Annotated in this window: 36 protein-coding genes and 2 pseudogenes; 13 read left to right on the top strand and 25 right to left on the bottom strand. The window is 68.3% G+C overall.

Annotated features, from left to right (window positions below; genetic code table 11):
* Nucleotides 1-310 precede the first annotated feature (310 nt).
* The 6 genes from ACPYN9_RS11635 to ACPYN9_RS11610 are packed head-to-tail and all read right to left on the bottom strand — an operon-like array spanning nucleotide 311 to nucleotide 6,703.
* Nucleotides 311-1,159, bottom strand: coding sequence for a fumarylacetoacetate hydrolase family protein (locus ACPYN9_RS11635; protein WP_424466693.1), 849 nt, complete (start codon nucleotides 1,157-1,159; stop codon nucleotides 311-313).
* Nucleotides 1,156-2,262: an aldo/keto reductase gene (locus ACPYN9_RS11630; RefSeq protein WP_424466692.1), complete on the bottom strand. Its 1,107-nt coding sequence runs from the start codon at nucleotides 2,260-2,262 to the stop codon at nucleotides 1,156-1,158. Before ACPYN9_RS11630 ends, ACPYN9_RS11635 begins: the two co-directional genes overlap by 4 nt.
* The gene (locus tag ACPYN9_RS11625) at nucleotides 2,259-3,434 is read right to left on the bottom strand and encodes an amidohydrolase family protein (protein ID WP_424466691.1); all 1,176 of its coding nucleotides are present in this window, start codon (nucleotides 3,432-3,434) and stop codon (nucleotides 2,259-2,261) included. The genes ACPYN9_RS11630 and ACPYN9_RS11625 overlap by 4 nt, the downstream gene beginning before the upstream one ends.
* Nucleotides 3,431-4,378, bottom strand: coding sequence for a carbohydrate ABC transporter permease (locus ACPYN9_RS11620; RefSeq protein WP_424466690.1), 948 nt, complete (start codon nucleotides 4,376-4,378; stop codon nucleotides 3,431-3,433). The genes ACPYN9_RS11625 and ACPYN9_RS11620 overlap by 4 nt, the downstream gene beginning before the upstream one ends.
* Nucleotides 4,371-5,342, bottom strand: a complete 972-nt coding sequence (locus tag ACPYN9_RS11615; RefSeq protein WP_424466689.1) for a carbohydrate ABC transporter permease — start codon at nucleotides 5,340-5,342, stop codon at nucleotides 4,371-4,373. Before ACPYN9_RS11615 ends, ACPYN9_RS11620 begins: the two co-directional genes overlap by 8 nt.
* Nucleotides 5,339-6,703 (bottom strand): ABC transporter substrate-binding protein, encoded by a 1,365-nt coding sequence (locus ACPYN9_RS11610; protein ID WP_424466688.1) that lies wholly within the window; start codon nucleotides 6,701-6,703, stop codon nucleotides 5,339-5,341. The genes ACPYN9_RS11615 and ACPYN9_RS11610 overlap by 4 nt, the downstream gene beginning before the upstream one ends.
* A gap of 161 nt (nucleotides 6,704-6,864) precedes the next feature.
* On the opposite strand from ACPYN9_RS11610, the gene ACPYN9_RS11605 reads away from it, so the two are divergent.
* Complete coding sequence (locus ACPYN9_RS11605) at nucleotides 6,865-7,890, top strand: zinc-dependent alcohol dehydrogenase (protein WP_424466687.1); 1,026 nt, start codon at nucleotides 6,865-6,867, stop codon at nucleotides 7,888-7,890.
* A 126-nt stretch (nucleotides 7,891-8,016) separates the two neighbouring features.
* Here ACPYN9_RS11605 and ACPYN9_RS11600 read toward each other — a convergent pair.
* Together ACPYN9_RS11600 and ACPYN9_RS11595 are read right to left on the bottom strand one after the other, a co-directional pair.
* Nucleotides 8,017-8,328: pseudogene (locus ACPYN9_RS11600) on the bottom strand (EamA family transporter); the annotation flags it as partial.
* 113 nt (nucleotides 8,329-8,441) lie between these two features.
* Nucleotides 8,442-8,711, bottom strand: a pseudogene (locus ACPYN9_RS11595) (EamA family transporter); the annotation flags it as partial.
* A gap of 111 nt (nucleotides 8,712-8,822) precedes the next feature.
* Here ACPYN9_RS11595 and ACPYN9_RS11590 point away from each other — a divergent pair.
* From ACPYN9_RS11590 to ACPYN9_RS11580, 3 genes are all read left to right on the top strand, one after another.
* Entirely contained in the window at nucleotides 8,823-9,350 is a 528-nt protein-coding gene (locus ACPYN9_RS11590) for a MarR family winged helix-turn-helix transcriptional regulator (protein ID WP_424466686.1), read from the top strand.
* Between the two features lie 322 nt (nucleotides 9,351-9,672).
* Entirely contained in the window at nucleotides 9,673-11,022 is a 1,350-nt protein-coding gene (locus tag ACPYN9_RS11585; RefSeq protein WP_424466685.1) for a M20/M25/M40 family metallo-hydrolase, read from the top strand.
* Nucleotides 11,023-11,152: 130 nt separating this feature from the next.
* Entirely contained in the window at nucleotides 11,153-12,619 is a 1,467-nt protein-coding gene (locus tag ACPYN9_RS11580) for an MFS transporter (protein WP_424466684.1), read from the top strand.
* Between the two features lie 926 nt (nucleotides 12,620-13,545).
* On the opposite strand, the gene ACPYN9_RS11575 is transcribed toward ACPYN9_RS11580, so the two are convergent.
* The 6 genes from ACPYN9_RS11575 to efeU all read right to left on the bottom strand — a co-directional run bounded on the left by ACPYN9_RS11575 (nucleotide 13,546) and on the right by efeU (nucleotide 20,950).
* Nucleotides 13,546-15,108 carry a sensor histidine kinase gene (locus ACPYN9_RS11575; RefSeq protein ID WP_424466683.1) on the bottom strand — a complete coding sequence of 521 codons (1,563 nt, stop codon included), beginning with the start codon at nucleotides 15,106-15,108 and terminating at the stop codon, nucleotides 13,546-13,548.
* On the bottom strand, nucleotides 15,105-15,854 hold the full coding sequence (locus tag ACPYN9_RS11570; RefSeq protein WP_424466682.1) for a response regulator transcription factor: 750 nt from the start codon (nucleotides 15,852-15,854) through the stop codon (nucleotides 15,105-15,107). The genes ACPYN9_RS11575 and ACPYN9_RS11570 overlap by 4 nt, the downstream gene beginning before the upstream one ends.
* A gap of 32 nt (nucleotides 15,855-15,886) precedes the next feature.
* On the bottom strand, nucleotides 15,887-16,876 hold the full coding sequence (locus tag ACPYN9_RS11565; RefSeq protein ID WP_424466681.1) for a helix-turn-helix domain-containing protein: 990 nt from the start codon (nucleotides 16,874-16,876) through the stop codon (nucleotides 15,887-15,889).
* Between the two features lie 339 nt (nucleotides 16,877-17,215).
* On the bottom strand, nucleotides 17,216-18,526 hold the full coding sequence (gene efeB, locus ACPYN9_RS11560; RefSeq protein ID WP_424466761.1) for an iron uptake transporter deferrochelatase/peroxidase subunit: 1,311 nt from the start codon (nucleotides 18,524-18,526) through the stop codon (nucleotides 17,216-17,218).
* Between the two features lie 268 nt (nucleotides 18,527-18,794).
* A complete protein-coding gene (gene efeO / locus ACPYN9_RS11555; protein ID WP_424466680.1) occupies nucleotides 18,795-20,012 on the bottom strand; it encodes an iron uptake system protein EfeO in 1,218 nt (405 codons plus the stop codon).
* 26 nt (nucleotides 20,013-20,038) lie between these two features.
* Complete coding sequence (gene efeU / locus ACPYN9_RS11550) at nucleotides 20,039-20,950, bottom strand: iron uptake transporter permease EfeU (RefSeq protein ID WP_424466679.1); 912 nt, start codon at nucleotides 20,948-20,950, stop codon at nucleotides 20,039-20,041.
* Nucleotides 20,951-21,245: 295 nt separating this feature from the next.
* Between efeU and ACPYN9_RS11545 the strand changes: the two genes are divergently transcribed.
* The 3 genes from ACPYN9_RS11545 to recQ all read left to right on the top strand — a co-directional run bounded on the left by ACPYN9_RS11545 (nucleotide 21,246) and on the right by recQ (nucleotide 23,968).
* Nucleotides 21,246-21,548: a rhodanese-like domain-containing protein gene (locus ACPYN9_RS11545; protein ID WP_424466678.1), complete on the top strand. Its 303-nt coding sequence runs from the start codon at nucleotides 21,246-21,248 to the stop codon at nucleotides 21,546-21,548.
* A gap of 201 nt (nucleotides 21,549-21,749) precedes the next feature.
* A complete protein-coding gene (locus ACPYN9_RS11540) occupies nucleotides 21,750-21,977 on the top strand; it encodes a hypothetical protein (RefSeq protein WP_424466677.1) in 228 nt (75 codons plus the stop codon).
* Between the two features lie 107 nt (nucleotides 21,978-22,084).
* Nucleotides 22,085-23,968 (top strand): DNA helicase RecQ, encoded by a 1,884-nt coding sequence (gene recQ / locus ACPYN9_RS11535; RefSeq protein WP_424466676.1) that lies wholly within the window; start codon nucleotides 22,085-22,087, stop codon nucleotides 23,966-23,968.
* 72 nt (nucleotides 23,969-24,040) lie between these two features.
* On the opposite strand, the gene ACPYN9_RS11530 is transcribed toward recQ, so the two are convergent.
* Nucleotides 24,041-24,541, bottom strand: coding sequence for a heme-degrading domain-containing protein (locus ACPYN9_RS11530; protein WP_424466675.1), 501 nt, complete (start codon nucleotides 24,539-24,541; stop codon nucleotides 24,041-24,043).
* Nucleotides 24,542-24,719: 178 nt separating this feature from the next.
* Here ACPYN9_RS11530 and ACPYN9_RS11525 point away from each other — a divergent pair, with 178 nt between their 5' ends.
* Complete coding sequence (locus ACPYN9_RS11525; RefSeq protein WP_424466674.1) at nucleotides 24,720-25,121, top strand: YccF domain-containing protein; 402 nt, start codon at nucleotides 24,720-24,722, stop codon at nucleotides 25,119-25,121.
* Between the two features lie 83 nt (nucleotides 25,122-25,204).
* On the opposite strand, the gene ACPYN9_RS11520 is transcribed toward ACPYN9_RS11525, so the two are convergent.
* The 5 genes from ACPYN9_RS11520 to ACPYN9_RS11500 all read right to left on the bottom strand — a co-directional run bounded on the left by ACPYN9_RS11520 (nucleotide 25,205) and on the right by ACPYN9_RS11500 (nucleotide 30,738).
* A complete protein-coding gene (locus ACPYN9_RS11520; RefSeq protein ID WP_424466673.1) occupies nucleotides 25,205-26,101 on the bottom strand; it encodes an ATP-binding cassette domain-containing protein in 897 nt (298 codons plus the stop codon).
* On the bottom strand, nucleotides 26,101-27,183 hold the full coding sequence (locus tag ACPYN9_RS11515) for an ABC transporter permease (protein ID WP_424466672.1): 1,083 nt from the start codon (nucleotides 27,181-27,183) through the stop codon (nucleotides 26,101-26,103). The genes ACPYN9_RS11520 and ACPYN9_RS11515 overlap by 1 nt, the downstream gene beginning before the upstream one ends.
* A gap of 66 nt (nucleotides 27,184-27,249) precedes the next feature.
* A complete protein-coding gene (locus ACPYN9_RS11510) occupies nucleotides 27,250-28,227 on the bottom strand; it encodes a sugar ABC transporter substrate-binding protein (RefSeq protein WP_424466760.1) in 978 nt (325 codons plus the stop codon).
* A 287-nt stretch (nucleotides 28,228-28,514) separates the two neighbouring features.
* Complete coding sequence (locus ACPYN9_RS11505) at nucleotides 28,515-29,510, bottom strand: Gfo/Idh/MocA family oxidoreductase (RefSeq protein WP_424466671.1); 996 nt, start codon at nucleotides 29,508-29,510, stop codon at nucleotides 28,515-28,517.
* Nucleotide 29,511: 1 nt separating this feature from the next.
* On the bottom strand, nucleotides 29,512-30,738 hold the full coding sequence (locus tag ACPYN9_RS11500) for a Gfo/Idh/MocA family protein (RefSeq protein ID WP_424466670.1): 1,227 nt from the start codon (nucleotides 30,736-30,738) through the stop codon (nucleotides 29,512-29,514).
* Nucleotides 30,739-30,879: 141 nt separating this feature from the next.
* Between ACPYN9_RS11500 and ACPYN9_RS11495 the strand changes: the two genes are divergently transcribed.
* Nucleotides 30,880-31,911 (top strand): LacI family DNA-binding transcriptional regulator, encoded by a 1,032-nt coding sequence (locus tag ACPYN9_RS11495; RefSeq protein ID WP_424466669.1) that lies wholly within the window; start codon nucleotides 30,880-30,882, stop codon nucleotides 31,909-31,911.
* A 62-nt stretch (nucleotides 31,912-31,973) separates the two neighbouring features.
* Nucleotides 31,974-32,504, top strand: coding sequence for an N-acetyltransferase family protein (locus tag ACPYN9_RS11490; protein WP_424466668.1), 531 nt, complete (start codon nucleotides 31,974-31,976; stop codon nucleotides 32,502-32,504).
* A gap of 211 nt (nucleotides 32,505-32,715) precedes the next feature.
* Here the strand turns inward: ACPYN9_RS11490 and ACPYN9_RS11485 are convergent, their stop codons facing one another.
* On the bottom strand, nucleotides 32,716-34,329 hold the full coding sequence (locus ACPYN9_RS11485; protein WP_424466667.1) for an aminotransferase class I/II-fold pyridoxal phosphate-dependent enzyme: 1,614 nt from the start codon (nucleotides 34,327-34,329) through the stop codon (nucleotides 32,716-32,718).
* Between the two features lie 75 nt (nucleotides 34,330-34,404).
* Here ACPYN9_RS11485 and ACPYN9_RS11480 point away from each other — a divergent pair, with 75 nt between their 5' ends.
* The gene (locus ACPYN9_RS11480) at nucleotides 34,405-35,367 is read left to right on the top strand and encodes a LysR family transcriptional regulator (protein ID WP_424466666.1); all 963 of its coding nucleotides are present in this window, start codon (nucleotides 34,405-34,407) and stop codon (nucleotides 35,365-35,367) included.
* A 155-nt stretch (nucleotides 35,368-35,522) separates the two neighbouring features.
* Complete coding sequence (locus tag ACPYN9_RS11475) at nucleotides 35,523-36,356, top strand: aldo/keto reductase (RefSeq protein ID WP_424466665.1); 834 nt, start codon at nucleotides 35,523-35,525, stop codon at nucleotides 36,354-36,356.
* Between the two features lie 312 nt (nucleotides 36,357-36,668).
* Here ACPYN9_RS11475 and ypfJ read toward each other — a convergent pair whose 3' ends face one another.
* The 3 genes from ypfJ to ACPYN9_RS11460 all read right to left on the bottom strand — a co-directional run bounded on the left by ypfJ (nucleotide 36,669) and on the right by ACPYN9_RS11460 (nucleotide 39,452).
* Complete coding sequence (gene ypfJ, locus ACPYN9_RS11470) at nucleotides 36,669-37,562, bottom strand: KPN_02809 family neutral zinc metallopeptidase (protein ID WP_424466664.1); 894 nt, start codon at nucleotides 37,560-37,562, stop codon at nucleotides 36,669-36,671.
* 111 nt (nucleotides 37,563-37,673) lie between these two features.
* Nucleotides 37,674-38,135: a flavodoxin domain-containing protein gene (locus ACPYN9_RS11465; protein WP_424466663.1), complete on the bottom strand. Its 462-nt coding sequence runs from the start codon at nucleotides 38,133-38,135 to the stop codon at nucleotides 37,674-37,676.
* Nucleotides 38,136-38,144: 9 nt separating this feature from the next.
* The gene (locus tag ACPYN9_RS11460) at nucleotides 38,145-39,452 is read right to left on the bottom strand and encodes an FAD-dependent oxidoreductase (protein WP_424466662.1); all 1,308 of its coding nucleotides are present in this window, start codon (nucleotides 39,450-39,452) and stop codon (nucleotides 38,145-38,147) included.
* 276 nt (nucleotides 39,453-39,728) lie between these two features.
* Here ACPYN9_RS11460 and ACPYN9_RS11455 point away from each other — a divergent pair, with 276 nt between their 5' ends.
* Nucleotides 39,729-40,328 carry a hypothetical protein gene (locus ACPYN9_RS11455; protein WP_424466661.1) on the top strand — a complete coding sequence of 200 codons (600 nt, stop codon included), beginning with the start codon at nucleotides 39,729-39,731 and terminating at the stop codon, nucleotides 40,326-40,328.
* A 54-nt stretch (nucleotides 40,329-40,382) separates the two neighbouring features.
* On the opposite strand, the gene ACPYN9_RS11450 is transcribed toward ACPYN9_RS11455, so the two are convergent.
* A complete protein-coding gene (locus ACPYN9_RS11450) occupies nucleotides 40,383-42,476 on the bottom strand; it encodes an acyl-CoA dehydrogenase (protein WP_424466660.1) in 2,094 nt (697 codons plus the stop codon).
* Between the last annotated feature and the right edge of the window lie 292 nt (nucleotides 42,477-42,768).

Genomic DNA, 42,768 nt, shown 5'->3' with positions numbered 1-42,768 from the left:
GAACCCATCCCGAAAGGTGTGGGAGAGCCTTCGAATTCGACGACCGACCGGAACGCCGGAGAGGTCGAGACTCGGGCCGCCCCGCAGTCGCCAGCCCCGCATCCAGCAGTCTCGGGATGGGTTTCGCATCTCGGGATGGCTTGCAACCCATCCCGAGGTGAGGAAGCCATCCCGAAACGCGAAGTAGGCGAAACCGAGCCCGAGGCCAAGGCCGAGCCCGAAACCGAGCCCGAGCCCGAAGCCGAGCCCGAGCCCGAAACCGAGCCCGAGGCCGAGCCCGAAGCGACGACCACGGCGCGGGCCGCCGCGCTCACGAGGCGTCCTCGAAGCGTTGGCGGGCGGTGCCGAGTCCGTCGATGGAGAGTTCGACGACGTCGCCGTGGCGGAGGTACGGGTTGCCGTCGATGCCGAGGGCGACGCCGGCGGGGGTGCCGGTATTGATGAGGTCGCCCGGCTGCAGCACCATGAACTGGCTGAGGTACCAGACGACGTGGTTGACGTCAAAGACCTGGTCGGCGGTGGTGCCGTTCTGCCGCTGTTGGCCGTTGACGCTGAGGCGCAGTCCGAGGGCTTGCACGTCGTCGATCTCGTCGGGTGTCGCGACCCACGGCCCGAGGGGGTTGAAGGTCTCGCAGCTCTTGCCTTTGTCCCATTGGCCGCCGCGTTCGAGCTGGAACTCGCGCTCGCTCACGTCGTGCGAGAGCACGTAGCCGCCGATGACGGCGGCCGCGTCTGCAGGCGAGTCGAGGTAGCGCGCCTCGCGGGCGATGACGATGCCGAGTTCGACTTCCCAGTCGGTCTTGACGGAGTTGCGTGGGATGCGCACGGCGTCGAAGGGCCCTGTGATGGTCGAGGGGTCTTTCATGAAGATGACGGGCTCTTCGGGGATCGCGGCGCCCGTCTCGGCTGCGTGGTCGCGGTAGTTGAGGCCGATGCACACGACCTTCACGGGCCGCGCGATGGGTGCCGCGAGGTCGAGGCCCTGGAGGTCGCGCCCTTCGGTGGCGAGGGCTGCGGCTTCGAGCTCGCCGAGCCGCTCGTCGGACGACGCGAGCAGTGCCCCGTCGATCTGCTCGACGCCGACGAGGTCGTAGACCCGGTCGCCGTCGACGATGCCTGGCACAACTCGGTCGCCGTCGCGGCGCTGAACGAATCTCACGGTGTTTCCTCCTGCTGGTCTACGTTGGGGTCTGTCTTGGGGCCTGCGGTGAGGCTCCGTGGGTCGATGAGGCCTTGCTCGGCGAGGTCGTGCCAGAGCGCGTCGGGCACGGCGACGGATGCGCGCCGCAGGTTGTCGCGCACCTGGCGGGCGCTGCGCATCCCGAGTGCGATGCCGGCGACGGCCGGGTGCTGCAGCGGGAACGCGAGGGCCGCATCCGGCAGCGTCACGTTGTGTCGCTCGCAGACGTCGGCGATGCGGTGCACCCGCTCGAGCACGTCGGGCGGGGCTGGCAGGTAGTTGTAGGAGGCGTCTGGGCCGGGTCGCGGTGTCGACAGCAGGCCGGAGTTGTAGACGCCGACGGCGATGACGGATGCGCCAGCTCGCCTGGCGGGTTCGAGCACGCTCTCGAGGCCGGGCTGCTCGAGCAGTGTGTAGCGGCCGGCGAGCATGGCGACGTCGATGAGGTGCTCGTCGAAGAGCTCGCCGAGCTGGTGGGTCTCGTTGGTGCCGACGCCGATCGCGCCGACCACGCCCTCGTCGCGCAGCTCCCGGAGTGTCACGAGCGCCTCGCGTGCGGCCCCCTCGCTGCAGGCGTCGGGGTCGTGCACGAACACGACGTCGACCCGGTCGGTGCCGAGTCGTTCGAGGCTGCCCTCGAGGCTGCGGAGCACGCCGTCCCGGCTGAAATCCCACCGCCGCATCAGGTTGTCGGGCACGACGAAGCCGTCGTCGACACCCGTCGGGCGGGGGTTCGGCACGAGCAAACGCCCCACCTTCGTGGAAATGACCATCTCGTCGCGGGGGTACGCGGCGAGCGCTTCACCGAGGCGCCGCTCGGAGAGGCCGAGCCCGTAGTGCGGGGCCGTGTCGAAGAAGCGGATGCCCTCGTCCCAGGCCGCGGCGACGGCCCCGGCCGCTTCCTCGTCGCTCGTCTCGCGGTACAGGTTGCCGAGCGAGGCGGCGCCGAACCCGATGCGGCTGACGTGCACCGCCGACTGGCCGAGCCGGCGTCGCTCGAGAACTTGGGTGTGCGGCGGCAGTGGGGTGCCAGCGGATGCGCGCGCGTCGGTCCCGTCCAGGGAACGGCCGGCGGCGCTCACTCGCGACCTCGGCCGACGTCGTCGCCGGGGACAGCGCCCGTGCCCGTGCCAGCGCCGACGCTGACGGAAGCGGCGGAAGCGCCCGCGCCCATGCCTACGCCCGCGCCCGCGCCCGCGCTTTGTCCGACCCCCACGCCGATGCCCGCACCCTCGCTCAGCCCGTACACCCGCTCCGCAGTGCTCACGTCGATTTGCCGCTGTTCGTCGTCGCTCAGCGACGCCGTCGCGGATCGATACGCATCGATCCAACCCCGGTAGCCGCCGCGCGTGAGGCGCACGAGCGGCCAGTCGGAGCCGAACATGAGCCTGGATGGGCCGAACAGCTCGAGCGCCGGGTCGATCGCGCGCGCGACGGCCGCCTCCGACCAGTCAGCCCAGTCGTCCTCGATCGTGAGGCCGGAGATCTTCGCGGCGACGTTGGGCAGCGCCGCGAGCTGCCGCAGCCCCGCGTTCCAGGCGTCGAGCTCGCCGGTCGAGAGGGGCGGCTTGCCGAGATGGTCGAGCACGAACTGAGTGCCGGGCACCCGCTCGGCGAGCCGCGCGGCCTGCTCGAGCTGCCACGGCCTGATCACGAGGTCGAAGGCCAAGCCGTGCGCGCCCAACTCGGCCAACCCCGCGGCGACATCGTCGCGCGAGAGCCAGCGCTCGTCCTCGTCGATGTGCACGGGGTGCCGGATGCCGACGAGCCGAGACGAGCCCTCGATCCCGCCGAGCGCATCCAGCTGCACTCGCACGCCGTCGGCGCCGGCGCGGAGGTCGACCCACCCGACGACCCCGGCGAGCTCGGGGCTCCGCTCTGCCTCGTCGAAGAGGTGGTCGTTCTCGATGAGGATGCCGTCGGACTGCACGACGACGGCGCGCGTCACGCCGATGTCCCGCAGTTGCGCGCCGAGGTCCGCGCCCGAGAAGTCGCGGTCGATCGCCGCCATCGAGTCGGGGTCGATCCAGGTCTGCGGCACCACCGACCGGTCCCAGAGGTGCACGTGCGTGTCGATCGGGATGCGCGTGGTCGCGCCGTTCGCGGGGCCAGCGTGGTCGCCCGCGCGCCGGACATCCGCGCCAGCGCCCGCCGCGGACGCGAGACCAGCACCCGCCGCGGACGCGTGACCCGCGCCCGCCGCCGACGCGCCCCCCGCGCCCGCCGCATCCACAGCATCCACTCGCCCGCTCATCCCTTCGTGCCGCCCGCGGTCATGCCGTCGACGAGGAAGCGCTGCGAGAACAGGAAGATGATGACGATGGGCGCGACCGAGAGGAGCGTCGCGAGGGCGAGCGTGGGGAGCTCGATGACGATGCTCGTGGCGGTCGTCGGGTTGAACTGGGGCACGTTCGAGAGCAGGTTCGCGAGGCCGACCTGTACGGGCACGTTCTTGCCGCCAACCATGAGGAACGGGAGGAAGTAGTTGTTCCAGTTGCCCGTGAAGCTGAAGAACCCGACGAGCGCGATGACGGGTGCCGCGAGGGGCATCGCGACCTGCGCGAAGACCCGCAGCTCGCTGGCGCCGTCGATGCGCGCCGCATCCAGCAGATCGCGGGAGACCGCCGTCGAAAAGTAGATGTAGGTGAGATACACGCCAAACGGAAAGAACGAGAACGGCAGGATCACCGCGAGCGGCGACCCGATGAGCTTCACGGCGCTCAGCTCGAGGAAGATCGGCAGCACCAGCGCGGTGTTGGGGATGAGCATGACGATGAGCGTCACGAGCAGGAGCGCCTTGCGGCCCTTGAAGTTGCCGAGCGCGAGCGCGTAGCCGGCGGGCACGCTCACGATGAGCGTGATGACGAGCGCCCCGAACGAGTAGAGCGCCGAGTTGCCGATCCACGTGAGGAAGATGCCGTTCTGGAAGCTGAATAGCTGCTCCCAGTTGGCGGCGAGCTGCTCGAACGAGCCGAACGACATGGGGTTCTCGAGCAGGAGCGAGCGCGCATCCTTGGTGCCGGCGAGCAGCAGCCACACGATGGGCAGCAGGAAGAAGACAACAAACGAGGCGATGACGGCGCCGAGCACGATGCGCATGATCCACTCGCCTGGCGTCAGCTTGCGCGCGAGCGCCTTCGTGCGCGGATGCGCGGAGTCGACGTGTTCGACGTTCCTGGATTGCACGGTGTCAGTCACGTTCGAACAGCTTTCCCTTGAGGATGAACACGGTCGAGAGCGCGAGGGCGACGACGAGCAGCGTGATGGAGATGGCGGCGGAGCCCGAGAAGTCGCCCTGCTTGAACGCGTACAGGTACGCGAGCTGGTTGAGCGAGTAGTCCTCCGGAACGACGCCGCGGCTGGCCTGCGAGAGCACTCGCGGCTCGACGAAGAGCTGCGTTCCCGCGGCGAGCGACATGATGCCCATGTACGAGATCCACTTCGTCATCATCGGCAGCTGGATGTGGAGGGCCACCTGCAGGGGGTTCGCGCCGTCGACTCGCGCCGCCTCGATGACCTCGTTGCTGATGTTGTTGAGGGCGCCGTACATGATGACGATCCAGCTGCCAGCGCCGGTCCAGAAGGCGATGACCGTGAAGACGATCGGCAGGTTGTCGATCGAGACGGTGCGGATAAGCGAGTCGTAGCCCATCGCCCGAAGGAGGCCGGCGACCGGGCTGACGGTTGGGTCGAGCAGGAAGAGCCAGAGCATGACGCTCGAGGCGCCGGCGATGGCGCCCGGGATGTAGTAGAGGAAGCGGATGCTCACGCTCAGCCACTTCGCCCGGATCGAGTGCACGACGATCGCCAGGAAGACGACCAGCACGATGAGGCTGATCAGCCAGAACACGATGTACAGCGTGACGTGGCCGACGGCAGGCAGGAACCGGTAGTCGCCGAACACTCGGACGAAGTTGTCGATGCCGACGAAGACGCCGTTCTTCGTGACCGAGAGGAAGACCGCGTACAGCGTCGGCACGATGCCGAAGGCGAGCAACAGCAGCACGTAGCCGCTGACGAAGATGTACCCGAAGCGGGTCTCGTTCGCGAGCGGGTTGGCGGCGCGCTGCCGCTTCACCTTCCGAGGCTTCTTCGGCCCCGCCGGGTCGGCGTCGCCCAGAAGGGCGGCGCCGACCGCGGGTGCAGCTTGGGTGGAGGTCATTCGGCGACCGTGTACCCGTTCACCTGTGCTTCGTTGAGCACCTCGGTCTGCCAGGCGGGCAGCACTGACTCGATGGTCTTGCCGTCTGCGATCGCCGGCATAACGGTCGTCGCCCAGGCGGTTTCCGGGCTGAAGCGGGCCGAGGCCCAGCCTGTCCAGATGCTGCCGCCAGCGTCGATCATCTGCTGCTCGAAGCCGTCGATGAAGTAGCCAGTCTCGGCGAGCTTGCCGAGCCATCCTTCGGCCGCCGACGAGTAGGCCGGGTAGCCGCTCGAGAGCTCGACCTGGAACTCTGGGGCGCTCACCGCGAACTCGAGGAACGTCTTGACCGCGTCGAGGTTCTTGGAGTGGCTGGATGCGTACCAGATGCCGCCGCCCACGTTGCCCGTGGCGATCTCCTCGCCCTCCCAAGCGAGCGGTGCCGCGACGCCGAGCTGTCCCTCTGGTACCTGGAGGGTGCTCTGGAACACGGCGCCCGTGTACCAGACCGGCCCAGGCATGACGACGACCTTATCGGCGTACTTCGACGTGAACTCGGCGCTGAAGACGCTGTCTTGCACGATCGTGCCGTTGGCGATCATCTTGTCGAGGATCTTGGAGATCGCGGCGGAGTTCTCCGACTCCATGTCGGCGATGAAGGTGTCGCCCTCCGTCTGGAAGACGGGCGACTGGGTGCCCTGGTAGTAGACGTACGGCATGAAGGCATCGCCGACACTGCCGAGAATGTAGCCGGGGTGCTCGGCCGCCAGCTTGTCACCGAGCTCGCCGTACTCTTCCCAGGTGGTTGGGACCTCGTAGCCGAACTGGTCGAGCAACGGCTGGTTGTAGTAAGTCACGACCTGCGCGAGGTCGTTGCGGAGCCCGTATACCGTGTCGTCGACCGTTGACGGGTCGAGGGCGCCGGGCGCGAAGCCGTCGAGGAACTCCTGGTCGAAGAAGCCCTTGTTCAGCGGGGCAGCGAAGCCCTGTCCGCCACCGGGCGCGGGCTGCGAGGCCCAGGAGGCGTCGTTCTGCTGCGTCGAGAAGACGACGTCGGGCCAGCCCTCGCCTGCCTGATCCATGAGCGCGATGCGAGTCTGGAACGTGCCGCTTCCGCCGGCGTTGCCGTCGTAGACCTCGTACTCGATCGGCACGTCCGGGTTCGCCTCCTGGAAGGCTGCGATCGCAGGCTCGCGGGCCGCATCCACCCACACCATGATCGGGCTGTCGGCTTCCTGCTCGGCCGTCGCGAACCCGTACTCGCTGTTGACCTCGCCGCCGGCGCCGCCGGCGCATCCCGCGAGGAGCAGCGCCGAGGCAGCAGCTGCCGCGATGGTGACGATGCGCCTGCTGCGGCGCTTCGGGGACGAATCTTGCAACATAGTGCGTCCTTTTCTGGTCGACGTCGTTGACGACTACTGCCCGCATCTTGGGGCTGATGCGATTACATCATACGTCTGACGTTAGAGCAAGGAATTCTGGCAGCGCTATCAAGAATTGGTACTATGTATCACCTATTGATGACCCGAGCAGGAGAGCAACGATGCTGTCAGCACACTACGTCGGCAACACCTCGATCGAAATCCGCACCACAGAGGCGGTCGCACCGAGTAAGGGGGAAGTGCAGATCGCGGTGGCCTTCGTCGGCATCTGCGGCACCGACCTCCACATTCTGCACGGGTCGATGGATGCGCGCATCACCCACAGCGGAATCATCGGCCACGAGATGAGCGGCACCATCGCCGCCATCGGCCCCGGCGTAACCGAATGGCGACTCGGAGACGCCGTCACCGTCATGCCCCTCGCCTGGGACGGCACCTGCCCCGCCTGCATCGCAGGCCACACACACATCTGCCAGAACCTCGACTTCATCGGCATCGACTCGACCGGAGCCCTGCAGGAATACTGGAACGTCCCCGCATCCACCCTTGTCCGCCTCCCAGACGGGATGCCCCTCGAGCACGCCGCGCTCGTCGAACCGACAGCCGTCGCAGCCCACGACGTGCGCCGCTCCGGCGTTGGCCCCGGAGACAAAGCCCTCGTCATCGGCGGCGGCCCCATCGGAGTGCTCATCGCGACCGTCGCACACGACGCAGGCGCCGAGGTTCGACTCTTCGAAGTCGACCGCGAGCGTCGAGCCGCGGCAGCCGCCCTCGGCATCGAGGTCGCGGACCCCACCGCACCCGGCGCCGCCGAGGAGATCGAGGCCTGGACCGGCGGAGCCGGCGCAGACGTGGTCTTCGAGGTCTCCGGGTCAGCGGCGGCCGTGCTCACAGCAACCAGCTTCGTGAAGGTCCGCGGCACCCTGGTCATCGTCGCGATCCATCCACAGCCGCGGCCCGTCGACCTGCATCGCGTCTTCTGGCGCGAGCTCACCATCGTCGGAGCCCGCGTCTACGAACGCGAGGACTTCGAACACGCGGCCTCACTGCTTGCCCGGGGCGTCATCCCAGCCTCCGCGCTCATCACCGAGACCGTACCCCTCACCGACACGGCCAGCGCCTTCGCGATGCTCGAAAGCGGCCGTGCGATGAAGGTGCTCGTCGACGCCAGAAGCGGCCAGCGGTGAGCGGGCTTGTAGACCCCGACCGCCACCACGGAGGCTGCGCCACGCGGACTGGAGCACCGGCTGCCCGAGCACGATGCCGAGCAGTACAAGCGCCATGCCGACGCCCTGCTGCCACTCGAGAACCTCACCCGCAAGGAGCGTGCCCAGCACCACACCCGTGACCGGATTGAGGAGTCCGATCAGCCCCGTCGTACCAGCCGGCAGATGCTTGAGACCCCCGAACCAAGCGAGATACGCGAGCGCCGTCGAGATGAGGCCGACATACGCGAGGACCACCAGTGCGGGCGCGTCATACCTGGGTACGCCTCCCTCGACGACCAACGCGACAGGCAGCAACACCAGCCCTCCGCCGACGAGCTGCCACGCGGTGAGCGGCAAGATCTCAACATCGCTCCCCCACCGCTTGACGAGTACGAAGCCGAACGAAGCGAGCGCCATCGCCGCGACCGACGCGATGACGCCGCGCCAATCGACCGCGTCGTTCCGGTCGCAAGCATCAGCACAACGCCGACCAACCCCACGGCCGCACCCGTCACCGGCAGAAGCCGGAGCCGCTCGCCCAGCATGGAGACCGCGAAAACCATCATGACAATGGGTGACGCAGCCATGATGATCGACGCGATGCTCGACGGAAGCAGCTGCGACGCCACGTAGACGAGCGCGAAGAACGCACTCATGTTGATCGTGCCGAGCACCAGGGCGCGCCACCACCAGGCACCCCGCGGCAGCTTGCGCGCGACCAGCAACAGCACGAGCCCCGCAGGGAGCGCGCGCAGCACGGCACCCCACAGCGGCGCATCCGCCGGGAGGAACGAGCCCATGACGAAGTAGTTGCTGCCCCAGGCGATTGGGGCGATGGCCGTGATGAGTACCCAGCGCCATGTAGCTTCCATGGAAGTCATACTAGCTTCCTCGGAAGCTAGCATGACTTCATGACCGAACCCGACGACCGCGTGACCGAGATCCTCGCCGAATGGACACGCGAGCGACCAGACCTCGACCCTTCACCCATGGGCGTCATCGGGCGCATCCACCGCGTCGGCCTGCACCTCACCGACGAACTCACCCGCCTCTACCGCGCCTACGGGCTCGGAGAAGGCGACTTCGACGTGCTCGCCACCCTCCGCCGAGCCGGCGCCCCGCACGAGCGCACCCCCAGCGAACTCGCCGCGTCAACCATGGTGACCACGGGAGCCATGACCAAACGCGTCGATCGACTCGAAGGGGCCGGGCTCGTCTCGCGGAGAGTCAGCGACACTGACGGGCGAGGCCGAGTGGTACAGCTCACGCCGCGCGGCCTCGCCCTCATCGACGAGGCCTACGAGCGTCACCTCGAGAACGAAGAACGGCTCCTCGCCGGAGTCAGCGCCGAGGACCGCGCGGCGCTCGCGCGGATCCTCGGCACCTGGCTCGCCGACGTCGAAGGGCGCGGAAGCGGCCCAGCGGAGCGCGGCCGGTAAGCAGTTTGGGCTCGGGGCGGCCGCATGCTGACACTCATCGTGACGTGGGCGGGTCTCGACCGCGCTTTGCGGGCCGGTTCGCGCCCCACGTCACGCTGAGTGTCAGCCAGGATCCCAAACGCGGCCGGCGCCGGCCCTCCACCCTGAGCAGCGGCCCCGGCCGCGTCGCGGGTTTAGTGGCCCGGGCCCGGGCCTGGGCCTGGGCCTGGGCCTGGCATCGTGCGGGGTCTGGGCCCGGCGTCGTGCTGGGCCCGGGCCTGGCGTCGTCCTGGGCCGGGGCCTGGCGTCGTGCGCCCCGAGGCAGCGTGTCTACACTGGCCGCATGCTCGACCGGCAGCCCGAGGACCTCGAGTCCCACCCCTCCCCCGCATCGGACGACATCGCGGCGCGCCTCTCGCAGATGGTGCGGCTCCAGACCGTCGACGGGCAGCACGAGCCGTTCGCCGCGTTCCTCCGACTCATCGCCGAACTGTACCCACGCGTGCACGCCAACCTCGAGCGCGAGACCGTCACCGACCGCGGCCTGCTCCTGCACTGGCGCGGAAGCCAGCCCGCCGAATCCCCCGTCGTGCTCATGGCACACTTCGATGTCGTCCCCGCGTTCGAGGCCGACGGCTGGACCCACCCTCCGTTCGACGGCATCGTCAGCGACGGCTCAGTGTGGGGGCGAGGCACCCTCGACGACAAGGGCCCGCTGTGCGTGATCCTCGAGGCAGTCGAGTCGCTCCTCGGTGAGGCGTTCACCCCCCAGCGCGACGTGTACCTGTGGTTCGGTGGCGACGAAGAGACGGGCTCGGCGGCAGCCACCGCGGCAGCTGCCCTCTTCCGCGAGCGCGGCGTGACGCCGTGGCTGGTGCTCGACGAGGGCGGGGCTGTCGTCGATGCGCCGCTGCCGTTCATCGATGTGCCCGCCGCCATGATCGGAGTCGGCGAGAAAGGCTCGGTCAACATCGTCCTCGAGGCGAGCGGCGACGCGGGGCACGCCTCAGCACCATCGGGCCTGACGCCGACCGCGCGCATCGCGAGGGCCGTGTCCCGAGTCGAACGGCGCCCGTTCCCCGCCCGACTGCCGCGCGTCGCCCGCGAGATGTTCGCGACATTCCTCCCCCACGCAGAGGGCTCCGGCAAGGTCGCCCTCGAAGCACTCACCAGAGCTCCGCTCCTGACGGCGCAGGCACTCGCCAGGCTCGGGGGCGACGCGGCGGCCATCGTCAGGACAACGCTGGCCACCACGCGCCTCGCAGGCGGCTCGGCCGACAACGTGCTTCCCGCGAGCGCCAACGCAACCCTCAACTGCCGCATCGCGCCAGGCGAGAGCGTCGCGACAACGGTGCGGCACGTCCGCCGGGCGATCAGAGACCGCGACGTGCGCATCCGCATCACCGACCCCAACGAGCCCACGGAACTCGCCCCAACCGACAACACCCAGTTCCAGCTGCTCAGCACCGCGGCGCGGGCGGCGTACCCCGACGCCATCCCGGCCCCCTACATCACCCTCGCCGCCACCGACGCGAAGCACTTCCAGCGCTTCACGCCCGCCACCTACCGCTTCGCGCCGCTGGCGATGGACGCCGTGCAGCGCGCATCGATCCACGGCGTCGACGAGCGGGTCTCGATCGCGAGCCTCCACGCAGGCAAGCACTTTCACGAAACGCTGCTTCGCTCGGTCTGAGCATCAGGGACGCACCGTCCGGTAGGTGATGGGCGGCGTCAGCAGTACAGTGAATTCACCCAAAAGGGGACCCCACGTCGACCCCGCGGCCGTTCCGTGCGCGAGGTCCCGCCCCAAGAAAGACACGAACGTGCACAGACTGCGCTCCGCCGGCTTCGCCCCGATCGCCGGCATCGTCGGCTTCCTGGCCTTCGTCGAGTTCACAAGTGGAATTCTGCAGGGCTACTACACGCCGCTACTCACCGACATCGCCCGACACCTCGGTATCCACGACGCCGACGTGAACTGGCTCGAAGGCGCGCAGCTCATGCTGTCGGCGCTCGTCGTGCCAGTACTCGCGAAGCTCGGCGACATGGTCGGGCAGCGCAAAGTGCTGCTGGTCTCGACCGCCGTGACCGCGCTCGCCTCGTTCGGGCTCGTCGTCGCGCAAGAGTTCTGGCTGTTCCTCGTCGCCTGGGCGCTCCAAGGCTTCTACGTCATCTGGCTCCCCATCGAGATCGCCCTGATCTGGTCGCGCACGCGAGAACGCCCCGACTCAGCGCGCCTGACGCGAGCCTCCGCCGGCGTACTCGTCGCCGCCCTGCAGCTCGGCGCCATCGCCGGAGCCCTGAGCGCCGGAATGCTCGCCGACCGCCTCTCCGTGCCGACCCTGCTCCTCATCCCCGCGATCGCGGTCGGCCTCTGCTTCTTCGTGATCCTCCTCGGAGTCAAGGAGTCACCGAACCCGGTCGGCGGCAAGCTCGACTACCCCGGCCTCCTCCTCCTCAGCTTCGCGCTCATCTCCTTCACCGGCGGACTCAGCCTGCTCCGCACCAACGGCCCCGCCGACCTCTTCGCCTGGAGCATCGTCGCGCTCGGACTCGCGCTCCTCGCCGTGTTCGCCCGCGTCGAGCTCGGCCGACCCGATCCCCTCATCGACGTGCGCCTCTTCCGATCCGCATCGCTCTGGCCCGTCTTCCTCACCGCCGGCCTCTTCGGCGTCAGTGTCCTCGGCGCGCAGGCACCGCTCTCAACGTTCGCACGCACCGACCCGAGCGTGTACGGGTACGGGCTGGGCGCATCCGCTGCGCAAACCTCGATCCTCATCGGCTCGTACGTGCTGTCCATGGTCGCCGGAGCACTGCTCTATAGCCAGGTGACGAAGCTGCTCGCCCCACGCCTCGCGCTCGTCGGCGCGAGCGGACTAGTCGCGACCGGCTACCTGCTGTTCCTGCCCTTCCACGATGGCTACGTGTCGGCGGTTCTCAACATGGTGATCGTCGGTCTCGGATCGGGCGCGCTCGTCGCAGCGCTCCCCGCAGCCGCGGCCGCAGCCGCGCCCGCAACTCAGACCGGCGTCGCGACCGGACTGACGAACTCGGTGAAAACGCTCGGCGGCGCCATCGCCTCCTGCGTCTTCGGCATCGCCCTGCTCGGCACCCTGGCAGGCGCACCCGCCGCGTCCGAAGGCACCGCCGGTTCACTCGCCGGATACTTCACCGTGTGGAGCGTCTGCGGACTCACCGCCGTCGCCGCCGCGATCGCGCTGTGCTTCGTACCCAAGACGGCGTTCCAGGATGCACCAGAGCGGGCAGGGCAGGCGCCCGTCGTCGCGTAGCTGGCCCCGGCGCTCTGCGGCCCCGTAGCGCCGCTACCCCGCGGCGCTGCTACCCCGCGGCGCTGCTACCCCGCGCGGCGCCGCGCGCGGCCGCTGCTGCCATGTCGCGAGTTGCCGCAAATGGTCGTCACCGATAGCCGCGTGACGACCATTTGAGACCGTTCGCGGGCCAAGACGCTGCGATCACGATCACGGATGCGGATGCGGATGCGGATGCGGTCACACGATCGCACCGCTTGGACAGTCGCAATGCGCGTGACAGTCCCTCGACCGCGGGTCCGGCCAGCGACCCGAACTTGGCCCGCGAGATGCCCCAAAAGGTCGCTCCCAATCACGCAGAACAACCCTTTGCGGCATCTCGCGAAAACTCGAACGCACGACACAAAGGCCAGCGATGCGAAACCCCGGGCGTCCGCCCTACCCAGACCGCGCCGCAGCACAACAAGCACCCAACACCCGGCCCCAAACATCCAGCGCCAAGCACCAAGAACCACGCACCCAGCCCGCGAGATGCCCCGAAGGGTCGCTCCCAATCACGCAGAACAACCCTTTGCGGCATCTCGCGAAAACTCGAACGCACGAGACAAGGCCAGCGATGCAAAACCCCAGGCATCCGCCCCACCCAGACCGCGCCGCAGCACACCAAACACCCAGCACCCGGCCCCAAACATCCAGTGCCAACCACCAAGTACCAAGCACCCAGCCCGCGAGATGCCCCAGAAGGTCGCTCCCAATCACGCAGAACAACCCTTTGCGGCATCTCGCGAGCACATAAAGGCACGACGAAAGGTCAGCGGTGCAAGTCAGCGGTGCAAGTCAGCGATGTAAGCCCCTCGGCGCCGCGCCCGCGCCGCGCCCACGCCCGCGCCCGCGCCCGCCCACGCCCGCCCACGCCCGCGCCGCGCCCGCGCCGCGCCCTCGCCCGCCTACCCTTGCGGCAGCCGCACCGTGAACCGCGTCTGGCCGGGGCGACTGTCGACGGAGATCGTGCCGTCGTGCGCATCCACGACGCTCTTGACGATGGACAGGCCAAGCCCGGTTCCCCGCGTGACGGGGACAGAGCTCGCCTCTGTCTCGCCTCGGGTGCGGGACACGTCGCCGCGCACGAAACGTTCGAAGAGGTGCTCGAGCACGCTCGGGTCAATGCCCGGGCCGTTGTCGATCACGCTCAGCACAGCGTTCCCGCGGTCGACGCCGAGGTTCAGCGTGACGCTGGTTCCGGCGGGCGTGTGGGCGTTGGCGTTCGCGAGGAGGTTCGAGACGACGCGTCGCAGCTGCGCGTCGTTGCCGTTGACCTCGATCGCAACGCCTGGGATGTCGAGGTTCCACGTGTGGTCGGGCCATGCGGCGTGGGCGTCGCCGACGGATTCGAGGGCGATGAGCGACAGGTCGACGGATGCGCGCGACGCGTCCACGCCTTCGTCGAGGCGCGCGAGCAGCAGCAGTTCCTCGACGAGGGCTGTCATGCGCACCGATTCGGCGTCGATGCGTTCGAGGGCCCGCGCTGTGTCTTCTGGCAGGTCGGCTCTGCTGCGGCGGGTCAGCTCGGAGTAGCCGCGGATGGAGGCGAGGGGCGTGCGCAGTTCGTGGCTGGCGTCGGCGACGAACTGTCGCATCTTCGCTTCGCTGGCTTCCCTGGCGGTGAAGGCGCGTGAGATGTGACCGAGCATCGTGTTGAAGGCCTGCCCCATGCGCCCCACTTCGGTTCGCGGGTCGGCGTCGCGTGGGTCGACGCGCACGTCGAGTGCCGCGTCGCCTGAGGTGAGGGGGAGTTTCGAGATGCTGGTGGCGAGGTGCTCGACCCGTTCGAGTGGGGCCATGGATGCGCGGATCCACTGGGAGGTGAAGTAGGCGGCGAGCGCGATGCCGAGTAGTCCGACGAGCGCGATCATCAGGCTGAGCGTTGTCGTGGTGGCGTTGACGTCGCCGAGTGGGAGGGCGATGACGACCCCGTAGCCGGCTGGTCCCTCGCTGGCTTGGGCGCGGACTTCGCCGATGCCGTCGACGACGACGGTGTGCGCCTGCCCGTCTTGCGGCACGCTCGCGAGGGATTCGGCGGTGTCTGCGGAGATGAGCACGACTTCGCCGAGGCTGTTGAGCGCTCCTGCTGAGATGACTGCGCCGTCGTCGATGACCGCTCCGACGGTGCCTTCGGCCTGGCCGGGGAGCTTCAGCACGAAGGTGGCGTTGGGGGTGATCGAGAGCGGCCCGCCGGAGTCTCCCGGCCCGCCGGCGCCTTCCCGCCCTCGGTCGCTGGCGGAGAGTAGTTGCTCGTCGAGCCGATCGACGAGGACGTTGTGCAGCAGCGAGACGCTGACGGCGCCGATGACGGCGGTCACGATGACGAGCGTTGCGACGAGGCCGAGCACGAGGCGACGGCGGAGTGTCAGCGGTGCTCTTTCGCGCGATGGCGCGGCGGCCGGTGTTGCGACCGGGGTTGCGGCTGGATGCACGGGGGCGGACGCCGACGCGCCCCCTGCCGAGTTCATTCCACGGCCTTGAGCATGTAGCCGACGCCGCGAACGGTGCTGATCATGGGGTCGCGGCCGGCGTCGACCTTTTTGCGCAGGTAGGAGATGTACAGCTCGACGACGGTCTCGCGCCCGCCGAAGTCGTAGCTCCACACGTGGTCGAGGATCTGCGCCTTCGACAGCACGCGTCTGGGGTTGCGCATGAGGAACCGCAGCAGCTCGAACTCGGTTGCGGTGAGCTCGATGAGGTCGTCGCCTCGGCGCACTTCGTAGCTCTCTTCGTCGAGGCTGAGGTCGCCGACGCGCAGCACGGGGTCGTTCGCGCCGCCCTGCGTGAGCATCGAGCGGCGGACGAGTCCGCGGACTCGTGCGATGACTTCTTCGAGGCTGAACGGCTTGGTCACGTAGTCGTCGCCGCCGGCGGTGAGTCCTGCGAGGCGGTCGGCGAGCGCATCCTTGGCCGTGAGGAACAGCACGGGAAGCGTCTCGTCGTCGGCGCGGATGCGGTGCAGCAGCGTGAGCCCGTCGGTATCGGGGAGCATGACGTCGAGCACAGCTGCGTGTGGCTTGAATTCGCGGGCGATTTTCACCGCGGATGCCCCGTCGGCGGCGGTCCGGACCTCCCACCCCTCGTAGCGCAGCGCCATCTTGAGCAGGTCGGTGAGTGAGGGTTCGTCGTCGACGACGAGCACTCTGATGGCGGATCCGTCGGCGGCCTTGAGCATCGGGCCGAGTCGCGAGCTCGGCTGGTCGGTTACTGGCATGCTTCTAGTCTCGTCATCGACCTATGAGCGAGCTATGAAGTGCCTGTCTGGTCTGGGTCTGAATCGAACCGCTGGACGGATGCGCGGATCGCGGCGGGCGAGGCGTCGTAGTAGCGCAGGAGCGCGCGGCGCATGACCTCGACCGACCCGAAGCCGCTGGCGAAGGCGATCGATTCCATCGAGTCGGAGTCGTTCTCGCTGAGCTTGTGGTGCGCGAGGGCGGCTCGCTTCTGCCGGATTTCGTTCGAAACGCTCAGGCCGCGTTCAGCGAATGCTCGCTCAAGGGATCGCCGTGAGATAGCGATCTCTCTGGCGACAGCCTCGACGTCGAGGAGTCGCGACGCGGCCCGCGACTCGATGAGCCCCCGGGCGACGTCGACGACGTCGCCGCTGAAAGTTCGTGGCCTGGCTTCCTCGGTCAGCGCCTTGGCGACGTCGCGGGTGAGCCCTCTGAACACCTGCGCCGCTTCGAGGTCGGCCGGCCTCGAGGCTTGGACGGCACCGCCGAGGAACGCGAACGAGGCCTGCAGAACGGCGGATTCGCTGACGCGGCGTGCGATGACGGTCGACTGCGGGGGCAGCTCTGGCACCTCGTCGCGGTCAAACGAGAAGGCGAGGAACTCGGTGTCGTGCCCGGCCCTGAGCAGGACGGTCGAGGCCGCGGGCGACAGCATCCCGGTCCATCCGGCGCGGAGGACGGTGGCGTCACCGCCCGCGCCGACCTCGAGGCTCCCCTTCTGCACGAAGATGTGCAGGAACCTGCGGCGCGCGAAGTCTCGCGCTCGGTCCCATTCGGCGGAGAAGGCTCGCGTCGCGAACCGGAAGACGAACATCGAGTCAAAGCGAAGGGCTGCGACGCTGGATTTCACGGGGCGTGCGTAATCGGTGACGGTGATTCCGATGGAGTTCTGGAACTCGTTCGAGGCGATCTTGTCACCGGGCTTGAATGTGTATTCGAAGCGCTGGTAGCCGGGGGATCTCTCCCACCCGCTCTCGGATTCGACCGCCAAGAAACTCGTCACCACCGTGTTGGCACCTCTCTCCGAATTTCCCGCGGAGGTCACCCGTCGCTGGGTGACCTTCTCTGGCCAGCGAGCGCAACGGCCGGTTGGCTCCTTAGAATCTGACCGAGAAGCTCCGCTCCCAGTCTGGTTCCGGAGACGAAGCTGGCCCGGGTCCAAGTCGGTGGATGCGTAAATCGTCCGTTCGCATGTCGGAGTTCGATGGTCAGAACGCGGCGGTATACCACAGTTCCTGCGAACGCCCAGGCCCTTGACGGCAAGGCCCGGGGATCTCCAAACGCGGCCGCTCTGACCGCGAGTCCACCCGCGGGAGTCGGTCCGCGCAGCGCGCCGGGAGTCTTAGGCGAAGAGCGTCTCGCCGACGTAGCCACCCTCGCGAGCGCCGGGCGGCACTGCCCAGATGCCGCTGCCGGTGTGCTTGATGTACTCGTTCAGCAGGTCGGTGCTCAGCGACTGTTGCACGCGGATGAACTGCTCCGGATCACGTTGGTAGGAGAGGAAGAACAGGCCCGCATTGAGTCGGCCCAGCTCGTCGTTGCCGTCGACGAAGTTATAGCCGCGGCGCAGCAGTCTGGCCCCCGCGTTTTTCGCGGGGTGCGCGAGGGCGACGTGCGAGTTCGCGTCGATGGCAGGCCGCCCGAATGTGGTTGCGCTCTCGGCTGCGAAGTCGGGCTCGGTGAACTCCTCGCCACCGCTGAGCGGCGCGCCCGCTCGCTTGTCACGGCCGATGATCTGCTCCTGCTCCTCGAGCCGAACCCGGTCCCACGATTCGATCATCATGCGGATGCGCCGCGCCACGAGGTAGGAACCCCCGGCCAGCCAGTCGGCGCCGTCGCCGGGGGCGACCCAGACGTGTTCGGCGGTCGCGCTGGTCTCTTCGGCCTTGACGTTCGCCGTGCCGTCTTTGAAGCCGAAGAGGTTGCGCGGTGTCGCCTGGCTGGTCGACGTCGACGAGGTCCGCCCGAAGCCGAGCTGCGACCACCTGAGGATGACGCGGCCGAAGCCGATGCGCGTGAGATTGCGGATCGCGTGGACGGCGACCTGGGGGTCGTCGGCGCAGGCCTGGATGCACAGGTCGCCGCCCGAGAGCTCGCTCTGGAGTGCGTCGCCGGAGAACCGCGGGAGCTGCGTGAGTTTCGGCGGCTGCTTGCTCGCGAGCCCGAAGCGGTCGAGGCCGTCACCGTCGATGAACAGTGTCGGCCCGAAGCCGATGGTGATGGTGAGCGCCGACGGCGGAAGGCCCATCGCCTCGCCCGTGTCGTCCGGTGGCGCGAGCGGCGAGCCGCCGACCGCTCCTGAGGCGGACACGTCGAGTCCCTGCACGAGGCGCGAGGAGGCGTAGCTCCAGTCCTGCAGCAGCTCGATGAGCTCTTGCCTGGTGGTGCCTTCGCGCACGTCGAAGGTGGCGAAGTGGAGTCGATCCTGGGCCGGGGTCACGATGCCCGACTGGTGCTCGGCGTAGAACGGATACTGGGTGCCGCTACCCGCGTGACCGTCGGCGCTGGCCCCCGACGCCGCCGCAATGCCATATCCGCCTGCGCCGCCCGCGGCGAGCCCTGCTGCTCCGGCGCCGAGGAGCCCGAGGAGCCCTCGACGCGAGAGGCCCCCGCCGGCGACTGCGCTCGATCCAGTGGTCGCAGGCCGCGGCACCGCCGTCGCCCCGGACCTCGCCCGCTCTCCGGGCGTGGCCGCGTCGGCTGGTTCGTGGCCGGGCTCGACTGCGCTCACCGGTACTCCTTCTTCTGCATGATGCGTGGCCTCGCAGGGCACTTCCTCGATGTCTGCCTCGAGCTCGATCGCTCGAGGTGACACTCAGAGTGACGTGGCGGCCGGAACGCCCCGAACGAGGGCCCGGGGCGCCCCCACGTCACTCTGACTGCGAGCATGACTCGACGCGGCCGCGGCTAGGCCTGGACGGCTAGCCCTGGAGCCCGAGCACGGTCGTGGTGAGCTGCGAGAGCGGCTCGGCAAGGGCGTCGACCTGCGTCGAGAGCTCCTTGACCTGCTCTGGTGTGAGGTCGCGGTAGTTGGTGAACCCGTCCTCGTAGCTGCCGTAGCTGCCGAGCAGGTCGCCCAGGGCGGTGAACTCGGTGCTGATGGAGTCGGCGATCGCGGCCCCGTCGGCTCCCTTGGAGCGAGCGACGTCTTGGACGATGCCGAAGGCCACCTCTGCACCTTCGACGTTCGCCTTGAAGTCGCTGAGGTCGGTGCCTGACCACCAGTCCTCTTCGCCGGAGATCTTGCCGGTGGCGACTTCGTCGAGCAGGCCGATCGCCCCGTTCGTGATGTCCTCGATGGAGATCTCGAACTCGGCGCTGTTCACGAGGTCGGCGAGCTCCTGGATGTCTGCGACGAGCTGGTCGGCGTAGGCGGTGCGCTCCTCGGGCGTTGACGGGGCCCAGTCGAGGAACGCGTCGGTGTCGTCCGAGTTCTTGTCGCCTGGCTGCGGCTGCCAGAGGTCCTTCTCGATGCGGTGGAAGCCGGTCCAGTCGAGGCCTTCGGCGACGGCGTCGACCTCGCGGTAGTCGATCTTCGGGTCGAGGTCGCCGAACGCTTCGGCGGTGGGTTCGATGCGCTCGTAGGGTACGCGGGCTGCCGCGAACAGTTCGCGCGCCTTCGCGTCGTCACCGGATGCGTAGGCGTCGCTGAGCTGTTCGACGAGGGGCACGAGCTCGGCGACCTGGTTGCGGAGGTAGGCGGTGTAGCTCGTGACGGCTTCGTCGTATGCGGCCTGGTCGTCGGCGGCGACTGCGACGGCTTCTCCGGAGACCTGGAACGCGGTCTGCCCGATGCCGGCGCCGATCATGCCTGGCTTGCAGACGGTGAAGTAGTCGCCGGGCTGGGCGACGACGGACAGCTGGCGGCTGGTGCCCGGGGCGATGTTCTCGACTTCGCCGATGATGCGCAGGCCGTCGTCGGCGAGCAGGTAGAACTCGGTGACGCGTTCGCCGTCGTTGGTGACGTCGAAGGTGATGGGCCCGCTGGCGGCGGATGCGCCTGAGACCGTGCAGTTGTCTTCGGTGCTCGAGACGGCGAGTGCGGAGGCGGAGTTGGCGGGTGCGTTGGGCACGCAGCCGGTGAGGGTCACGAGGGCTGCGGCCGAGAGCAGGCCTGCGGCGATTGGCTTGAAGTGCATGGGGTTCCTTCTGCGTGGGCGCGGACTCAGTGGGCGGCTGTCGCCGCTGGCTGTGGTGAGGATGTGGTGGCCGGCTTCGGACGGCCTGCTCTGGTGCGGATCGCGAAGAGCGTGGCGGTCGGGATGAGGTAGGCGAAGTAGGCGATGAGCTCGAGCTTCGTCATCTCCGGCGTGAAGCCGATGGTGCCTTTGAGGAGCGCTCCGAGGAGCCCGTCTGGCGGGATGACTTTGGGGATTCGGAACGCCCAGGCGTTCTCGCCGAACCAGGCCTGGGCGGCGGCGGAGGCGCTTTCGGGGGCCGCGACGAAGGGCCCGGGGAACACCGCTGCTTCCTGCAGGTCGTGGATCGCGTAGGCGACGATGCCTGCCGCGAAGACGATGAGGATCGCGCCGGTCCAGGTGAAGAAGGTGGAGAGGTTGATGCGGACGACGCCGCGGAAGAGGCCCCACGCGAGGCCCACGGCGAGGAGGAGGCCGACGATCGCGCCGAGGAACCCGAGCACCCAGCCGTCCCCCGCTCGGGTGGTCGACCAGACGAAGAGGGCGGTCTCGAGCCCTTCCCTCGCAACGGAGACGAAGGCGACCGCGACGATGCCCCATCCGCTGCCTTCGAGGTGCCGGTCGATCTGCCCTTCAAGCTCGTGTTTCAGGGTGTTCGAGACCTGCAGCATCCAGAACACCATCCACGTGACCATCGCGACGGCGACGAGCGAGAGGCTGCCGCCGATGATTTCCTGGGCTTGGAACGAGAGGCCGTACGCGCCGAAGGTGAGCACGGCGCCGAGCGCGAGCGACGCGATGATCGCGAAGGCGACGCCGATCCAGATGCGGCGGACGATGTCGGGGCGCCGGATGCGTTTGGCGTAGGCGATGAGGATGCCGACGACGAGCGCCGCTTCGAGGCCTTCGCGGAGGCCGATGAGGAGAGAGCCGAGCATGCTGGAGTCCTGGGGTGTCGGGAAGAGGGGCTGGCGGGCGTGAGGGCCAGCCATAGCCCAGGCGTCCATGCGTAGTAGGCCAGGTAAGGCTTACCTTGGGTGAAGATACACCCCCACCCAGGAGATTGCCAAGTTTCTCGACAGTCCGCACCGCGAGACGAGGAGGGCTCCGCGGACACACGGTGCACGAGACGCGTGGAAGCGCCCGCCAGCGGTCCATGTCTGCGCGCGCTCAAGTACCGTGGTTGAGCGACCCGCACTTCCGTCGGGCCGATCCACCGCAGCAGGAGGACACGTGCAGACCATCGACATCAAGGGGCTCGCGGAGCTCGGCGAGCAGGCCACCGTTATCGACGTTCGTGAGACCGACGAGTTCTCGGCCGTGCGCATCCCCTGGGCGAGCAACGTGCCGCTCAGCGAGCTCGTCGACCGCGTCGACGAGGTGCCGGAGGACGGCCCCGTGTACTTGATCTGCGCCGCGGGTGTGCGCAGCGAGCGCGCGGCTGCGTACCTCGAGCAGCAGGGCAAGCCGGTCGTGAACGTGCTCGGTGGCATGTCCGAGTGGGCTGGGGCTGGCCTTACGGTCGACCGCGGCTAATCCGACTGCTCGGTCGGGAGGCTCGCGCATTCGCCAGGTGCATTCACCTATCGACCCCCGGTGCGGCTCGCCAACCGATGGCTCGACGGGCAGTTCTCCCCATCGCCTCCGGCGCGCCGCGCGGTGATTCTCGCTAGCGTGGGGCCACCCCCGACTGCGAGCAGAGCAGCACGTTTGGACTACCGGCGATGGGAGCGGAGTGTGAACAGCCCCCGACGTCGCGCGCACACCCGCAACGGCTCGACGCCCCTCGCGTCGCAGCCGAGCATGAACGCGCAGCTGCAGGTCGAGCAGCAGCACATGTCAGCTCTCGCTGACCCGTTCGGCCATACGCTCCCCCGCCGCAAGGCGCGCGTCACCTCGCCGCCGCTGTTCATTCCGGGGTTCCGCTACTACCCGCCGGTGTCGCGCATCCGGGGCACCTCGTAGCTCGCGAACGGTGACTCCCGAGCCGCGGAGAGTTGGCGGTGGGATGCACGCGCCGTGGCCTGTGGAGGGCCATGCGAATGTCCGTGGTCGCGCCTAGGGTTGCTTGCATGGTCGCAACGCACGAGACAGAAGCCCCCTCCGAGTCAGGGACTTTGCTCGAGCGCGCGCAGCACGTGCTGCGGGAGGTGTTCGGGTACGACGATTTCCGTGGCGATCAGGCCCAGATCATTGAGCGGCTGTGCGCTGGCGACGATGCCGTCGTGCTCATGCCCACGGGCGGCGGCAAGAGCCTCTGCTACCAGGTGCCCGCCCTCGTGCGCCAGGGCACCGGGGTGGTCATTTCACCTCTCATCGCGCTCATGCACGACCAGGTCGGAGCCTTGGAGCAGCTCGGCGTGCGCGCCGCGTACTTGAACTCGACGCAGTCGATCGATGAGCGCCGCGAGGTGGAGCGGCAGCTGCTTGCGGGCGAGCTCGACCTCATCTACCTCGCACCAGAGCGGTTGCCGGTCGCGGCCGATCTGCTGAGCCGCACCCAGATCTCGCTGTTCGCGATCGACGAGGCCCACTGCGTCGCTCAGTGGGGGCACGACTTCCGACCCGACTACCTGAACCTGTCGATGATCGCCGAGCGGTGGCCGGGCGTCCCGCGCATCGCGCTCACCGCGACGGCCACCAGCGAGACCCGCCAGGAGATCGTCGAGCGACTCGTCCTCGACGATGCGAAGGTGTTTGTCGCGAGCTTCGACCGCCCGAACATCCAGTACCGCATCTCCCCGAAGCAGACCCCGAAGGCCCAGCTGCTGCGCCTCATCCAAAGCGAGCATGCCGGTGACGCCGGCGTCGTCTACTGCCTCAGCCGGAAGTCGGTCGAGAACATCGCCGGGTGGCTGCGCGACCAGGGCGTCAACGCGCTCGCCTATCACGCGGGCATGCCCGCCGAGACGCGGGCGAGGCACCAGTCGAGGTTCCTCCGCGAAGACGGGGTGGTCATGGTGGCGACGATCGCGTTCGGCATGGGCATCGACAAGCCCGACGTGCGCTTCGTCGCGCACCTCGACCTACCGAAAAGCATCGAGGGCTACTACCAGGAGACCGGACGCGCGGGCCGCGACGGCCTGCCATCCACCGCCTGGCTCGCCTACGGCCTGCAGGATGTGGTGCAGCAGCGTCGCATGATCGCGGAGGGCGAGGGCGATTCGCAGCGCAAGCGGGCTCAGAGCCAGCATCTGGATGCGATGCTCGCGCTCTGCGAGACCGTCACGTGTCGGCGCGTGCAGCTGCTGGCCTACTTTGGGCAGCTCAGCGAGCCGTGCGGCAACTGCGACACGTGCCTCTCGCCGCCCGCCTCGTGGGATGGCACGATCGCCGCCCAGAAGCTTCTCTCGACGGTGCTCCGACTCGATCGGGAGCGGAACGGTCAGGCCTTCGGAGCCGGACAGCTCATCGACATCCTCATTGGCAAGACCACCGAGAAGATCACGCAGTGGAAGCACGACGAGCTCTCGACGTTCGGCATCGGGAAGGACCTGAGCGAGACCGAGTGGCGTGGGGTCGTCCGCCAGTTGCTGGCCGCTGGCGTGCTCGCCGTTCGCGGCGAGTACGGCGTGCTTGCGCTGACGAGCGAGGCAGGTCCGGTGCTGCGCGGGGAGCGACAGCTGATGTTCCGCAAGGAGCCGGCGCGAACCTCCGGGGCGAGCGGGCGCCGCAGCCGCGGCGAGTACTCGGGGCGTTCAGGCGGTGGCAGCGCGGCCGCGGCTTCGCTGACCGAGTCGCAGCGCGAGGTCTTCGAGCGGCTGCGTGCCTGGCGTGCGGAGACGGCGAAGGAGCAGGGGGTACCGGCCTACATCGTCTTCACGGATGCGACGCTCGCTGCCATCGCCGAGGTCAAGCCCCGCCAGCACGCGCAGCTCGCCGCAATCTCTGGCGTCGGAGCCGCGAAGCTCGAGCGCTACGCCGACGACGTGCTCGACGCCGTCGCCGACCAGTAGCGCCGGCTGGGAAAGGCGGAATGGCAGGCCACCGCCCGTGGCGATGCGGCAACCCGTGAAGTCACGCGACGACTACGAGAGGATGCGGTGCACGCGGAGGGCTTCGACGACGAGGGCGTGGTCGTCGTGCATCTCCAGGCCACTGACGCCGACGGCGCCGGCGAGCGTGCCGCCGATGCGGATCGGGAAGCCGCCACCAGCCGCCGCGTACTCGCGGGGGTCGAGCAGCGAGTCGGTGGCGAAGTTCTCGCCATTGGCCTCGTAGGTGTAGCGGACCGCGAGCGTTGAGTGTCCGAAGTGCTCGACGACCCGGAATTTGCGCGCGAGCCAGGCGTCGTTCAGCGCCGACGATCCAGGTGTGGCCGCGTGGAACGCCCGCTGCCCGCCGAGCACGACCGAGATGGCGACGCTGTGCCCGCGCACGATCGATTCGTGCCGGAGCCAGGTGCCCACCTGCCACGCGTCTTCGAGCGTGAAGCTCGGGAAGTCGAGCTCGGACTCCTCGGAGCGCAGAACCTGCAGGATTTCCTCGGCAGACTGGCCGATGTAGGGCGTCGTGGTGGGGGAACTCATGGTGACCTCGTTGTACGTGGACGGATGCGGAAGCACTGCGGGAGCGGGAGCCACTGCGACGTGGTGCACCGCCTACGGCGAGCATAGTCACTTGGCGTCAATTTGTCATGACATAGGGACAAAGAAAGTCACTCTCGAGCATGACGCGATACATCGCGAGTTCCGGCATGCTTGACGCATGCGCACACTCCTCAACATCATCTGGCTCGTACTGTCGGGCTTTTGGCTCTTCTGCGGCTACATGCTCGCCGGAGTCCTGCTCTGCATCCCGATCATCACCATCCCCTGGGCCATCGCCTCCTTCCGCATCGGCCTCTACGCACTCTGGCCCTTCGGTCGCGACGTGGTCTCGAAGCCGAGCGCCGGCGCCTTCTCGTTCGTCGGCAACGTGATCTGGTTCATCCTCGCCGGCTGGTGGCTGGCGATCGGCCACATCGTGTCGGGCATCGCGCTCTGCGTCACGATCATCGGCATTCCGATGGGCATCGCCGACTTCAAGATGATCCCGATCTCCCTCTCCCCGCTCGGCAAGGAGGTCGTCGACCGCGACCACGGCCCCTTCGCGACCACGCGCCGCTGACCTAACACTGCAGACGCGGCCGGCCCCTATCCGGGTGCCGGCCGCGTCTTGCATTGAGTGGCACTGCCCACGGGATGCTCGCCCTACTTGGCGTGCACCTCGGGGATGTCCTCCTCGACTTCGCGAATGACCGCGATGTCCTGCGTGTAGCCGCCGAGCTGCTCGAGCTCGTGCGCGAGCTCTTCGAGTTCCGCGCCGCCGGCCATCTGCGCGGTGAGCTCGTCGAGGGTGATGTCGGCCTTGTCATAGTAGCCGATCGACTTGCCTCGCTTGAGGAGGAGGAAGCTGTCGCCGACGGGGAACGCGTGGTGCGGGTTGTGGGTGATGAAGATCACGCCGAGCCCGCGGTCGCGGGCCGCGAGGATGTAGCGCAGCACCACGCCGGACTGCTTCACGCCGAGCGCGGCGGTCGGCTCGTCGAGGATGAGCGCCTTCGCGCCGAAGTACACGGCACGTGCGATGGCGACACACTGGCGCTCGCCGCCCGAGAGCTGCCCGATGGGCTGGTCGACGTCGCGAAGGTCGATGCCCATGTCGAGCAGTTCCTTTTTGGTGATGGCCTTCATCTGCTCGACGTCGAGGCTCTTGAAGGGCCCGAAGCCCTTTGTGAGCTCGGAGCCGAGGAAGAAGTTGCGCCAGATCGGCATGAGCGGCACGACCGCGAGGTCTTGGTAGACCGCCGCGATGCCGCGCTCGAGCGCTTCGCGCGGCGACTTGAGCGTGACGGGTTCGCCCTCGATGAGGAACTCGCCGTCGGTGTGCTCGTGGCGCCCGGCGATGATCTTGATGAGCGTCGACTTGCCGGCGCCGTTGTCGCCGAGCACGCAGGTGACCTTGCCGGGATCGACGTCCATGTCGACGTGTTGCAGGGCGAGGATGTTGCCGTAGCGCTTGCCCGCGTCGCGGAGCGAGATGAGGTGTGCGCCTTCGACGCCACCGGAACGCGTCGCATCCGCTGCTATTGCCTGGTTCGTTGCCATTACTTCTGCTCCGCCCTCTTCTTGACGACGAGGTTCACGATCGTGGCCAGCAGCAGCATGAGGCCGAGGAAGAACTTGAACCAGTCGGGGTTCCACTGGGCGTAGACAATGCCCTTGTTGGCCATGCCGAAGATCAGGGCGCCGATCGCGCCGCCGATCGCCGAGCCGTAGCCGCCGGTGAGGAGGCAGCCGCCGATCACGGCCGCGATGATGTAGAGGAACTCGTTGCCGATGCCCTCGCCCGACTGCACGACATTGAAGGCGAAGAGGTTGTGCATGCCGAGAATCCAGGCGCAGAAGCCGACGCCCATGAAGAGACCGATCTTCGTCGCCGTAACCGGCACGCCGACGGCGCGGGCCGCGTTCTCGTCGCCGCCAACGGCGAAGATCCAGTTGCCGATCTTGGTACGCATGAGGATGAACGTGGCCACAAGCACCAGGGCGATCCAGATGAAGACGGTGACATTCACGTTGACCCCAAAGATGGGCAACTCGCTCGCGAAGATCGCCTTGGCCGAAGCAAACCCGTCCATGTCGGCGATCGCAGGACTGGAGACGCCTCCTCCGACGAGGCGAGTAATGCCCAGGTTGAGGCCCGTGAGCATGAGGAACGAAGCCAGCGTCACGATGAACGACGGCAGCTTCGTCTTAATGAGTAGCCAGCCGTTGATGAAGCCGACAGCCAGGGCGAAGGCGAGCCCCATGAGCACGCCGACCCACACGTTGGTCGCGAAGTACCAGCTGAAGAGCGAAGCGGTGAGCGCCGAGGAGATCACGGCGACGCCGGCGGAGAGGTCGAACTCGCCGCCGATCATGAGCAGCGAGACGCCGACGGCCATGATGCCGATAGTGGATGCGCCGTAGAGGACGGTGGCGAGAGACGTGACCTGGGTGAAGACGGGTGCCGCAATTGCGAAGAACACGAAGACGACGATGGCGCCAACGACGGCCCCCATCTCAGGTCGTCCGAGGATGACGGAGAGCGGCGACCGTTTGCCCACTCGTTCATCAAGAGTGACGGGAGCCGAACCGGTCTTCGGCGACCGCGGGGATGCTGAGGTTGGTGTTGAAGTCTGAACCATGACTGCACTTCCTTGTGAGGGGCCGGGACAGCCGCGTTGGCGACCGTCCCGACCACGGTTCGCTGGTTAGCGGATGCCCTTCTTGGCCTCTTCGAGAACAACTGCCGCGTTACTCTCGTCGATGATCGTCGGACCAGTGAGCACGGGCTTGCCGCCGCCGAGCGCGAACTCACCGTTGTTCTGCAACCAGAGCGAGTCGACTGCCATGTATCCCTGGAGGTAGGGCTGCTGGTCGACCGTGAAAGCGACGTCCCCGTCCACAATCGCTTGCGCGAGGTCCGCATTGAGGTCGAACGAGGCGACCTTCGCGTTGGAGCCGGTCTCCGAGACAGAGTCGATAGCTGTGAGCGTGAAGGGAGCACCGAGGCCGATGACAACATCGGTGTCCGGCGTCGACTGCAGCTTCGCGGAAATCGTCGACTTAACCTGCGTCATGTCGGTTCCGGTGACGTACAGGATCTCGGTGCCTGGCACCTTTTCCTTGATGCCGGCGCAGCGCGCTTCGAGACCGACGTGTCCCTGCTCCTGGATGATGCATAGCGGCTTCGTGTAGCCGAGCTCGTTGATTTTGTCGCCAGCCGCCTGGCCCGCGACCACCTCGTCCTGACCGATGTACGTGAAGGCACCGAACTCAAAGGCCTCCTTGCTCCCGCCGTTGAAAGCCACGACAGGGATGCCAGCATCGACCGCAGACTTGATGGAGTCCTCGAGCGCGTCGCCCTTGGCGATCGTGACGGCGATACCATCGACACCCTGATCGATCGCTTGTTGGATTAGCTGCGCCTGATTCGGCGCCTGCGGGTCCGACGAGTAGAGCAGCTCGACATTGTCCTTCGCGGCAGCAGTCTCTGCACCCTTGCGCACGATATCCCAGAAGGTGTCGCCCGGGGCGGCGTGCGTGATCATCGCGATCTTGATGGACGGCGTGTCCGCAACGCCGGGGGCAGCCGCTGCGTCGGCGGTCCCGGTGTCACGTCCGCCAGCGGATGAGCAGGCGGTGAGCGCGAAGACGGGCACCATCGCGAGTGCCGCCAGGCCGTACATGAGACGTTTCTTCTTCACGAAAACTCCTTTGAATGTCGTGACGACGCCAGGTGTGCGCCTGTCGGGTGTCGCGTGGGGGCGCGATTTCCGAGAGACTCACGTGTGCCCGCTCGGTCATCCTTGTCCGAGATCAACGAGCACGTTTCTGGCTTGTCATGACAATAGCTCAACAGGTGTATTAAGCAAATACTTTTCTGCGAGACGAAGATCTCGACTCGGTCTCGACACGAAACGGCGGGCGACCGCACCCGGCCGCCCGCCGCTCCACAGCATCCGTTCGACGCCGTTCAGTACGTCACGAGCTCCTCGCGACCGCTGGCCAGCGACCTCGTCGCAGCCTCCGCGATGGCCTGCGCGCGAAGCGCTTCGCGCAGCGACGGTGACGGCACGCGGCGCCCCTCGAGCGCGCCGACAAACTCCGCGAGCGCTGCCGCGTAGGTCGGCTGCACCCGCTCGAACCAGCCAGCGTGCATCCCCGACTCTGTCACGGTGCCGCGCCCGTACCTCGCGACCTGGCCCGCACGGTGGCGCTTGGCCTCGACCAGCCCCGTCGATCCGAACACCTCGATGCGCTCGTCGTAGCCGTAGCCGGAGCGGCGGATGCTGTCGATCTGCACCAGCGCGCCGCTCGCCAGGCGCACGGTCGCGATCGACGTGTCGACGTCGCCATACTCGGCGACGCGCGGCTCTGCGAGCGCGCTACCGCTCGCGAAGACGGACACCGCATCCAGCCCGGTGATCCAGGTCGCCAGGTCGAAGAAGTGCACTGTCTGGTCGCGCATCTGCCCACCCGAGACCGCAATGTACTCCAGCGGCGGCATGGAGGGCCCCCGGCTCGAGAGCTGGAGGAGCTCGACAGCGCCGATCTCGCCCGCATCGACCGTGCGCTTCAACTCGGCGTAGTCGCGGTCGAAGCGGCGATTGAAGTCGACCATGGCCGTGATGCCCGTCGCCTCGACGTAGGCGACGGTCTCGCGGGCCCGTTCCAGGTCGAGGTCGATGGGCTTCTCGCAGAGCGCTGCGATGCCAGCGTCTGCCGCCAGACGCAGATGCTCGGAGTGCATGTTCGTCGACGACGCGATGAGCACCGCGTCGACCTGCGCCGCGTCGAAGACCTCGTCGAGCGTGGCTGCGACCGCCGCGCCGTGCGACGCCGCGAGCCGCCCAGCCCGCGCCTGGTCGACGTCGTAGACGAAGCGGAAGTTCACGTCGGGGTTGGCGGCGAGACTCTGAGCATGAACGGCCCCGATGAACCCGGCGCCGATGAGCGCGAACCTCTGCATCTCAGTTCCCTCCGACTTCGCGCAGCTCGGCGTCCGCCGCCGCGACCTCGGCATCGCGGTCGGCGACACTCGCCGGCACCGTCCACGCCGCATCCGCCGCGTGCGACGCCGCGACCGCCTCGACGAACTGCACGCCGATGAGCCCGTCGACCCCCGTGGGGAACGACAGCTCGCGCACCGTCGACGGGCGCGCATCCCGCCTCGCCTCGAGCTCGTCGGCGAGATCGCGGTAGAAGTTACCGAACGCCTCCAGGAAACCCTCCGGGTGGCCGAGGCCGACCCGGGTGAGCCGCGCGGAGTCCTCCGAGAGCGACGCGAGGCCGTGCGTGAAGATCGTCGTCGTGCCCTCCAGATCCTGGAACACAAGGTGGTGCGGATCCTCGTGCTGCCACTCGAGACTGCCCTGATCGCCGAAGACGCGGATGCGCAGGCCGTGATTGTGGCCCGTCGCAGCCATGCTCGCCCAGAGTCGCCCAGGGACCTCATCGCTGAGTCGAAGCGCCACCGTCGCGTTGTCGAAGACCTTCCGCCCGGGGACGAACGTGTGCAGCTGGGCGGAGACCTGCTCAGCCTCGAGCCCCGTGATGTAGCGAGCCAGGTGGTAGCCGTGCGTGCCAAGGTCGCCGACGACACTCGGGAAGCCGGCAACGTCTGGGTCCGTTCGCCAGCTCGCCTGCTTGTGGCCCGTTGCCTCAAGGGGCGTCGCCGCCCAGCCCGAGGCGTGCTCAACGTCGACGAAGGTGAGGCGACCCAGGCGTCCGTCGCTCACCATGCGGGCAGCCTCACGCACCATCGGGTACGCGGAGTAGCAGTGCGGCACGGCGAGGATCACGTGGTTGGCCACGGCCAGGTCGACGAGCTCGCGCGCGGCCTTCGAGCTCTGCGTGAGCGGCTTCTCGCAGACGACATGGATGCCCCGCTCGAGAAACGCCTTGGCGACGTCGAAGTGGCTGTCGTTCGGGGTCGCGACGATTGCGACATCGATGCCGTCCTCGCGGGCCGACTCGGCTTCGGCCATCTCCTCGTAGCCCGCGTACGTGCGCGCGGGGTCAACCCCGAGGGATGCGGCGACACCCGCGGACTGCTCGCGGTCACGGCCGAAGACGCCCGCGTTCAGCGAGTAGCGGTCGTCCATGCGCATCCCGAAGCGATGCGTCTTGCCAATGTCGGCGCCAACGCCGCCGCCGACCATTCCTGCGCTCAACTGGCGCGCGTTCCGTGTGCTCATGCCATCCTCATCGGTTGTTGCGTCCCTGTGTGCTCAACGGACACTTTGGACAAATATAGATCGGTGCAAATAGTTCCACACGTCGGCAGAAAAGGCCATACGCTGGTGACTCCACCCGCCGCAGAACCAGGAAGCGACCGCATGAGCGACACCGGAAAACCGCCCTCGGCGCCCGTCACCATCCGGGACGTCGCCGAACGCGCCGGTGTCTCGAAATCACTCGTCTCATTGGTCCTGAGAGACGCGCCACACGTGAGCGACTCCCGCCGGGCAGCCGTGCTCGCCGCCATCGCAGAACTCGGCTACCGACCGAACGCGCACGCCCGCGGGCTCTCGCAGACAAAGACGCACACCGTCGGCCTCCTCGTCAACGACCTCCGCAACCCGTGGTTCGTGGAGCTGCTCGAAGGAGCATCCGCGACCCTGCACGCCGCCGGCTACGCGACCCTCCTCGCCGACAGCCGCACCGACCAGCGCATCGGGCGACGCTCGCTCGACGCGCTCACGCAGCAAGGCGTCGACGGGATCATCGTGATCGGCACGACCTCCGAGACTGCGGCCATCGCCAAGATCGCCGACGACGTGCCGATCGTCCTCGCCGGCACACTCGACCCCGACCTGCCCTCCGTCGACATCGTCACCAACGACGACGAAGCCGGCGCCCATCAGGTCACACGACATCTCCTCGACCTCGGACACACGCGCATCGCCTACCTGCGCGGGCCAGGTCGCATCAGCGAACTCCGCGAACAGGGCTTCCTCCGCGCCATGGCCGAGGCCGGCACCGCATCGACCGCCGTCCTCGAAGCCGGCGGCATGAGCGAGGAGAGCGCGCACGCGGCCGCAGGGCGACTCCTCGCCGCCCCCGCCCGCGAACGCGTCACCGCGATCTTCGCCTTCAACGACGCCTCAGCGATCGGCGTCCTCTCCGTCGCTCACACCCTCGGCCTGCGCGTACCGACCGACCTGTCCGTCGCCGGCTACGACAACTCGCCGCTCGCACAGTTCCAGGTCGTGTCGCTCACCTCGGTCGACACGGGCAACTTCGCGATCGGCGTGCAAGCCGGCACGCTCCTGCTCGAACGCATGCAGCATCCCGTGCAGCTCCAGCGCGTGCAGCGGGTCGCGACGAGCCTCGCCGTGCGCGGTTCGACCGGCACCGCACCCGCCTGAACGGGGCAGGGCCGACGAACCAGACACCGCCTTCACCCTCCCCACTGCGAGATACTGGCCGAGTGACCACGACCATCCGCGACGCCACCGTCGACGACATCCCCGCGATCACCGAGATCTACAACGAGGACATTCTGACGACGACCGTCAGCTGGAACGCGTCACCCGTCGACGACAACAACCGCCTCGAGTGGCTCGCCAGGCAGACCGCCGCGGGGAACCCCGTACTCGTCACCGTCAACGCCGCAGGCGCGGTGCTCGGCTATGCCACCTACGGCGACTTCCGGCCATTCGACGGCTACCGCCACACCGTGGAGCACGCCGTGTACCTGCGCAGCTCAGCACGCGGAAACGGGCTCGGTAAAGCGCTCGTGCGTGCCGTCATCGACCACGCGCGAGCTGCGGGTAAGCACGCACTGGTTGCCGCCATCGATGCAGACAACGCCGCGTCGATCGCACTGCACGAACGCCTCGGATTCACGCACGCCGGACGGCTTGACCAGGTTGGCACCAAGTTCGGGCGCTGGCTCGACGTCGTCTTCCTGCAGCTGATCCTCGACGACGGCGGCCCGAACGACGCCGGGCGCGGCTAGCTTCGGCGGGGACAAACACTCCGTGACCAACGAAAGTGCAATTTCGGGCGCAGAGTGGCATTTCCGCACCCGTCAGCGGCGATTCTGCACTCTCAATGGACACCGACCGCGCCACAGCCCGCCACGAACCACCCCGCGCTGCGAAGCTCGCGGCGGCGACCCGGCGCAGCGGCGCAGCGACCCGGCGTCGAGCCGACGCAGCGGCGCTCGGCTACTCGGCGACGACTCGGAACGCTGAGACGGCGCTGTCCACAGCGCCGCGCACGTGGCTGCCAGCGGCCGCCGAGGCACGGAGGAACTCCACGACCTCGACCGTGATCTCCTCCCCCGGCAGCACGTTGGGGATGCCGGGCGGGTAGGCGGCGAGCGAGTCCGCCGAAATGCGTCCGATCGCTTCCGCCCACGGCACTGTCTCGGCGTCGGCCAGGTAGGCCGCGCGCGGCCGGATGCGCATGGCGCCCGGGCCGGGCATCGGCGGAATGACAACTGCCGAACCGGGCGAAGCCGTCGACGCGTCTTGCACGGTCGAGTCGGCCGCGATCTCGGCGAGCGCGTCGAGGAGGATGCGTGCATCCGGCGTCTTGCCGATGCCGATCACGGCGACGATGCAGCTCACGGTCGCCATCTCGACCATGACCCCGAACTCGCGGGCGAGGCGTAACCGCACCGTGTGCCCGTCGAGGCCCGTCGCACGGATGTCGAGCGGGATCCGGAACGGATCGATGGCGACCGTCGAGGCGTACTCGTCGAAGCCGTCGGAGACGACCGGGAAGCGCCCGTCGGCGCGGAACAGCTGCCTCGCGGCGAGCACACGCTCGAGCGAGGTCTCGAGCAGGTCGCGGCGTTCGACGAGGTCGCGACGGTCGAGGTCGAGCGACGCGAGCAGCAGCGAGCTCTCGCTGGTGGATGCGGTCATGCGGTGGGCGCGCTCGACGTGCGGTTCGAGGGCGCGAGCCATGGGGCCGTGCCCGAGGTGCACGAGGGCGCTCTGGGAGAGCGACGAGGTGAGCTTGTGCGTGCTGGTCACGACGAGGTCGGCGCCCAGGCGGACCGGGGAGTCGGGCAGCTCGGGAAGGAACCCGAAGTGAGCTCCCCAGGCCGCATCGACGATGAGCGCGGCGCCCGCGTCGTGGACAACCTCGGCGATGCCGGCGACGTCGGCGACGGCCCCGAAGTAGCTCGGCGAGACGATGTAGACGGCGGCGACATCGCCGGCACCGGATGCGCGGCGCTCGGCAAGCGCATCCGCAACGGAGCGCGGAGTGACCCCGTGCGCGATGCCGTGCTCGAGGTCGACCTCGGGCAGCACGAAGCTGGGCGTGGAGCCGCCGAGGATGATGCCGTCGACGAAGCTCGAATGCGCGCTGCGCTGCATGAGCACCCCCTCTCCCAGCCCGCGCGCGGCGAGCGCGGCCATGCGGTTGCCCATCGAGGATCCACCGGTAAGGAACCAGGTTCGGGATGCTCCCCAGGCGTCGGCGGCGAGGCGCTCGGCCTGCTCGCGCGGCGAGCCGTCGCCGAGGTCGATGCCGTCGAGGAGGGGTGTCACGTCGAGTTCCAGCACGCGCTCGCCGAAGTACTCAGCCTGCCCGAGGCCGAGTCCGCTCGCCTCGGCGCCGTGGCCTGGCACCAGGAAGGCCGTGGAGTCGCGAGCCGCGTGAACGGCGAGGGCAGCAGCGTACGGGGCACCGGCGGTACCTCCATCGACATCGACAGGCTGTTGTTGCGCCCGCACGGTCGCCGAGGTGCCCTGCGACGTCAATGAGCCGAGGTCTTCCTCGGCGTCGTCAAAGGCGAAGGTCGGGAACTCGGGTGCGTGCGTCATGTGTCCATCGTGGCATCTCTGATTGCAAGAGAGAATGACAGCTTGGCGTGATGGCTTCAGCCCTAGACTGCAACTGTGACCCAGCGAAGCACCGCAGATCTGCCCGACTTCCGCGGACTCGCCGCCTTCGACGCGGTGCTCGCGGAAGGATCCGTCGCGGCCGCAGCGGCAGCGCTCGGCTGGAGCCATCCGACCGTCGACCACCATCTCAGGAGCCTCGAGCGGCAGGCCGGCACCAAGCTGCTCGACCGAGGACCGCGCGGAAGTACCCCGACGCAGGCCGGACTCGTGTTCGCCGTCCGCGCCAGACAGCTCCTCGAAGGCGGCCGCCGGGCGTTCGCCGAGCTCGACGCGTGGATCGCAGACGAGCGGCGTCTGATCCGCTTCGGCATCTTCCCCACGCTCGGCGCAATCGTCGTGCCAGCCATCCTGCGAGGCGTGGAGCGGCACCAGCTGAGTCTCGAGCTCACCCTCGATGAGTGCGAACGCCTCGGTCGACAGCTCGAGCAGGGGCGACTCGACGCTGCGATCCTCTTTCAGGCATCGGAGCTGCCAACGCCGCTCTCCTCCGAGATCACCAGCGAGCTGCTCTTCGCCGAGCCGCTCTACCTCGCCGTGCACCGCGAGCATCCGCTCGCCGCGACCGCGCACCAGCGCACCTCGTCACACCAGGCACGCGTCGTCAGCGACTTCAGCGAGCTCCGGCAGGAACGGTGGGCGTTCGGCGCATCCGGTGGCGACACCATCGACGAGGCCACGCGGGAGCTGTGCAGGCGGACCGGGTTCGAAGCGAGCACCGGGATGCGCTCCGACGACTACCCCGCGATCCTCGGGATGGTCGCGGCGGGCCAGCTTGTCGCCGTCATCCCCGCGTCGGTCGCGAGCTGGCGCGATGAGGCCGTCACGTTCCTGCCGATCGAGCCCACGACACTCACCAGGGAAGTTGTGCTGGCGACCCGCGAGGAGCCGCCGGCCGCGCTGCGCGATGCCATTTCGGATGCACTGGCTGAGGTACGGCGCCCCTCGCGCCCGCGCTGACTGCGTCGCACAGAGCACGATGCGGCCCGTGTCAGACCACGGTAGCCCGCGACAGACGTCGGCAGACCGCCGACGACCCACGCTGTCACGGTCGGAAACCTCCCGGACGCCAGCCCTAAGCTCGCGTTGTTCTCACAAACGACGGAAGGTGAACAGTGACCAGCAACGTTCCCGAACTCGGGCTCAACGACGGCACCACGATTCCCGCGATCGGCTTTGGCACCTACCCGCACGCCGGCGAGGACTCGGCCGAGCCCACGCACGAAGCCCTCGCCCTCGGCTACCGGCTCCTCGACACCGCCATCAGCTACGACAACGAAGAGGCCGTCGGTCGGGGCATCCGCGCGTCCGACGTCCCACGATCCGAGATCGTCGTGACCAGCAAGATCCCCGGCAGATTCCACGGCTACGACGAGACACTCGCCGGCTTCGACGAGTCGATCTCGCGGCTCGGTCTCGAGCAGCTCGACCTGCTGCTCATCCACTGGCCACTGCCGCGGCTCGAGAAATACGTCGACACGTGGCGGGCGCTCGTGCAGCTGCAGAAGGACGGCCGGGTGCGCTCCATCGGCGTCTCGAACTTCACACCGGAGCACCTGTCGAAGATCGCCGACGCCACGGGCGTGACGCCCGCCGTCAACCAGGTGGAGCTGCATCCGTTCTTCCCGCAGGCCGAGCTGCGCGCCTTCCACGCCGAACACGGCATCGTGACTGAGGCGTGGAGTCCACTCGGGCGCGGCGAACTGCTCGAGCACCCCGTGGTTGCCGAGATCGCGGCGGCGCACGAGGTGTCGCCCGCCCAGGCGATCCTCCGGTGGCACATCGAACTCGGCTCGGTGCCTATCCCGAAGTCGCGCTCCGCGGAGCGTCAGGCGAAGAACCTCGACATCTTCGACTTCCAGCTGGAGCAGGCGGAAGTGGATGCGCTCTCCGCGCTCGAGCGCGGACGCATCTGGGACCAGGACCCGGACGTGCACGAGGAGTTCTAGCCCGCGCGGAGAGCCGCCGCGGCAGCCCCGGGGCCTGCCTGACCCGCGCGTCGTTGACCAACTTCCGGGAGAAACTGCCTGCTGAATGCACCCGGGGCACCCCGCGCGGCGCATCCGTCCCGCAAGTTGGCCACGCGCGTGCCCCGGTGCCCGTCACGCCCTAGGCAACAGAGTTGTGGACAAGTGCTGCTCGCCAACGGACGAGCAACACTTGTCCACAACTTTGCGCGTGTTCGAAGAACACGGCGCAGGGCGCACCGCACGCAGGCCGCGCCGCACGCAGGCCGCGCCGCGCGGTGCGCTCCCGCGCAGCTACAGGTCGCTGCCGCTCACGGCGAACGTGTCGCAGGCCTGCGTGCCCTGCTCGTAGCCGGTGACGAACCAGTTGACGCGCTGCTCACTGGTGCCATGCGTGAAGGATTCGGGGTTCACCTGCCCCTGCTGTCCCTGGATGTGGTCGTCGCCGACCGCAGAGGCGGCCGACAGGGCGACGTTAACCTGCTCGCGTGTGGGCGGCTCGAGGAGCGTGACGCCGTCGGCGGTCTCGGTGGTCGCGGCGGCGCCGAGCCAGGAGCCGGCGAAGCAGTCGGCTTGCAGCTCGATGCGCACGCCGTCGGAGGTCGGCCCGGTGTCGGTGCGGTTCGTGGTGTCGAAGACGCCCATCTGGTGCTGGATGTGGTGGCCCCACTCGTGCGCGACGACGTACATCTCGGCGAGCGGCCCTTCCTGCGCGCCGAGCTGCGAGGTGAGCAGCTGGAAGAACGAGGTGTCGACGTACATCGAGGAGTCGCCCGGGCAGTAGAACGGTCCGACGGCGTTGGATGCGGTGCCGCACGCCGAGCTCGTCTGCCCCTCGTAGAGGATGAAGCCGGGCTCTTCGTAGGTGACGCCGACGACGGCGCTCTCCGTCTCCCAGAAGTCGGCGAGCGAGTTCTGTACGCCGACCATGCGGCACTCGATCTGCGCGTTCGCATCCGCACCGGTCTGGCACTGCTCGAGACCGCCGCCCTCGACCTGCTCCTGCGCCTGCTGGCCCTGGTCGACACCCGGAACGAGCCCCGTCAGGTCGACGCCGAGGAACTGTGACGCGAGGAACGCCACGATGAGCAGGCCGATCGAGCCGCCCCCGATCGCGGCGGTCCTGCCGCCGCGACCACGCTTCTGCACTCCGCTCGTGTCGAGCTTCGCGTTCTCGTTGAAAGTCATGGGGGAAATCTACTCGCACTACGCGCGAATCGCGGTTGGCGGACAGGGGCTTGCCGTGATCGAGATGTTGACCAGGCCCCGCTCAGGCGCGATCTCCTCCCGGGGCCTTGCCTACGCGTCGATGCCGGCGGTCTCGACGGCGGCGAGGAGTCCCGGCAGCCAGGCGAGCGCGGCGTCGCTCGCGGTCTGGCGCGAGCTGGCGTCGTGCCGCCCGTACTCGCCGACCCGCTGCGCGCCGAGTTCGGTCATGAGCCGGTCGATGTGCTCGCTGCCCTGGCTGTAGGTGTCGGAGTAGTTGGTGTCGCCCATCCCGAACATGGCGTACCGGTAGCCGTCGAGCGCGGGCCGGATGGCGTCGAGCTCTTCCCAGAAGGGCAGGGCTCCGCTTGGCAGCTCTCCGTCGCCGTGGGTGGAGCAGACGAACAGGTAGAAGGTGCCTTCCTCGAGCTCCTCAGGCTCGAAGACCGACATGTCTTCGACCGTGACGTCGCGGTCCGGCATTGCGTCGGCGAGGTCGCCCGCGACGAGTTCGGCGTTTCCCGACTCGGTGCCGTAGAGGATGACAATGCTCATGTACTGCTCCTAGGTGTTGCTCTCTGGGTGGGGGTCTTCGCCCATTGTGGCCGCGCTGCGCGCGATGCGCAGCAGGGTCTGCGTGTCTTGTTCTTTGGCTCGCACGCGACCTGGCGCGGCTCGCCGCTGCTCGTGCTCGTCGATGGCGCTCCATTCGGCGAAGCTCACGGAGGTCGCGGTGAGGCGGTCGAGCAGTGCTGCCCGCTCCCCCTCTGGTTTCGGGGCGGCGGATGCGAGCCAGCTGTCGACCTCGCGCGCGACGGTCTGCCCTTCGGCGCGGCTCTCGGCGATGGTGCCCTGTGGGCCTCGCCTCGCCCAGCCTGCCGCGAAGACGTCCTGCTCGTCGCCGAGCAGCGCGTGCAGCAGGTGGGCGTCGCCGCGGTGGAAGCCGACCGCGGTGATGACGGAGTCGACCTCGATGGATGCGGGTTCGGCGCTCGTCGACGCTGCGTTGGCGGCCGATGTACCGGGGCCTGCCACGGAGAGCTTCAGGCGTCCGTGGTCTTCGGCGAGCGCGACTGGCGCGACGCCGAAGCGGAGCCGAACGGTGATGCGCGGGCGCTCCGGCTGAGTCCGTTCGAGGAGTCCCGCGAGCGCGGCCGCCTGTCCAGACCGTTGCTCGCGGTCGACGAGCTGCTCGGCTGCGACGCCGAACGCTTCGACCCGGACGCCGTCGATGCGGCCGAGCTCGGCGAGCAGCGAGGGCGTGAACCTGGCGTCGTCGACGGCTGCACGTCCGAGCACCTCGATCACCCGCAGGTCACCCGTCGCGTCGCTCAGCAGCGGCGAGTGCACATCCGAGCCTTCGAAGTCGCTTTCCTGCTTCGCGAGGAGCCGTACGACGTCGATCGCCACGTTCCCGTTGCCCACGACGGCGGCTCGAGTCCCGAGCCTCGGCAGGGCGACGTCGTCGCCGGGATGCTGGTTGAGGATGCGCATGAAGCGTCCGGCGCCGATGACGCGCTCGTGCTCGAACCCCGGCAGCTGGAGGCGCGCATCCGCGTGCAGTCCGGTCGCGACGACGGTCGCGTCGAACGCACCACGCACGGTCTCGAAGTCCACGTCGCGCCCGACGTCGACGTTGCCGAGGAACCGCACCCCCGACTTGGTGAAGAGCCGGTCGAACTGTCGGGTGACGGCCTTCGTGCCGATGTGGTCTGGCGCGACGCCGTAGCGGATGAGCCCGTACGGCACGGGGAGGCGCTCGAACATGGCGACGTCGACGTCGCGTCGGAGCTTGAGCAGCGCCTGCGCCGTGTAGCAGGCGGAGGGGCCGCTGCCGATGATCGCGACGGCACGTCGGGCTTCAGCGGTCATACTGCGGCGTTCTCCTTGACTCGCGGACCTCGGGGGTGGGCCGCGCACTTGCGGTGCCTGGCGGGCATCGCGGCGACACCCGTCTGGTCCGCGTGACGCCTGACGGCAAAGGTCTACTCAACCAGAGAAGTCTGAGCTTCGAGCGCAGGATGCGCGCCCCGCGCGGCGCCACCCACCTCCGCACCGGAGATCGCTGCCTGCCCGGGGATGTCCGGAGGAGCGGGACACGGAAGACGGTGGCTAGAGTGAGCCCACCGTCGACCAGAGGAGCCGGAGATGATCTCTGCCTCGAATGAGCCCGACCCGCACCTGCCCGCCGACCCGAACGGGAAGCCGCCCGCGTCGAGGTTGAATCCGTGGCTCATCGCGGCGATCGCGCTCGCCGTGATCCTGCTCGTGGGTGGCGGTTTTGCCGGCTACGCGGTGGCCTCGGGCGCGTTCGTTCGAGCTGAGGTCGCGCAGGAGAACCCGGTCGCGGTGCCCTCGGAACCGGCCGTCGCTCCGGCTGGCTCGCAGCCAGCCGCCCCTGCACCGGCTGCACCATCGGTCCCGGTGCCCGCTCCCACGACGAGCTTCACGGGAACCTGGGTGGGGCAGATCTCGGGCGACCGGCATCCGTACTCGGTGACGGTCGCGATCTCGGATGTCGACGGGGTCGTCTCCGCGACGGCGACCTACCCGGAGTTGCCCTGCACTGGCACCTGGTCGCAGACCAGTCGCAGCGAGGGCCGCATGGTCGTACTCGAGCGGATGGGCAGCGAGAACAACTGCTTCGACAATGTGTCGATCACCCTCGACGCGCTCGACCCGAACACGATGGCCTACAGCGCGCAGTCGGGTGACTACTTCATCACGTCGACGCTCGTCCGAACCTGACCGGAAGAAACGAGAGCGGAACGCCGCCGCGACGGCGTTCCGCTTCGGGTCACCTCAGGCGTTCGCACCGGCTTTCTGTTCCTTGAGCTTCTCTTCGGCGCGCATCGCCTTCTCCTCGACCGGCGCGTTGCCAGACTCCCGCTGGGCTCGCACGTAGGCGCGTGCTTCGTCTTGCCGCTCGCGCTCAGCCCCGGAGGCGATGGATGCGCGGATGTGCTCTGGCCCGTACCCGAAGGCGTCCACGAGGTCGGCGGCGTGCGGGCGCAGGCGGGCGATGAGTCGTTCTCGGTAGGCGCTGACGGCCTGCGCGCGCGGCACCGAAAGGCGGCCTGACATGAGGTACCAGGCCAGGTTCTCCTCGATCAGCCCGAGGCCGAAGAGGTCGCGCAGCCAGGTGAGCACTTGCCGGGTCTTGCCTTCCGGCATCGTCGCGATCGCGTCGGTGAAGGCTTCCCACTGCAGCAACTGGCCGTGTGCCCGGGCTGCTTCGATGAGGGTCGGCTGGTTGCGGTTGAAGAGCGCCGCGGCCTCCGGCTTTGAGAGCTTCTTCGCGTTGCGAAGCTTCGCCGCGATCTCGGAGACGAGCGTCTCGACGCGTGCGGTGAGCAGCTCGTGTTGCGTGGCTGGCTGGCGTAGCCAGCCGACCGAGCGGGCGCGGCTGCCCCGATCGATGACGATCTGCCCGATGCCGCGCAGACCCGATCCGGAGAAGATGCGCTCGGCGGTCTGCTCGGCGATGATGCGCGTCACCTCTCCGCGGTCGGCGCCCTTGAACTGTTCGGCGTAGTCGCTGAGGAGCCGCTTGCCGACGAGCTGCAGCAGCACGTGGTTGTCGCCCTCGAAGGTCGTGTAGATGTCGAGGTCGTGGCGAAGCTGCGTGATGCGGTTCTCGGCGAGGAAGCCGGCGCCGCCGCAGGCCTCGCGGGCTTCCTGCAGGGTGTTGATGCCATGCCAGGTGGAGAGCGGCTTCAGTGCCGCGGCGAGGGTCTCGAGGTCTTCCCGGTTCTCTGGGGTGTCGAGTTCGCCGGAGAAGACACCGTGGAACTGCTTGAGCAGGTTCTCGTGCGCGAAGCTCAGCGCGAAGGTGGTCGCGAGGCGCGGGATGAGGCGCTTCTGGTGCATCCCGTAATCGAGCAACACGGTTTCTTCGCCGTCGCCGCCCGCGAACTGGCGACGCTCGTTGGCGTAGGTGACGGCGATCTTCAGCGCGACCTTCGAGGCCGCGACGGAGGCGCCGTCCAGCGAGACGCGTCCCTGCACGAGCGTGCCGAGCATCGTGAAAAACCGTCGACCCGGGCTCTTGATTGGCGAGGTGTAGGTGCCATCTTCGGCGACGTCGCCGTAGCGGTTGAGCAGGTTGCGCCTGGGCACGCGCACGTCGGTGAAGTGCAGTCGCCCGTTGTCGATGCCGTTGAGGCCGCCCTTGACGCCGTCGTCCTCGCCGCCGATACCGGGCAGGAACTGCCCCGCCTCGTCGCGGATCGGCACGTAGAAGGCGTGCACGCCGTGCTTGACGTGCTTCGTGATCAGTTGCGCGAAGACGACCGCCGCCTTGCCGTGCAGTGCGGCGTTGCCGAGGTAGTCCTTCCAGGCTCCGCGGAACGGGGTGTTGATGACCCACTCCTGCGTGCCCTCGTCGTAGGTCGCCGTGGTGCCGATCGAGGCGACGTCAGAACCGTGCCCCGTCTCGGTCATCGCGTAGACGCCCGGCACCTCGAGGCTCATGATGCCAGGCAGGAACGTGTCGTGGTGGTAGTCGGTACCGAGGTGCATGACCGCGGACCCGAAGAGTCCCCACTGCACGCCGGCCTTGATCTGCAGGCTCGGGTCGGCAACCACGAGTTCCTCAAACGCGGCGATGTTGCCGCCGTGGTTCTCGGCGCCGCCGAGGCGCTTCGGGAAGGCGAGGTTGACGGCCCCTTCCTCGACGAGGATGCGCAGCTGGCCCATGACACGGTCGCGGTGCTCCGGCATCGCCAACGTGGGATCGCGCCACAGCTCCGGCCTTGCCGAGTTGGCCCTGGCGCGCAAGCGCTCCTCCGGCCAGGTGCCGAGCAGCTGCTGCGACAGCCAGCCGACATCGATTCGGCTCTGCTCGAGAGCGACCGGCTCGTCGAGTTCCGGATCGTTGATGCTGATGTCAGACACGGATGCTCCTTTGCAACGTTTGGGGTGCCTCCACGCTAAGACGGGCCACCGACACTCGCCATTTCCCCGTGGGAGGGCACGAGAATCTTGCGCGCCCGACCGCCGCGTTTTGCACACTCCATACAACTCAGCGGGCCAAGCGTTAGCTTGACCCGCTAGAGATGTGCGCCGCAGTGCCTCAGTCGAGCGCGTGCGTGTGCGTCGGCGCGGCTAGCTGTATTGCCCCGTGAGGTTGTGAACGCGTTCTGATGGGGTTGCGCCTCGGATGCCGGTGTGGGGTCGGTGGTGATTG

Source organism: Pseudoclavibacter helvolus, from assembly GCF_049707175.1.
Taxonomy (GTDB): domain Bacteria; phylum Actinomycetota; class Actinomycetes; order Actinomycetales; family Microbacteriaceae; genus Pseudoclavibacter; species Pseudoclavibacter helvolus_A.
Note: the sequence above shows the minus strand (reverse complement) of the source record. Positions and strands in the feature narration are given on the sequence as shown.

Excerpts from the sequence above, each read along its gene's own strand:
- ACPYN9_RS11585 (WP_424466685.1), top strand. The coding sequence starts at position 9,673 with ATGCTCGACCGGCAGCCCGAGGACCTCGAGTCCCACCCCTCCCCCGCA.
- ACPYN9_RS11530 (WP_424466675.1), bottom strand. The coding sequence starts at position 24,541 with ATGAGTTCCCCCACCACGACGCCCTACATCGGCCAGTCTGCCGAGGAA.
- ACPYN9_RS11485 (WP_424466667.1), bottom strand. The coding sequence starts at position 34,329 with ATGACGCACGCACCCGAGTTCCCGACCTTCGCCTTTGACGACGCCGAG.
- ypfJ (WP_424466664.1), bottom strand. The coding sequence starts at position 37,562 with ATGACTTTCAACGAGAACGCGAAGCTCGACACGAGCGGAGTGCAGAAG.
- efeO (WP_424466680.1), bottom strand. The coding sequence starts at position 20,012 with ATGCACTTCAAGCCAATCGCCGCAGGCCTGCTCTCGGCCGCAGCCCTC.
- ACPYN9_RS11625 (WP_424466691.1), bottom strand. The coding sequence starts at position 3,434 with ATGAGCGGGCGAGTGGATGCTGTGGATGCGGCGGGCGCGGGGGGCGCG.
- ACPYN9_RS11575 (WP_424466683.1), bottom strand. The coding sequence starts at position 15,108 with ATGAACTCGGCAGGGGGCGCGTCGGCGTCCGCCCCCGTGCATCCAGCC.
- ACPYN9_RS11610 (WP_424466688.1), bottom strand. The coding sequence starts at position 6,703 with ATGTTGCAAGATTCGTCCCCGAAGCGCCGCAGCAGGCGCATCGTCACC.
- ACPYN9_RS11500 (WP_424466670.1), bottom strand. The coding sequence starts at position 30,738 with ATGAGCACACGGAACGCGCGCCAGTTGAGCGCAGGAATGGTCGGCGGC.
- recQ (WP_424466676.1), top strand. The coding sequence starts at position 22,085 with ATGGTCGCAACGCACGAGACAGAAGCCCCCTCCGAGTCAGGGACTTTG.
- ACPYN9_RS11615 (WP_424466689.1), bottom strand. The coding sequence starts at position 5,342 with ATGACCTCCACCCAAGCTGCACCCGCGGTCGGCGCCGCCCTTCTGGGC.
- ACPYN9_RS11465 (WP_424466663.1), bottom strand. The coding sequence starts at position 38,135 with ATGAGCATTGTCATCCTCTACGGCACCGAGTCGGGAAACGCCGAACTC.
- ACPYN9_RS11570 (WP_424466682.1), bottom strand. The coding sequence starts at position 15,854 with ATGCCAGTAACCGACCAGCCGAGCTCGCGACTCGGCCCGATGCTCAAG.
- ACPYN9_RS11510 (WP_424466760.1), bottom strand. The coding sequence starts at position 28,227 with ATGTACGGCCTGGCGGCACTCGCGATGGTGCCCGTCTTCGCGCTCACC.
- ACPYN9_RS11455 (WP_424466661.1), top strand. The coding sequence starts at position 39,729 with ATGATCTCTGCCTCGAATGAGCCCGACCCGCACCTGCCCGCCGACCCG.
- ACPYN9_RS11505 (WP_424466671.1), bottom strand. The coding sequence starts at position 29,510 with ATGCAGAGGTTCGCGCTCATCGGCGCCGGGTTCATCGGGGCCGTTCAT.
- ACPYN9_RS11525 (WP_424466674.1), top strand. The coding sequence starts at position 24,720 with ATGCGCACACTCCTCAACATCATCTGGCTCGTACTGTCGGGCTTTTGG.
- ACPYN9_RS11460 (WP_424466662.1), bottom strand. The coding sequence starts at position 39,452 with ATGACCGCTGAAGCCCGACGTGCCGTCGCGATCATCGGCAGCGGCCCC.
- efeU (WP_424466679.1), bottom strand. The coding sequence starts at position 20,950 with ATGCTCGGCTCTCTCCTCATCGGCCTCCGCGAAGGCCTCGAAGCGGCG.
- ACPYN9_RS11590 (WP_424466686.1), top strand. The coding sequence starts at position 8,823 with ATGACCGAACCCGACGACCGCGTGACCGAGATCCTCGCCGAATGGACA.
- ACPYN9_RS11515 (WP_424466672.1), bottom strand. The coding sequence starts at position 27,183 with ATGGTTCAGACTTCAACACCAACCTCAGCATCCCCGCGGTCGCCGAAG.
- ACPYN9_RS11605 (WP_424466687.1), top strand. The coding sequence starts at position 6,865 with ATGCTGTCAGCACACTACGTCGGCAACACCTCGATCGAAATCCGCACC.
- ACPYN9_RS11495 (WP_424466669.1), top strand. The coding sequence starts at position 30,880 with ATGAGCGACACCGGAAAACCGCCCTCGGCGCCCGTCACCATCCGGGAC.
- ACPYN9_RS11520 (WP_424466673.1), bottom strand. The coding sequence starts at position 26,101 with ATGGCAACGAACCAGGCAATAGCAGCGGATGCGACGCGTTCCGGTGGC.